Here is a 53397-nt window from a genome sequence, read left to right on the forward strand (position 1 = left end):
ATATGTTTTTAACCATACTGCTAAAGCCATTATTATAACAAAGCTTATATTTTGCATTTGTAAATTTATTTTATTCTTCATTTTTACACCTTCTTTATACAATTTATTTAACTGAAGTTATATATTATGTTTTTATAACTATTAGAGTGTAATGAACCATTTAGACTCTGTTTTCTAAAGGGAATAATTTGAAGTATTCATATACATACAATGGGGATTTTTAAAGCGTAGTAGCATAAATATAACTCTTTTTGAGAAACGGACAGAACAAGTCATAGTTGTAGTGAAATTGACTTATAGACATCCTACCATATTAAACACTATGATGATGTTACAAAATATCGAACAAATGAAAGTGAAAATGGATAGAGACTTTTAAAACTGTTGACATTCAATTTATTAGAATTGAATACCAACAGTTTTAAATATGTAGTTATATTACATATGTATCTTGTAAAATTCCGATTTTTTGTCGGTTAATCATTAGCCGGGAAGGATAGGAGGGCTTATTAATATATTTTTACTATATAAGTAAAGTGTTTTGAAATTAGGAATATTTGACTAGAATCTTAATGATAGAAATTAAATGTCAGATAAGTACTTTCCAACATACAGACCACTTGCAGCTGCTTGAGATAATGAGTGCGTAACGCCTGAACAATCTCCAATTAAAAATAGCCCATGTATACTAGTTTCAAAATGATTATTAATTTTTATCGTAGGAGCATAGAACTTTCCATCAATTCCATATAGTAAAGTATGTTGATCAATAGGTTCTTGTATAAATTGTTCTAAACGTAATAAAAATTCTTTGAGCCCTTCAATATATAATTGAGGAATTTCTTGATTCAAATCTCCATAATCCCCCTGTAGTGTAGGCTGTATACGGCTATGTTCCATGCTGTTTTCCGCTGTAGGTTGTTTCTTTAGTAAGTCCTCTAAGCGCTGTATAACAACCCGATCTCGTCCTTGGTTAATGCCTTTAATAATTGAACTTGCGTATACATTTGCTTCTTTGAGAGTTGGAAAATAGCGAGGAATAAATAAAGTGAAATTTAAATTAGAAGTGCCAGTTCCTTGCTCTCGAAAATTTTGACCGTCAGGCATAACTAAACCTTCTTCGTACTTTCGAATGATGCGTCCTTTTGGATTCATACAGTAAGTAGTTGCTGTGAAATGCTCACCTTGATAAGAAAGTTTTGTTTCAAAAGTATCTTTTAATATAGAACGTAATTGATGTTCTTTCATTTCTACTCTAATTCCTAAATCTACACGTGTTTGCTCCTGAGAAATATTTAGGGAACTGCACATTTCTTTTAACCAATCGGCCCCAGAGCGCCCAGTTGCAAATACTAGTTGCTTAGTTTGAACTGTTCCTTGATTTGTATCTATTGTAAAATGATCTTCCTGTTTCAGAATATGTTGTACATCTATATGAAATTGGATCTTTATTTTCGTCAGTAAAAATTCATAGAGCTGCTGAAAAATGTTACTGGAAAGTGTAGTACCAAGATGTCTTACTTCTGTTGTTAGCATTTGTAAACCACACGCTTCAGCTCTCTTAGTGAGACTTGAATTTTCAGTAGAATATTTTGAAACCGAACTTCCACCAAACTGACATAGAATTTCATCTACTTCAGCCATGAGTTGTATAAAACCCTCTTTACCGACTTTTTTCTCAAGTTCTCCGCCAAATCCGTTTGTATAATTAAATTTCCCTTCAGATTTGCCTAAACCACCAAACCCGAAATATTTATCACATGTAGTACAATTACACACTTTTCCTTCGTCTAAAGGACAATGGCGATCTTCTAGCGCTTTACCTTTATCAAGAATTAAAACTTTTTTGTTACTTTTAGCTAGTGAATAAGCCATAAAAATGCTACTTACTCCAGCGCCGATAATCGTAATATCATACATATTCTTCCACCTGCTAACGAATAGTTTGTTTTTTATTTTTCTAGTGTATAACAATTTTATGAAGTTAAGAAATAGCTTTTATTAATAAAGTGGGAGTTTTTGAACTTGATGCTTTATTAATTTCTACGAGTGGTGGAGTAAATACAAAAATTTTTATTTGAAAGAAGAAACAGTTTAAAAAATAACTATGTCATATGATTAATAACATCTTACATAGAAAAAAACAGACCTTTTAAGTGAAGAGGTCTGTTAATGATTTTAAATCTTATTTAGCAAACACATGATTACCAATTACTGCTACTGTTTGACGTGTCGTAATCCACCTGTCCGTTGATGTTTTTGGATTGTAGAAATAAATCCAGTCTGAATCTACTCCATTTGTGGAGATAGCCTCTTCTACAGCCATTTTTGCTTCTGCACTTGCAGGTTGATTAATTCTTCCATCTGTAACAGGAGTAAATGCATATCCGTATTTAATAGGTTCATAAATAACGCCTGTTATTGTATTTGGAAAACCTTTTGCATTTACACGATTTAGTATAACTTTGGCTACTGCTACTTTTCCTTTATAGGATTCGCCACCTGCTTCAGCGGTAACTAAGCGTGCCATTAAGTCTTTTTCTTTTTGTGAAATACTTGAGTTGATTTTTAAATGTTGTCCTGTATAAAGCTTGTTTCCGACTGTATTGTTAATTTGTTTTATAGATTGGACAGTGACATTGTAACGCTTTGCTATCGTTTCTAATGAATCTCCCGGTTGTACTTGATAAATAATTTGTTCAGAAATGTTCGCAGGCTTGGCGTTTTGAGGAACAGTGATTTCATTTGATTTCACGGATCCCGGAATATGTAACTGTTCGCCAATAAAGGTTTTATCGTTTCCTTTATTATTAGCCTGTTTAATGGATTGTATTGAAACTCCGTATTGTTTACTAATGCCCCAAAGTGTATCGTTCTTTTTTACTGTATGAATGGTAGAAGCTTCAGCTGTACTTTGACTACATACGAATGTAATTGCGGCCGCAGATAAAGGAATTATATGTTTTATTTTTAGTAATTTCATTGTAAATCCTCCTAAGAAAAAATTAAGGTGAAACGATTAAGTAATGTAGTTTGAAATGTGTATATGCGTAATATATTAATGTAAGTATATTAGCACATATAAAATAAATAATCACTATAAGTTTCATATTCGTTTAGTGTAGAGTCAGAATATGAAATATTGCATATGAAAATACATTGAAGTTCATATTTCTGATTACTATAATCTATTTAGTAGAAAGGGAATACGTTATAGAATTAATCATTATAGATTAATATAATGATTAATAATTATTAATAGGAGGATTGATGTAATGAAAATATTTCAAAAAATGTGTGCGTCAACTGTAATCATTACAACACTTTTAGGAACAGGAGGCACTATCAATAGTGTATATGCTGATTCTATAGAACAGCAGAGTAAATTAGGGATAGAACAAGAAACAGATAAGCAAATCATTGTAAAATTTAAAGCGGATTTGGATTTGCCATATGAAGATGGTATTGAAAAACAAATACAATCTCAAACGAATGATAAAGTAATAAAAGATCTTTTGACAGAATATCCAGATGTAACATTTACTCGTTTATTCACATCTGTAAGCCCGGAACAAATACAAAACCTTGAAGTGAAAGCACCTAATCATGTATCTACAAGTCTATTAAACTACTATATTCTTCAAAATCAAAATAGTGGGTATGAAGAAGAAATAGTAGATAAGTTAAAGGCATCTTCTTTAATAGAAGATGCGTATATGAAGAAACAAGAGAAAATAATGCCACCTGAAGTGCAATCATCAAGTGTAGCTCTTAATCCTAATAACAATCCTAGATTTAAAAAACAAGGTTATCTTGAAGCAGCCCCATACGGTATTAATGCGCCTTTCGCCTGGGGAATTCAAGGCGGTAATGGAAATGGTATTACTTTTGTTGATATGGAATACGGATGGCTATTAAATCATGAGGATTTATTACATCAAAATATTGAATTAATGTCTGGAAGAAATATAAATCAGCATGTCGGTCATGGGACGTCTGTACTAGGAATTGTATCTTCTGAGGACAATGAAGTCGGGAATATTGGGATTGCGCCAAAAGCGAAAGCAAAGGTTATCTCTCAAATAAGAGATAATGGACAGTATAATACGGCTGATGCAATATTAAGCGCTGTAAATCAGTTAGAAGCTGGGGATGTTTTATTATTAGAGGCGCAAGCATCCTTTGATGGATATGGTGATAAATATTTACCTGTTGAAGTACAACCAGATATTTTTGATGCAATTCGTGCTGGTACAGATAAGGGAATTGTAATTATAGAGGCTGGAGCAAATGGGTGGAATGATTTAGATCAGTTCAAAGATAGAAAGGGTAAGCAAGTCTTAAATCGTAATAGTAAAGATTTTAAAGATTCGGGTGCAATTATGGTAGGAGCTGGCTCTTCATCTTTCCCTCATGAACGTATGTGGTTTTCGAATTATGGAAGCCGTATTGATGTGTACGGATGGGGAGAAAATGTAGATACAACTACAGCCGAGCAAAGTAGAAGTGCTGTAAATCTTTATACTTCAAGCTTTAGCGGAACATCTAGTGCTTCGCCAATTATTGCTGGGGCAGTGACTTTAGTACAAAGCATTGCTAAAGAAAATTTAGGACAACCATATAGACCAAGTGAACTAAGAGCAATATTAAGCAACCAGAGCACAGGAACAAAATCTAAAGATCCATATGCAGATAAAATTGGTGTTTTACCAGATTTGAAGTCTATACTAGTAAACTTAGGTTATGAACAAAGAAAACCAAACGGTGGGAATGAGTTACAAGTAACAGAAAATGAACCAAACAATGAGCCTAGACAGGCAAATAAAGTTAACTTTCATACACCGGTGAAAGGAACGCTACATAATAGTGATAGAGTAGATGTATTTACTTTCCAAATTCATTCACCGGAAAATATTAATATTTCTCTACTAAATGAACAAAATATCGGAATGACATGGGTACTTCATCATGAATCAGATTTAAATAACTATGTAGCATATGGTGAAAATGAAGGAAATGTAGTTAAAGGAACTTATAATGCAAAGCCAGGGAAATATTATTTATACGTCTATAAATATGAGAATAAAGATGGTTTATATGTATTGAACATAAAATAAGCAAAAGGAACTTCAGATGAAGTTCCTTTAAATTTTTCTAATTTAGTATATGTGAATGATTTTTTAACTTTACTTCTATGCAATATTTCATATTGATGAAATGTTATTTATTTTTTATGAACTAGCTTATATTATATTCAATAAGTTTGATGTAAAAACAGAAAAAGTGAGGGATAATAATGAGCAATAAGAAGTTAATTTTGAAATTATTCATATGTAGTACAATATTTATCACATTTGTATTTGCTTTACATGATAAGAGAGTAGTTGCAGCTAGCTCTGTTAATGAGCTTGAAAATTGGTCAAAATGGATGCAACCTATACCTGATAATATCCCGTTAGCACGAATTTCAATTCCAGGAACACACGATAGTGGGACGTTCAAGTTGCAAAATCCGATTAAGCAAGTGTGGGGAATGACGCAAGAATATGATTTTCGCTATCAAATGGACCATGGAGCTCGCATTTTTGATATAAGAGGACGTTTAACAGATGATAATACGATAGTTCTTCATCATGGGCCATTATATCTTTACGTAACATTGCATGAATTCATAAATGAAGCGAAACAATTTTTAAAAGATAACCCGAGTGAAACAATTATTATGTCTTTAAAAAAAGAGTATGAGGATATGAAAGGGGCAGAAGGTTCATTTAGTAGTACGTTTGAAAAAAATTATTTTGTTGATCCTATCTTTTTAAAAACAGAAGGAAATATAAAACTTGGAGATGCTCGTGGGAAAATTGTACTACTAAAAAGATATAGTGGTAGTAATGAATCTGGAGGATATAATAATTTTTATTGGCCAGATAATGAGACGTTTACCACAACTGTAAACCAAAATGTAAATGTAACAGTACAAGATAAATATAAAGTGAATTATGATGAGAAAGTAAAATCTATTAAAGATACGATGGATGAAACGATGAACAATAGCGAGGATTTAAATCATCTATATATTAATTTTACAAGCTTGTCTTCTGGTGGTACAGCATGGAATAGTCCATATTACTACGCTTCTTATATAAATCCTGAAATTGCAAACGATATAAAACAAAAGAATCCTACAAGAGTAGGCTGGGTAATTCAAGACTACATAAATGAAAAGTGGTCACCATTATTGTATCAAGAAGTTATAAGAGCGAATAAGTCATTAATAAAAGAATAAAGATGATGAGAGTAAGAAGCGATAAAATATATCGCTTCTTTTTCTTTTCCAATAACCAACAATAGAAATTGTACTTTTATAATAGAAAAAAATAAAAACATAAGATATAATCATAAATATAAAATTTGTACCTATAAATTTTATATATGTGAATGAATTTGATTTGTTGTAATGAAATGGAGGTATATACTATGAAGTTTCCACATGATTTTTTATTCGGAGCTGCTTCAGCTTCTTATCAAGTAGAAGGTGCATGGAATGAAGATGGAAAAGGTGTTACGAATTGGGACGAGTTTTCAAAAATTCCTGGCAAAACATACAATGGAACAAATGGTGATGTAGCTGTTGATCATTATCATCGATATAAGGAAGATGTTCGCTTAATGGCTGAGATGGGATTAGAATCGTATCGTTTTTCTATTTCTTGGGCGAGAATATTGCCGACTGGAGATGGAAAGGTAAATGAAAAAGGGATTGAATTTTATAACAACTTAATTGATGAATGTTTAAAATACGGGATTGTGCCGTTTGTCACTTTATATCATTGGGATTTACCATTACCGTTAGAAAAAGATGGTGGATGGACGAATAAAAGAACAGCAGAGGCTTTCGTAAAATATGCAGAAACTTGTTTTAAGGCATTTGGTGACAGAGTTAAGCATTGGATTACTTTTAATGAGACAGTAATGTTTTGTGGATTAGGTTATTTAAAAGGTGCACATCCACCAGGAATCCAAAATGATGTTCCAAAGTATTTTCAAGTGACTCATTATGTATTTTATGCACATGCGAAAACAGTTGCGGTGTACAAGCAGCTGAAACAATATGGTGAGATTGGGATTACACATGTTTTCTTACCCGCTTATAGTGTGGATAATCAAAAAGAAAATATACGAGCAGCAAATCATGCGAATGAATATGAAACGTATTGGTATTATGATCCAATTTTAAAAGGCGAGTATCCGTCTTATGTTGTACAACAATTAAAGGAAAAAGGATGGACTCCTAATTGGACGGTTGAAGAATTAGAAATCATTAAACAAAATGCAGAAGAAAATGATTTTATTGGCTTGAATTATTATCAACCAATACGAGTAGAAAGATACGATATGGATATAAAGAGTGAGGAACATTCTCGAGAAAACTCAACGCTTGCTCCAGGTAACCCTTCTTTTGATGGTTTTTATCGAACAGTTAAAATGGATGATAAAACATATACAAAATGGGGATGGGAAATATCTCCCGAAGGTTTCTTAGAGGGATTGCATATGTTGAAAGCGCGTTACGGTGACATAAAGATGTATGTAACGGAAAATGGACTTGGTGATGAAGATCCAATCATTGACGGAGAAATTGTAGATGTTCCGAGAATTAAATTTATTGAAGCGCATTTAAAAGTAATGAAGCGTGCAATTGAAGAGGGAATTAACTTAAAAGGTTATTATGCATGGTCAGTGATTGATCTTTTAAGTTGGTTAAATGGATATAAAAAGCAATATGGCTTTATTTTTGTCGATCATAATGATAACTTAAAACGTAAGAAGAAACTTTCGTTTCATTGGTATAAACGTGTGATCGAAACGAGAGGGGAAGAGTTATAACAGATAAAAGAGTATTTTAGGAGAAAGTGTATGAGTGCAAAGTATAAACAAATTGCAGATGTGTTAGAGCAAAACATTCGAGATGGGCTTTTTAATGAAACGAAAAAACTACCTACAGAAGAAGCGTTGATGAATCGATTTGAAGTAAGCCGTAATACGATACGTAAAGTAATTAGTCAGCTTGTGAATAGAGGTTATATTTTTCAAGTGCAAGGTAGTGGCATGTTTTTACGCGAAACTTCTGTAACAGATTACATTAATTTAGGAAGTTTACGTGGATTAACGAAAAATCTTGTTTCACAAAATATTGAAACGAAAGTGTTAGAGCTTGAAGTAATAGATGCGGACGAAGAGATAGCAAAGCGGATGCAATGCGAAGCTGGAACTAGGTTGTATTTTTTGAAGCGCTTAAGAATTGTAGATGCTAAACCATTCTCTATTGAAGTAAGTTATTTCAAAAAGGATATTATTCCATATTTGAACGAAGAAATAGCATTAAGCTCTGTATACAGTTATTTCATTGAAGATTTACGATTAAATATTGGTTTTGCTGATAAAGTTATTAGTTGTGAAAAAGTAAATAAAGAAAATACACAGCTTTTAGAATTAAATGAAGGTGATCCGGCGCTTCTTATTGAAAATACAGTGTATCTTGTAAATGGAACAATTTTTGAGTTATCTCAGTCGATGTTTCATTATGAAAAGGCGAAACTTTTAAATCGAATTAATTTTAAATGAAAAATTATCGTGTGAAAAAAGCAACTGGTCCTAAGTGATCAGTTGCTTTTTATTTTTTAAGTGGATGAGCAAAAAAACACGAAAGTGGTTGGTCCGCTTTTTGCAAACATCTATTATGATAAGAGAAGAAAGGTAGTATGTTATCAACGTTTTAAAGAGGAAGGTTTTTATGTAAGTTCTTTAATTAAAATAGATGGGTCTTAGAGAGGTGAAAAGACAATGAGTTTTGCAATTTCACTAGTCGTTATTATTGTAATTGTATCGCTATTTGGGACTGTACTAGTTGCAAGAAACGTGGAGGAGAATTACGGTAAGTCTACAAAAAGAAATGTGAAAAACTTATCTGCAATCTATATTCTTCTTCTTTTTGTTCTACTGGCCGGGGTAACATGGTATGCGGTAATGATTTAATAGTTTGTAAAAGAAGTGAAATGAGAGTATGAAGTTGAAATTTCAGAAGCTATTGAGTAATCAGAAAGAGAACCATTTTGGATATATCCATTTACGGATAAGAAAATGTGACTAATTAATACTATTTTTACGGTGAATACTGTTAGTAAAAAATGAGGATAGTTCGTTTTGAAAGGAGGAAACTAGATGGAATGGAAACCAAATCGTGCAGATAAGACACCTGTATATAAACAAATTGCTGATTATATTGAAAGAGGCATTTCTTCAGGTGAATTTCCTTCTGATAGTAAGTTACCTTCTGAGCGTATATTGGCAAAGGAATTACAGGTGAACCGGAGTACAATAGTAGCTGCGTATGAAGAATTAAAATCACTTGGAGTAGTAGAACGGCAAAAGGGAAGCGGAACACGGGTTAATACAGACATATGGGGTGTCTCACATAAACGAATACCGAACTGGGGTAGGTACGTGGAGGATGGATCGTTCTTACCTAACGTACCACTCGTTCAACAAATTCGAACGGAAACACAAAAAGATGATTTAATTAATTTAGCGAGTGGTGAACTGTCACCAGAATTAATTCCGAGTGATAGATTTCGAACAATTTTGGCGGAGAAAACATTTATGGAAAATCTCGGCTATGACCATCCACTTGGAAATGAGATGTTGAGAAAAACAATTGCAGCACATGTTCAGCAATATAAACAAATTGAAGCAGATTCAAGCTCTATTCTTATTACGTCTGGAGCACAACAGGCGCTTAATCTTATCGTTCAATGTTTATTAAAACCTGGCGATGCGATTGCGATTGAAGATCCTTCATATTGTTTTTCACTTCCAATGTTTAAATCGGCCGGTTTAAACATATTTCATTTACCTGTTGATGAGCATGGAATGAATCCAGATGACTTAATCGATTTGCACAAAAAGCATCGTATTCGTATGGTCTTTTTGAATCCAGATTATCAAAATCCAACAGGTACTGTGCTTTCATTAGCGAGACGTAAAAAGATTTTAGAACTGTCTTCTGAGTTCGGTATACCAATTGTAGAAGATGATCCGTATAGTTTAATTTCTTTTAATGGAGAAGTGAACCCGACATTAAAATCAATGGACCAAAATGGAAATGTTCTTTATATAAGTTCATTATCAAAAATTGTTGCATCAGGATTACGTATTGGATGGATAATTGGTCCTACACGCGTAATTGAGCGTTTAGCAGATGCAAAGCAACAAGTTGATTTTGGCCATAGTGTATTTACGCAGTGGGTAGCAAATCAATTTTTAGAATCAAAGGATTTTCATACACATATTACGATACTTCGTGGACAATTGAAGCAAAGAAGAGATGAATTAATTGCAGAGCTTGAAGGAACATTGGGAGACCGAGTTGAATGTTTCGTGCCAGAGGGTGGAATACATGTATGGTGTAAAGTGAAAGGAAAGTTTGATGAATATCACTTATTAGGTGAATCTATACGGAATGGTGTCGCATTTGTTCCGGGCAGTGTTTTAGGTTCGAAAAATGAATATATACGATTTACGTTTGGTAGAGCGAATATAGAACAAATTCAACTTGGAATTAAACGGTTTGCTGACACGCTAAATGAAATTTCATAATATGGATGTGTGATAGTGAAATGAGGGAAAGAAATGAAGTACGTGATGCTTTTACTTCAAGTAGGCGTGCTATATATATTTAGCTTAGTGGGTACGTGGATTCAGGAAATATTCCATCTATCAATACCGGGAAGTTTAATAGGGATGTTAATGCTGTTCCTGCTCCTTTCCACTCGCATTTTACCGTTAAAATGGTTTGAGTTAGGTGCGGAAAAGTTAATCGTATTTTTACCGTTATTTTTAATCCCTTCGACAACAGGGCTGATGGAATACGGGTCTTTTCTTTTAAGTAAGGGGAGTATTATATTCCTTTTAGTAGTTGCAAGTACTGTAGTAACTTTGATTGTTTCAGGGTATATAAGTCAATTATTAATAACAACAAAAAAATAAAATCGACAAGGTGCACGATTCAAATGGTCTTAATTATTATTACTGTAGCAATTTATTTCTTGGCGACAAAGCTATATAAAAAATTTACGTTTGCATTTACGTTACCGGTGTTAACAGTTACGGCAATTATGATTTGTTTATTTTTCATTTTTGGTATTTCTCATCATGAGTATAGGGAAAATGGAGGAGACATTCTTTCAAGCTTATTGAGCCCTGCAATTGTAGCATTAGCCATACCTCTATTTAAAGAGCGAAAGATACTTATGAAAAATTTTTTATCGATACTTATTGGAGTAGTGATAGGTATAGTGGCTGTAACGAGTATGAATGTAGTGATTGGCGGAATTTTAAATATAGATAAGGAACTTATATTAACTACTTTACCACAGTTAGCAACGATGCCTATTGCCCTATCATTAGCGGATCAAATTGGTGGTATGCCATCTATGACTTCTAGTTTTGTAGTTGTTGCAGGAATAACAGGTGCTATTATCGGACCAAGAGTACTTAAGCTTTTCAGTATAACAAGTACGATTGGAAAAGGAGTTGGAATGGGCTGTGCATCACATATTATTGGTGTGAGCCGTTTAGTGAAGGAAGGCGAGAAAGAAGCGACTATTGGTTCGGTAACGATGATTGTAACTGGAATACTCATTAGTATTCTAATACCGTATGGAACGAAATTTATTTTTTAAATGTAATGGAGATGATAACAATGACAACATGGTTTATAGTTACATTATTTGTTTTTGGAGCTATTAAAGTATTAGTTTCTAGCATGCCCACTTCTGTTGTAGAATCAATTATTAGTAAATTTGAATTGCATCAAAAGCTTGAGGCGGAAAATACTTCTATATCGATAGATGGAAAAAATTTAGAGGGAGAAATGAAACTACAAGTTATTCATGAATTTAATGAGGCTTTGTTTTTAGATAAACATTATTTCCCGCCGCACGGAGAAGGGACACCAATAGTCATTGATACGAAGAAAGGGAATAAAGAGATTAGATTTTCTCTATATAGCTATGAGGAACATGTTGATGTCATTAAGCAATATAAGAAGAAAGTCGTTGCCTATCGTTTACGCTCTAAAAGCCTTCAAACATTGGCACCATTAGCAATAACGGAAGAGTATGCTTAAGAAGGGACCTATAATGGTCTCTTTATTTTTTTATCCAATTATATACGTTCCAAATAAAAGAATGAAAAATCATATAACCAAATAAAGAATATGTATGGTTCCAATTCGCACTATGTACAAATAAACCTAAACTTTCAGCAATCTGTTCAAAAAGGCTAGCGCAAATACCGATTGAAATAATAAATAGAATTCTAGAAACTTTAGATAATTTTTTTGAAATGTGTATAAAGATAACTGTTAAAATCGGCAGTACGAATAATGTAAAAGCTATATTAACCGAAAATGTGGATGAGAAGGGCCTAGCTAGAAAGGAATATATTTGTTTATGAACAAAAAAAGCATCTAAAAAAGTTCCAATAATAGAAGAGAGAAAGATTGTAACTACTAATGCTAGAAACTCATTCTTCTTCTCGGAGGAGGACATTTTTCTTTGCGAGAATTGCGAGTTCAATTTTTTCAAGTGTTTTGCAGTAGTCTTCTGTAATTTGTCCATTTATATTTTCCTCCTTATCAACTAAGTAATTTACAACTTGCCAATCGGTAAACCAATCTTCACTGTCAACTTCTTCATGCTTCATATCTCGCCATGCATAGATGAGTGAAGGACTGTATATACGATAAGCGCCACTTCGCAACTGGCATTTCTTTATTCGGCGCTTATAAAACTCACGGGAAAAAGATTCATTTACACTTGAAAATAAATGGGGCCAGTAATCTTTCCTTGATCCTGTATGCGGATGATGTTGGGCCCAGCTTATTATTTGAGATAAAACATGTGTATCTCGAAATAATAATGAATACAATCTTTTTCCAATTAATATTCGTTCATGTAAGGAAGTGAAATGTTTCATTGTATCACCAAATAGTAATACTTTTTGTTTTTTATCATTTTCGTAGAATGGGAAAAGGATATGATTAAACTGAAAGAAATCAAAGAGTTTAAATCCAATACTATTTAGTACAGTCTTTTTAAATTGTACATTTTGAATCACTCTTTTTTCTAAGTAGTTTTGTTCATTAACAATAGTTGCAATCGCTAATGTTTTTTTGTTGCCTGTTTTCCAAAAATCGTTCCACATCGTTTCCATAAATGTAGAAACATTTAGGTGAGGGAGAAGGTGAAATAACTTTTGTGATCTCTTTACACTTTGTTCGTAAAGTAAAAATTGAGGGTATACATCTTGGAAAATAAGCCAATTCCCTCTTTCTAAAAAAGAAAAAAATATGAATTGATCTTTCTCTGATAAAATTCTCGTATATAAATCGCCCTTTAAATCAGTCATATTCCAACCGCCGTTACGTGATACCATATGCCCAAGCAGTGCCCAATGTATTTCTGGATATTGAATGTAAAATTGGTAGTATGCGCGTGTTCTTGTAACATTATTTTTATTTAGCTGTTCTGTTTGTATTTTTATTTTGTTGATGATGAGTTGCTCTTCTTTCGTTAATTTATACATGGTATCAGAAGAAATAAGTTTGCTTTTTTGTTTCAATTCATTTTTTACATCGAATAGGGAGAGAGGCAGTGCTTTGGAAGGTCCGTTATATGTATGATATGAATTGTTTCGGTCCATTCCGTTACCTCCCTTTTTCATAAATTTAAACATGATTATTGGCTATGAATCATTCTATTTATTTTATTACGAGTATAAGAAATAAATGAGCGGTGTTTTTTTACAAGGAATTTATTTATCATGCAAACAGTATAAAAAATCTTACTGTTGTGAGGTGAAATGAAAAACAGAAACTAAGTTTAATAGTTTCTGTTTTTTTTATTTTGTCAATTAAATGTAACAAACGACGATTATGATTTGAATCAATTGAAAATAATTCAATAAATATTATTTAAATTGAGATGTTTCGTAGGAGGAAAAGGAATGTTAAATAAAATAATTTTAATTACTGGTGGTACAGGTTCGTGGGGGCATGAACTTATAAAACAACTATTAGAAAAATCACCGAAAGAAATTAGAGTTTTTTCAAGAAATGAAACGGTCCAGTTTGAAATGCAGCAACAGTTTATAAATGATGATAGGCTAAAATTTATTATTGGAGATATTCGTGATAAAGATCAACTAGTCTATGCATGCCAAGGTGTACATTATGTATTCCATCTTGCAGCTTTAAAACACGTTCCAGTATGTGAGTATTATCCTTATGAAGCTATAAAAACTAACATACATGGTACGCAAAATGTAATTGAAGCCTCTACACAGACGCAAGTTGAAAAAGTTATATATGTTTCAACGGATAAAGCAGCTGATCCATCAAATACGTATGGGATGACAAAAGCAATTGGTGAAAAATTAATGGTTCATGCGAATATACAAACGAAGAAAACAAAATTCATTTGTGTTCGTGGTGGAAATGTTTTAGGAACGAGTGGAAGTGTAGTACCGCTTTTTAAACAACAAATTAAAAGATCTTCACAAGTAGGGATTACCGATGCGAATATGACTAGATTTTTCTTAACAGTTGAAGATGCTGTTGGATTGTTATTTAAAGCAGTATATCAAGGTAGAGGCGGGGAAATCTTTGTTATGAAAATGCCGGCATGTAAAATAACAGATTTAGCAGAAATATTAATTGAAGATTCAAAAAAAGAAAACATTAAGGTGAAAGAGGTAGGGATAAGACCGGGTGAAAAATTAAGTGAAATGCTTCTATCTGAGGTAGAGAGTAACACAAGTATAAGCTTTGATCAAAATTATTTTGTGGTACTACCGACGATTCCTATCGAAGGACTTCAAGAATATTATTCTAGCTATCCGCTAGTGGATGTGAAGAGTTTTAGTTCTCAACAAGACTTGCTTGCAAAACATGAGGTGAAACAAATGCTATTAAAAGGAGGGTTTTTGCGATGAAAAAAAATGCGAGCCTTTTAATAACTGGTGCAAATGGTTTCACAGGACGCCATGCTTGCCAATATTTTTTAGAGCAGGGCTTTCATGTAATTCCTATGTTTCAAAATCGTGCACATAGAGAAAAAATTAGAAATGGTATTACTTGTAATTTAACTAATAAGAGCGAAGTAATGAAGGTAATGAAACAAATAAAGCCAGACTACGTATTGCATTTAGCAGGAAGGAATTCGGTTATAGAATCTTGGACAGCTGCTCTTGAATATATAGAGATTAATGTAATAGGAACGTTATATTTATTAGAAGCAATTAAGCAAGAAGCCTCACATTGTAGAACATTAGTTATAGGATCTGCTTTGCAAGCAGATAGTATGAACGAAATAAAAATTTCAAATCCATATAGTTTAAGTAAAACGATGCAAGTCATTATTGCAGAGGCTTGGGGAGGATTAATGGATTCAAATATTATCATTGCAAAGCCCTCAAACTTAATTGGTCCAGGGGAATCGAATGGCATTTGTTCGATTCTCGCAAAGAAAATGATAGATATAGAATCAGGTAGAAGTAAAGCCATTATTGAAGTAAACAGTTTGAAAGATAGTAGAGATTTTCTAGATGTACGTGATGCGATTAAAGCGTATCATGTGTTATTACGAGATGGAATAAATGGAAAACAATATAATATCGGATCAGGAGTAAAACGATCTTTATTAAATGTACTAGAACAATATAAAGAATTAACACAGCTAAATTTTTTTATAGAGGAAACAGAGAAAAATGGGAGCGACTCAAATGAGAGTTTAGCAATAGAGGAGATAAAAAGGTTAGGTTGGATCCCAGAAATTGAATTTCATCAATCATTAAAAGATGTACTTGAGTATGCGAAGTGTAGTGACATCTCCATGCAATGAAAAACAAAAAAGGGTGTAAGAAATATATGAATGATTATGAAATAATAGATAATCAAAATACGCTATTTCTTTCAATTGTTGATACGTTGGATTGGAGAGATGAAGAAGCGCATGTATTGCGTCTTTATGAGGCAATACATAAATATCAAGCGTATGTAGAAGAAAAAAGGGTTAATCAAATAAAGTCAGCATTAGAGACGGAAACTAGATATGTGATTCAAATCTTTGCTCAATACGAGTGTAGTGAGTATGGAAATGATTTTTATGAACTCATTAAAGATCTTTTACAAGATATAGAGGTGGAGTTAAAGATTTATATAAAAAATAATAAGTTTATTTACATTTAAAAGGTAAAGAGATAGCTAGATTTTTAATAATAAAGGTGGGTATAAGTTATGAGCAAAACGATTCTTTTTACTGGGGGCGGTACAGCCGGACACGTTATGATTAATATTGTATTAATTCCTAAATTTATAGAGAAAGGCTGGAGAGTCGAGTATATTGGATCAAAAAATGGAATTGAAAAATCATTAGTGCAAAATGTTAAATACAATAGTGTTTCAACGGGCAAGCTTAGGAGATATTGGGATTGGGAAAATTTTAAAGATCCTTTTAAAATTATACGAGGTTGTTTACAAAGTTATAAATTAATTAAGAAAACAAAGCCTGACGTTATCTTTTCAGCAGGAGGATTTGTTTCAGTTCCTGTAGCTATAGGAGCATGGTTAAATCGTGTGCCTATAATTATACGTGAACCAGATAGCACATTAGGACTTGCCAATAAAATAGCATTACCTTTTGCTACAAAGCTATGCACAACATTTCCTCAGACAGGAGAAAATGTAAGTAATGAGAAGAAGGTTTATGTAGGACCAATTGTAAGGGAAGAAATTGAGAAGGGTAACGTATTACGAGGAAGAAGATATTGTGAATTTCAGCAAGATAAACCAGTATTATTAATTATGGGTGGGAGTCAAGGTGCTAAGTGGATAAATGATATGGTAAGGGAATGTTTAGATACAATACTATTAAATTTTAATATTATTCATATATGTGGTAAAGGAAAGGTAGACCCATCTATTGGCATGGAGGGGTATATGCAATTTGAATATATAGGCGACGAGTTGCCGCATATACTAAATATGGCAAGTGTTGTAGTTTCTAGAGCGGGTTCTACTGCTATTTCTGAATTGTTATTTTTGAAGAAACCGATGTTGCTTATCCCGTTAACTAACAGTTCCAGTAGGGGAGATCAAGTTTTAAATGCTGAATATTTTTCACGGCAAGGATATGCGGAAGTTATACTCCAAGACAGAGTAAGTACGAATACATTTATACATGCAGTAAATAAGTTGTATATAAATAAGGAGAAATATATTCAAAACATGAATGGGTATAAGAAAACAAATGATGAGGGGATTCATCAATTAATAGATATAATAAATGGAGTGGTGAATTAATAGAAATATAAATAGTAAAAAGGAAAGAAGGTATCTTCTTTCCTTTTTACTATATTTGTTCAAATTCATTATTATTTATTCTAATTAGTTATGTACTATGGGTGAATGCCGTTTTCTAATAGCTCAGTAAATGCATGAATATGAATAGGTTTACTGTAATAATAACCTTGAATAAACTGACATTTATTTTTTTGAAGGAAATTTACGTGCTCTTTCGTTTCTACACCTTCAGCAATGACAGACATTCCTAATGTATTTGCTAATGTGATGATCGTTTTAATAATTTCCATTCCATCATCACATGTTTCAGACATTGTAATAAATTCTCTCGGGATTTTTAACGTATCAATTGGATACAAAGGTAAGTAGGCTAGCGAAGAATAACCTGTACCAAAATCGTCGATAGAAATGTGAATCCCTAAACTTTTTAGTGTACGCAGTTTTATCAATGTTTCTCGCTCATCCATCATTGCAATTCGCTCTGTTAATTCAAGATCAAGAGAGCTTGCTGGTAAACCTGTATTTGTTAAAGTAGAAGAAATAGATTTTACAAAATCCTCTTGTTCAAATTCTTTAGCAGATAAATTTACACCTATTTTTAAATGTGAATATCCGAGTGCGTGCCAACGTTTCATTTGCTTACAAGCCTGCTCTAATGTCCATTTTCCTATTGAAATAATTTGTAGTGTTTCTTCTGCAATCGGAATAAACTCGTATGGAGAAATAATACCTAATTCAGGATGATTCCACCTAATTAAAGCTTCTGCACCGATAATTTTATTAGATTCACTATCAACTTGAGGTTGATACAAAAGGAACAATTCTTCATTTTGTAGTGCGTTTGGTAAATCTTTTTCTAATCGTAATCGTCTTTCAATTTTTTTAGCGATTACATCGTCATAAATAGATACAGAATTAAGCTCTTTTGCTTTTGCATCATACATTGCAACATTAGCGTTTTTCAGAAGTGTAGCGGTATCGATTCCGGAATGTGGATAAATAGCGATACCGATACTCAGTGATAAAGTTAATTTATGCTCATGTATGATAAATGATTTTTTCATGCATTCAAATAATTGGTTACATAATTGGAATAAGTAATCTTCGTCAGTATAGTTTTCAATTATGATTGTAAATTCATCGCCACCGATTCTTGAAAGATGAGTATGTGATGGAAGACATGATTGGAATCGCTTTGCTACTTCTTCTAATATGTAATCTCCTGACGAATGTCCAAGTGTATCGTTAATTGCTTTAAAGCGATCTAAATCTAAATATAATAATGCAAACTCGCTTTCTGTTATTTTAGCATTTTTTATAACTCTCTTTAATTTCTTATGGAAAAAGGCACGGTTCCCAATTTTCGTTACAGTGTCATGGAATGCTAAATATTTTATTTCTTCTTGCTGTTTTTTTAGTACAGTAATATCTTTCACCATAATATAGCTTCCTGAAATTTGTCCGTCTATTATAATAGGAATGATTGTAACGTATAAAAAATAAGTAAAGCCATCTTTATATTGAGAACTAAGTTGTAAGAATGCCGATTCTTGTTGTTTCACTTTTTCTAATGCCAATGCTAGCTTATGCTTATCTTCATCTAAAATGATCGAAAAACAAGTTTCGCCTAGTAACTCATCCGTTGGTGCCCCAAGTAGTACACTCCCAGCCTTATTTACATTTAAGAATGTTCCATTTAAATCAATGGTGAAAATAGGGTCAGGATGATATTCATATAATGATTTAAACTTTTGTTGTTTTTGAGAAAGAGCCTCTGATTTATGAACTAAATCAGACGTCCGTACAGTAACTTTTTCTTCTAGTTGGGCATTAAATGCCTGCAAACGTTTTGTTAAGGAATTGTTTTGCATACGTACGATAGAATGACGAATGAGTACGAAAATAAAAGTAATACAATTCCCTGTAATGAGAGTTGAAGATGATGTTTGTTCTTTTAATGTAAACCCGATTAGTATTGCAACAGCAAGATAGGGAAATACAACTAAAGCTTTTTTTCCTATTATAGGGTTTACAATGAAATAATTTTTATGGCTATTATGATCTTCTGAAATAGAGCCAGCTATTGCAATAAGTAATATAGGTATTCTATATAAAAGACGTAATAATGTTATTGTTTCTGTTGATAAGTGGTTATTTAAGTAAAAATAAATATAGTTAAAAGTTGCAGAACTTATTAATACAAAAATAAATATATAAATTTTCCGTTTGGAATTAAAAATTGTTGGACGGAAAAAGAGACTAACACCTAGCAGTAGAAATAATAAATCTGCAATTGGATATAAAAATGAAAGGAAAACATCTCCTAGTGAAAGAGCGAATATATTTAAATTTGGTTGATTAAATAAATACCATTCTAATGTAAATATGGAAGTAAGCACTATGCATATATCACAAATAAAGAACGCTTTTTCCCATTTATTGCATTCCTTTAAGATTTTATAGGAGAAAGCGATAAGACAGAAAAATAGAAAAAACATGTAAAATACATCAGAAACCGTAAAACGATGTATTGGAATTTCGAAGAAGCTATCTTGATATGTATATACTATTTTCCCTAATAAAAAACTACCAATTGCTATTGTAATACATATCCAAAACGGATTTGAACTGACTTTTTTAGAATATATAGAGTAAATTAGTGATACAAATGTAATGGCTTCAACGACAAGTGAAGCGAAGCGTACATCTGAATTTGAAAAATGAGTAGGGAACAGATAGAAAAACATAAAATAGATTGAATAGCATATTAATGTTCCGATTAATATACATAATTGTAAATTTTTATTTAATTTCAATGAAATCACCTTCTTTAATTATGCACTATGTTCGTTATATCTATACATAATAATATTATTTAAGAATTGTATCAGATTTCCTTATAAAAATCATGTTTATAAGGAAAGTGTTAAAGAGTGTAAGTATTCTTAAGGTTGAAAAATATTGCGATTGATAGTATAGACTGTATCAAGACTTTAAATAGAAATTGTATATTTAGTCATCCTTTGAATTGTAAAGTTTTTTTAGTGATTTGTAAGTGGAGATGCAAAATTGCATATAAAATAATGAGTATCTTTTTTTTGTGAGCTTTTTATTTTTGATCTGAAAATTAACATTTGTGAAAATTTCGAGAAAGGATATAAAATAAGAACGTGTATTCTTACAGAGTGGATAGTATTGCCGCTAAATAGGGAGGTTTTTTATGATATATCGAATTAAAGATGCAGAAATATACTATGAAATTGTGGGAGAGGGTAAACCGGTCATTATCATACATGGCTGCGCCCCTGACCATAGGTTAATGATGAAATGTATGGAATCAGTATTTCAGAAATATGAAGGTTATAAGCGAATATATATTGATTTACCCGGAATGGGAAAATCGAATGCTCCAAATTGGATAAATAGTTCAGATTGTATAGTAGAAGTGCTTATCACATTTATTGAGGAAATCATTTGTACTGAAAAATTTTTATTGGTAGGAGAATCATATGGAGGCTATTTAGCCAAAGGTATACTTACAAAGATGTTTGAGAGAGTTAGCGGATTATTATTAGTATGTCCTGTTGTTGTAGCGGAGCCAGAAAAAAGGATTCTTCCAGATAAACAGGTAATTGTACAAGATCAGGAATTTTTAAATACGCTCACTTCCGCAGACAGAGAGGAGTTTTGTGAGTTAGCTGTAATAGCAAATGAATATACATATAAGCGATTTAAAGAAGAAATTAAGCCTGGGTTAGATGTTGCTAATTATGAATTTATTGAAAGGTTGCAAAAGAATTACTCTCTTACTATGGATTTTCAGCATGAAAAATATGAAAATCCCGTTCTTTTACTGACTGGAAGACAAGATATATCAGTAGGTTATCAAAATATTATAGAAATTATTGAAGAATATCCAAGGGCAACATTAGCAGTGTTAGATATGGCAGGGCATAATTTACAAATTGAGCAGCCTGAATTATTTGAGAGTTTAGTAGGAGAATGGATTAGACGAACAAATTAGCACAGTTTATAAAGTATTTTAGTATTACCCCTAAGTGTTGAAATGGGATAAATGAACGTGATTTATTAACTTATCTCGCTATTTGCCGGGCAGCCCGATTAGTGAGGGCTGATTAAAGTTTCACTTTATAAAAAATTTTAAGGAGAAATTATGAGCACATATATTTATATGGTTAGACATGGTGAATCACCAAAACTAGAAGGAAATGAAAGAATGCGTGGATTAACTGAGAGGGGACATATGGATGCCCGTGGAGTAACTGACATATTAAAATCGGAGAGGATTGATACTTTTATTTCCAGTCCTTATAATCGGGCTATGCTAACGATAGAGGAGTCAGCTAATTTCCATGAAAAAGAAATAGTAGTATATGAAAATCTTAAAGAGTGTATGTTTTCAAGTGAGGATCAGGTTATATCAGACAAAGAGGTGTATCCACTTGTACAGAAGATGTTCTCTAATCCGGACTTTGCACGAACGGAAGGAGAGTCATATGCAGATTGCCAGAGAAGAGTAGTGAAAGTATTAAAAGAAATCTTAATGGATTTTCGAGGATGCAAAATTGTAATTGGTACACATGGGCTTGTCATGACATTAATGATGAACTATTTTGATAAACAATATGGTTTTGAATTTTTAATGAATACGTCAAAACCGGATATATATAAGATGGAGTTTAAAGAAGAACAATTAATGAATGTAAAGAGATTATGGAAAGCGGAATAAAATTAGTTGCATGGATTTTGTTGTAAAAGTTACTTTTATAGCAAAATCTTTTTTTTGAATAGAAAGCATCTTTATCAACTATTTTTAGAATGTTAAATCAATAAGTAATTATTCAGTATTTGTATAAATTATGGGGGAATTGGTTTAGAGAAACAATTTTAAATGTGTCAAAACTGCAAACGTTGGATTTATATTCAATAGGAGAAAAAGATGTAGAATTTTGTCTTACAGTCCCCGTTTACTTTTCATTTCATTACATATAGGCTTTGTGGTGTAAGGGGGACATCACCTTTACGCAAAATCTATAAGGAGGTCATTGTAATGAAACAGATTAAAAAGTTTGCGGGAGTTGCTTTAGCGGGGACGATTGGATTAAGTGGACTACTGTTTTTAGAACCTAGTGTAAGCGTTGCGGAAGCACAGCAAGTGAAAGTGGAAAATTTCAATACAATTGATGTAACGATGAATCTAAATGAATTGTATGTATTAAGTGGCAGAAGCATTGATATTCTTTCTGGAGATAAAGAAGCAATTCAGTTAAATAAATACACAATTAGTTTTAATAAACCTGGGAAGTATGTGATTAAAGTAAATGGCTGTATTTATGATGATGTATATACTTTTATTGTAAATGAGTAGTATATATTCTTAAATTGCGAGATAAAAACAGAAACACCCTATTTGCGATGAGAGTCGTAAATAGGGTGGATTTATTTGTATTAAGCTGTACTTTAAATATGTTCGCTAATTTTCTTTTTGCCATGTAAAGTATGTAAAAGTGTTTGAAACATCTTAAATGATTGCTGAAAGATTGGACTTTGAATAAAGGTGTACAGAAAAGTTACGATGAAAACAGGACCTCCTAGCATAAATCCAATAACTAGTACAATACATTCTACTATGATTCTAGCACGGCTAATAGAAAGTCCTGTTTTGTCTGAAATAGTAAGCATGAATCCATCACGGGGTCCAGCGCCAATCCCAGCCGCAACGTACATACCTCCCCCGATACCTGTAATGGCAATACCAGAAAATAAAATGAGTAAGTTTATCCATAAATAATTACTAGCGTCTGGAAGCATGTTTGATTGTAAGAAAAAGTCCATAATGGGACCGATAAGTAGTGCATTCAAAAATGTCCCCACATTTATATATTTTCGATCTACTAGTAAAGATATTAGAACGAGACATAACCCACATATGACACTCCACGTACCGATGGTCCATCCAAACTTTTGGTAGAGAGCCATATTTAAAACTTCCCAAGGGTGCAAGCCGAGAAATTTAACTTTGACTGCAAGAGCGTTTCCAAGGCCAAAGAAAATTAATCCTAAGAAAAAAAGAAAATAGCGAAAGAGAGTTAGCCTCATCTTTACAACCTCCCATATTTTATAATTATGTATGTTACCTGTTACAGTTTTAATGTACAAATATTATGTCTTTTTATCATTCGTTTAAAAGTGTTAACAATGTAAATGAAATATACATCTTCACAGTCAAAAAAGTTAAAATATTTCGTTTTAAGGATTATAATGGAGGGAGAAACATAAAAGGGAGTGAATGAACTTGAAACAAGAACTTATTGAAAGATTTACGAGATATGTAAAAATTGATACGCAATCAAATGAAGAAAGTCATACAGTACCAACAACACCAGGACAAATTGAGTTTGGTAAGTTATTAGTGGAAGAGCTAAAAGAAATTGGTTTAACAGAAGTAACGATGGATGATAATGGCTATGTAATGGCAACACTTCCAGCTAATACGGACAAGGATGTTCCTGTAATCGGATTTTTAGCCCATTTAGATACGGCAACAGACTTTACAGGGAAAAACGTCAAACCACAAATTCATGAAAATTTTGATGGTAATGCAATTACGTTAAATGAAGAGCTAAATGTTGTGTTAACACCAGAGCAGTTCCCAGAATTACCATCATATAAAGGACATACGATTATTACAACTGATGGTACAACACTGCTAGGAGCAGATGATAAAGCTGGTCTTACCGAAATTATGGTTGCAATGAACCATTTAATACATAATCCGCAAATTAAGCACGGGAAAATAAGAGTAGCATTTACACCGGATGAAGAAATTGGTCGTGGGCCAGCGCATTTTGATGTAGAAGCGTTTGGTGCATCATTCGCTTATACGATGGATGGAGGTCCATTAGGTGGTTTAGAGTATGAAAGTTTTAATGCTGCAGGTGCTAAGTTAACGTTTAACGGAACGAATACACATCCTGGAACAGCGAAAAATAAAATGCGCAATGCTACTAAACTTGCTATGGAGTTTAATGGGTATTTACCAGTAGAAGAGGCGCCAGAATATACAGAAGGCTATGAAGGATTCTATCATTTACTTTCTTTAAATGGTGATGTTGAGCAAAGTAAAGCGTATTATATTATTCGAGACTTTGATCGTGAAAATTTTGAGGCACGTAAAAATAACGTTAAAAATATTGTGAAGACTATGCAAGAAAAATATGGCGAAGATGCAGTCGTTTTAGAAATGAATGATCAATACTATAACATGCTTGAAAAAATTGAACCGGTAAGAGAAATTGTTGATATTGCATATGAAGCAATGAAAAGTTTAGACATTGAACCAAATATTCATCCGATTCGCGGAGGCACAGATGGATCACAATTATCATATATGGGATTACCGACGCCGAATATTTTCACTGGTGGTGAAAACTATCACGGTAAATTTGAGTATGTTTCGGTAGATACTATGGAAAAAGCCGTTCAAGTTATTGTGGAAATTGCAAGACGTTTTGAGGAGCAAGCTTAAAAAAGAACCAAGTAGTACGAATGTGCTACTTGGTTCTTTTAATATAGTACTCGCCACAAATAAAAAGTCGCATAAGACTCCCAATTAGCCCAGTTTGCCGCGAAATCTTTTATTTCATTTTTTGTCGGTTTATTTTCGGAACCTGTTATAAATTTAATTGCATTATGCAGACCAACATCATCAATTGGAAAAGCCGAAGGAAATCTTAAACAACGCATTAAAACATAGTTGGCAGTCCATGGTCCTATACCATGGATAGCAGTTAATTGTTTCTCAGCAACCTTTACATCTTGTGTTTGCAGTAAATCCTCTTTTGATAATTTTCTCTCTGTAATAAGCTTCGCAATACCGATTAAATATTCACATTTTCTAGTCGTCATTTTTAATTGTTGAAGATTTTCTACATGTAGATTTGCAATTGTTTCAGGTGATGGGAATATCCAATGTTTTCTACCGTCCCATTCTACATAACTTCCAAATTGCTCAACTAATCTCCTTTTTAGCGTATAAGCATATGTTAGGTTAATTTGTTGACCGATAATTCCCCAGGAAAGTGCCTCAAATAAGTCTGGAATGCCTAAAGTACGAAGGCCATAATATTGTTCAATTGGTCCTTGAAGGAGTAAATCATGTTCAGCTAATGTATAAAATGGGGCTAAATCAGTAGTTAAATCAAACCATTCTTTTACATAGTTAACTACAGCTTCACGTATCGATTTTTCAGATGTATATGGTTCTTCTAAACAACGTATTTGAATATTTCCATCTGTATTTACACTAATTTCAACTAAAGGATTTACATCTTGAACAGGGATAACTTTATAAATTTTGTTGTCTTCAATATGGAACATACATTCATTGTTCGAACGTGATAGATAGCGTAAATTTTCTTGAAAACAAAATTCTTTCGGAACTGCTACAGATAATGCGCTATTATATTCTGCTGTCATATGAATTCCACCTGCACCTTTTCTAATGTAAGCAATTTTTTCTTCATTTCTAATCCACCCCTAAATCCGGTTAGTTTCCCATTCCTCCCAATAACGCGGTGACAAGGAATTGTAATAAGAAGAGGGTTAGCAGCAATAGCAGAAGCAACGGCGCGCACAGCTTTAGGTTTTTGAATTCTTTCAGCAATTTCTGTATAAGAATATGTCTTTCCATAAGGAATTTCACGTACCGCATTCCAAACAGATAATTGAAAATTAGTTCCATAAGCATCGATAGGAAATGTGAAAGTTTCTCGCTTGTTTTCTAAATGCTCGATAACTTCTTTCGCATATATTAGCAAGTAATCTGGACTATGGATCAATATATGTTGGGGCAGTTTTTTTCTAGCCCATATATTTAATTCTTCAAAGTTTTCTTCTTGTGATCCAATGAAGCATAGTCCATTTTCAGTTGCAGCAATATGAAATCGCCAATTTTCATGTGTAAGTAGCGTCCAATATATATAATTATTTTTGTAGGAATTCATTATCGTATCCCTCTTTCATTTCGTTCTTTTTTCGATATTCAGTAGGAGTAAATCCGGTTTTCTTTTTAAATAAAGTTGCGAAATACTCTGGGTTTTCTATCCCGACAGCAGTACTAATTTCTTTAATAGATTGATTTGTGTGTAAAAGGTATTCGGTTGCTTTAAGAACCCTCAATTGTTGTATATATTCTATAGGAGTTAGCCCTATTATTCTTTTGAAAGTACGCTGTAAATGAAAAGGGCTACCGTGACACATTTCCGCAAGCATGTCGAGAGTTAAGGATTCGTCATAATGCTTTTCGATATAGTCTTTAATTTGTTCTACCCACTCTTCATTAGGTAAAGTGATCCCGTTTGGCTTACAACGTTTGCACGGGCGAAAGTTTTCACTTAATGCTTGCTCTGCATGATGAAAAATTCGTACATTGTTTCTATTCGGTATTCTTGATTTGCATGATGGTCTGCAAAAGATTCCAGTTGATTTCACAGCATAAAAGAATTTGCTATCATAGGAAGAATCATTATGAATAATTGCTTGCCAAAACTCATTTGTTAATGTAACTCCTTCCTTGTGCATAGAACATCACCTCTGAAATTAGTATAACCTGAATAAAGTGCGTATGTATGTATTCATAAATGTAAGAGCAAGATTACAAAGGTGAAAATATGATTGTTTTCTATTTTGTGATAGCATGAAATTTGGAAATAAACATCAAGAGGAGGACTATAAATGAAGTTAATTTCATGGAATGTAAATGGTTTGCGAGCTGTTATCGCAAAAGATGGATTTTTGGAATATCTTGAGGAATCAAGTGCTGACATATTTTGTCTACAAGAGATTAAATTACAAGAAGGGCAAATTGATTTAAATCTAGAGGGATATTATACATACTGGAATTATGCTGTGAAAAAAGGATATTCAGGAACGGCTATTTTTTCAAAAAAAGAACCGCTTTCAGTTACATATGGTTTAGGCATTGAAGAGCATGATCAAGAAGGACGACTTATTACTTTAGAATTCGAAGATTTTTACATGATAACGTTATATACACCAAATTCAAAACGTGGATTAGAACGATTAGATTACAGAATGAAATGGGAAGATGATTTCAGGTCCTATATCAAACGATTAGATGAGAAAAAACCAGTTATTTTTTGTGGAGATTTAAATGTTGCTCATAAAGAAATCGATTTGAAAAATCCAAAAAGTAATCGTAAAAACCCTGGATTCTCTGATGAGGAACGAGAGAAATTTTCATGTATTTTAGAAGAAGGGTTTGTTGATACATATCGTTACCTTTATCCTGATCAAGAAGGTGCATACTCGTGGTGGTCGTATCGTATGGGCGCGAGAGCGAAAAATATCGGATGGCGTTTAGATTATTTTGTTGTTTCGGAAAGAATGAAAGACCAAATAACAGAAGCGAAAATTAATAGTGAAGTAATGGGATCTGACCATTGTCCAGTTGAATTACATATAAATTTCTAAAAAAAGAAGTATCCATCTAACATTAGGCGGATACTTCTTTTTTAATTCAGTTTGTTAAAATTTTTCAAATCTTTCTTGAAATAATTGCATATTAAATATATACTTAGTAACGATAATCATTATCAATGAAAAATATTATCAATGGATGAGGTATAAAAGAATTATAGCTTAGGGGAAGTGAACGAGAATGAGTTCTGGATAGAATTATTAATCTAATGAAATATATATGTAAGACAAGTTTCATATAGTTAAGTTTTATTGAGAATATAGTTTGGAAAATTCGAGAGGAGATATATAAAGATGAATAAAAAGTTATTTACATTAGGGATGGTTACAGTTTTAAGTGTAGGTTTAGCGGCATGTAATAGTGCGGATAAAACTTCAGGCGAGCAAAAACAACAGACAAAAGCTACGGAAACGAAAAAAGATGAAAAACGAAAAATTACATATTTAGGTAAAGAATATACAGTGCCAGCAAAAGTAGATAAAATTGCGACAGCTAGTTTAGAGTCAATGGAAGATGCGGCAGTACTTGGAATTAAACCAGTTGGTGCCATTACTGTTGGTGGTAAATTACCGAAGTATCTTGAGAAAGATTTAGAAGGTGCGAAATCTGTTGGTGAGAAAATGGAACCAAATTTCGAAACATTACTTCAATTAAAACCAGACGTTATTACATCAAGTACGAAATTCCCAGCAGAAACAGCTGAAAAGTTTACGAAAGTAGCTCCTACATTCCCGGTATCACACGTTTCAACAAATTGGGAAGATAACTTAAAGTTAATGGGAGAATTAACTGGTAAAAAAGATAAAGCAGAAAAAATTATTAAAGACTACAATTCGGACGCTGAAAAAGCAAAAGCAAAACTAGGAGATAAGTTAAAAGATAAAAAAGTACTTGTCATTAGACTAAGAGCAAATGACTTATTCCTATACCCAGAAGGAGTATACTTTAACCCTGTAATTTATAAAGATCTTGGACTAACTGCTCCAGAACAACTTAAAACGGTAAAAGCACAAGAAAAAATTTCTTTAGAAAAATTAGCTGAAGTTAATCCTGATTATATCTTCTTACAATACGAGGCAAGTGAAAATAATAAACCGAAAGTGTTAGAAGACATTGAAAATAATCCAATTTGGCAAAGTATGAACGCTGCGAAAGAAAAGAAAGTATTTGTAAATGTTGTAGACCCAATGGCACAAGGTGGTACAGCTTGGAGTAAAACAGCATTCTTAAAAGAAGCCGTGAAAAATTTATCTAAATAATACAATAAGTAAGGTGCGTTGAATGATATGCAGAAAACAAATGCAGTACCAGTAACTATATTATGTATAGCACCCATACTCATCTTATTTACAATTATACTTTCGATTTTGTATGGGGCAAAAAGTATTGACGCTGAAACAGTGTGGAACGCATTATTTCATTTTGATTCAAGCGATGTAAACCATAATATTATTATTACTTCACGTTTACCAAGGGTAGTTGCAGCTCTTTTAGTCGGAGCATTTCTAGCCATATCAGGAGCACTTATGCAGGGGATGACAAGAAACTATCTTGCATCCCCTTCTATTATGGGTGTGACGGATGGCGCTGCCTTTGTTATTACACTTAGCATGATTTTTCTTCCGGGAATGTCATCAATTGGTATGGTTTTATGTTCAATGATTGGTTCTGCACTAGGCGCCGGTATCGTGTTTGGTTTTGGTTCGCTCCTTCAAAATGGCTTATCACCAGTTAGGTTAGCGATTATAGGAACAGTTATTGGAACATTTTTAAGTAGTGTATCGGCTGCAATGGCTTCGTATTTCCAAATTTCTCAAAATGTTAGTTTTTGGTTTAATGCAAAGTTAGATCAAGTAGATCCTAATATCATTAAAATCACGATACCGTTTGGGATAATTGGAATAATTTTAGCACTGTTAATATCAAAATCTATTACCATTCTTTCATTAGGCGAAGAGGTTTCTATTAATTTAGGGCAACGTACAAAACTAGTTAAAGCGATGGCAATTTTATCGGTAATTTTCTTAACAGGAACAGCAGTTGCTTTAGTGGGGAAAGTTGGTTTTGTAGGTTTAATTATTCCGCACATTACCCGCTTTATAATTGGGGTAGATTATAAGTGGATTTTGCCATGTGCAGGTGTTATTGGTGGCGTTTTCTTAGCGTTATGTGACGTTTTGAGTAGATTTGTAAACTATCCATTTGAAACACCTATTGGAGTCGTTACCTCCTTAATTGGAATTCCTTTCTTCCTCTATTTAATCCGTACTAGAGGAGGAGAGAGACATGCTTAAAAGTTCAAGTCAACGTTTCGGAATGACGATGGGGATTATTATATTTTTAATACTATGTGCTATTTATATTAGTTTAACAAATGGTACGTTCGACATTACTATTACAGATGTATTTAAAACACTGTTTAGAATTGATCCAGTATCAGAACATGATTTAGTTATTTTTGAGTTTCGTCTTCCGCGTATCGTAATTGCTGGATTAGTAGGATTAGGTCTTGGTGTTGCGGGTGCTGTTATTCAAGGGATTACGAGAAATGGATTGGCGGACCCAGGTATTTTAGGAGTAAATGCCGGAGCAGGAACAGCGATCGTCATTTTTATGTTTTTCTTTCAAGGGCAATTAAAAAGCACAGACTGGGTTTCTATTATGATGATGCCAATGTTTGGTTTAGTAGGCGGATTAGGTGCAGCTATCATCATTTATCTGTTTTCTTGGAAAAACGGTAAATTAGATTCGCAGCGACTTTTATTAACAGGAATTGCAATTGGATCAGGATTTGGAGCCTTTTCTATGTATTTATCACTCAAAATGAAGTCAACTGATTTTGAAATGGCCGCAGTGTGGGTGTCTGGAAGCATATATAGTGCGAACTGGAAGTATATTGTGGCTATGTTACCATGGCTTATTATCTTAATTCCGCTTATACAAAAGAAAGCTTATTTATTAGATTTATTTCAATTGGAAGAAACTAGTATTACAAGTTTAGGTGTTTCAGTAGAAAGAGAGAAATCGATTTTACTATTAAGTAGTATCGGGCTTGTGAGCGCATGTGTTGCTGTTTCAGGGAGTATCGGTTTTATTGGCTTAATGGCACCGCATATTGCGAAAAGGCTTGTCGGTATTCAACATAAGTATATAATTCCTACGTGCGGCGTAATCGGAATGTTTCTTGTAATTGCTTCAGACTTTATTGCGAAAACAGTTTTCACACCTGTAGAGCTACCAGTTGGAATCGTTATTTCTATTGTCGGTGTACCATATTTCTTATATTTACTTTATAAGGCGAAAGCGTAAGAGGAGGAATAAAAGTGAGTATTTTAAGTGCAAAAAATTTAGAAACAAGTTATGAAAAGCTTACAGTGTTTCGCGATTTAAATGTGGAAATACAAGAAGGAAAAGTAACGACAATTATAGGTCCAAACGGTTGCGGTAAATCGACATTGTTAAAAACAATGGGAAGAATTTTAAAACAAAAAAGCGGAAAAGTATATTTACAAGGGCAAGATTTACATACAATTCCAACGAAAGAAATTGCGAAGCAGTTAGCTTTACTCCCGCAAACTCCAATTGCACCAGGTGAACTTAAAGTGGAAGAATTAATTTCTTATGGACGCTATCCACATCGAAATAACGTAAATAAGTTAACGACAAAAGATAAAGAAATGATTGATTGGGCATTAGATATAACGAAAACTTCTGAATTTCGAACGAGACAAATTGCAAATTTATCAGGTGGCCAAAGACAAAAGGTATGGCTAGCGATGGCATTAGCACAAGAAACAGAAGTGTTGCTATTAGATGAGCCAACTACATACCTTGATATGTCTCATCAATTAGATGTATTACAAATTGTGGAGAAGTTAAATAAAGAACATAATTGTACGGTTGTTATGGTATTACATGATATTAACCATGCATCAAGGTTTTCAGATGAAATTATTGCAATGAAGGAAGGAGAAATTGTTACAACTGGTAGCCCAGAAGAAATCATTACAAATGAAGTGTTAAAAGAAGTATTTCATATTGATGCACGTGTCATGATTGATCCGTATAACGGGGCTCCTGTTTGTTTCGGTTATGATAGCGTTGTATCTCAAGAAGAAAAAATCGAAATATATGTAACAAGTTAAAAAGGGGGGGATAGGGTGAATACTACAGTTGAAAAACAGCAGATTATAACATCTAATACAGAGCAGTGGAAAATGTATTCAAAATTAGAAGGTAAGGAATATCAAATTCATATTTCAAAGCCGAGGCAACCAGCACCGGATTCAGGATATCCTGTCATTTACGTATTAGATGGCAATGCCTTTTTTCAAACATTTCATGAAGCAGTTAAAATACAATCAGTAAGAGCGGAAAAAACCGGTGTTTCACCAGCTATTATAGTAGGAGTGGGTTATCCAATTGAAGGCGCATTTTCAGGGGAAGAAAGGTGCTATGATTTTACGCCTAGCGTAATTTCAAAAGATGCCCCTTTAAAACCAGACGGTAAACCGTGGCCTAAAACAGGAGGAGCACATAATTTCTTTACTTTTATTGAAGAAGAACTGAAACCACAAATTGAAAAGAATTTTGAGATTGATAAAGGTAAGCAAACTTTATTTGGGCATTCTTTAGGTGGCCTATTCGCTTTGCATATACTATTTACAAACTTGAATGCTTTTCAAAATTATTTTATTAGTAGTCCATCTATATGGTGGAATAATAAATCCGTTCTTGAAAAAGAAGAGAACCTTATAATTGAATTAAACAATGCTAAGTTTGAAACAGGAGTGTTCCTTACAGTTGGATCACTTGAACGAGAGCATATGGTTGTAGGTGCAAATGAATTATCAGAGCGCCTTCTCCAAGTAAACCACGATAAACTTAAATTTAAGTTTTATGAAGCTGAAGGGGAGAATCATGCATCTGTTGTGCCGACGTCTTTAAGTAAAGGATTGAGGTTTATTAGTTACGTATAGGAAAAAAGGTTATGGATAAAACATTCCATAACCTTTTTTAATATGTAGAATTGTCCTTTTCGAAAGTTTTGTTTCAACTTTTCGTCTAAAGAGACAAAAAGTTGTCACAAATCGGTCACAATTAGCATAAACATAAAATAGACGAAATGAACTTATTTCCAAAAAGGCTTGGTTTATTTCAATCATGATTCGTAGAGTTGAAAAAGCATGGATTAAAAGTTCACTATATTCCCAAGGAGGTAGATCGTATGAAAACTATTCTTGCTATCGCTGGACTTATTTGGGTTTTATCGCATGGCATTCCAATTTATGAAGGAGAACAAATTCGCAGTGCTCTAAATAAAAATTTTAATGAATATCATATCATTGATCGGCAAGATAATGTTGTGACAGTTCGAGTAAATGACTGTTTTCATACGGTAACCGTTGAAGGAACTTCAGTAGTGAATGATACAAAAGTATGTGATCAGCAATAATTATATATGGAAAGAAAAATTCTCGGATTAAATATCTGAAAATTTAAATTTAAACATTATAGACGAAGAATAAGCGGGGGCGGGTAATCCCCGCTTATTCTTGTTTCACTTTATTGAATTTTGATGAGAGATATAATGATTTTTTGACAAAAAGGAAAGGGTATACTGAAAATTGAGATTAAGAAGCTAATGAGTTGTTAAGAATAATCATAAAGTGTAAATATACTCTTATGGGGTATCATGCGTAGATATTTAATGCTATAATTGGTATACTCATAAAAAACAATTGTTTTATTGGATGAAGAGAAACTTTAAGAAGGTGATAATATGGATCATAAAGAGCATGAAGCAGTAACACATAGATCAGAAAAAGAAAAAGAACAGATTATAAATAGATTAAAGAGAATTGAAGGACAGGTCCGCGGTATTCAAAACATGATTGAAAATGATCGTTATTGCGTAGATATTTTAGTGCAAATTTCAGCGATTAATGCAGCGATGAAAAAAGTAGGAATGGGCGTTCTCAAAAATCATACGAGTCATTGTGTTTCAGGAGCTATTAAAAATGGAAATGGTGACGAAGCAATTGAAGAATTAATGACAGTATTTGAACGTTTTTCAAAAGCGTAAAAACAAGCTAGTATTTAACTGGCTTGTTTTTTTGTTTACCCTCATATTGGATTTGGGTGTATTGTAGTGAAAAAGTGTGTGTAAAATAAACTTTTAGAAAATAATTGAAAAATCATGATACAAAACCATTGATTACCTTAGGGGGGTATGGTAAAATATAATTGTGATTAACAAACAATTAATAAACAAGAGGAGGATTTTAAATGGAACAGTTAACATTACAAGTTGAAGGTATGTCTTGTGGACATTGTGTAAATGCTATCGAAAGCAGTGTGAAAGAGCTAAACGGTGTTGAACAAGTGAAGGTTCAATTAGCAGAAGGAACTGTTGAAGTTACTATCGACTCGTCTGCTGTAACATTAAAAGATATCGTTGCTGTAATCGAAGATCAAGGATACGATGTTCAATAATTATTTTTAGATATGGAAATAAATCGTACTTTAAATGAAGTACGATTTATTTTGCTAATAATTATACCTCATAAGGGTATATAGAGGTGAGAGACATGAATGAAAAAAAAGAGGCCAATCTTCAAATATCAGGAATGACATGTGCGGCATGTGCAAATAGAATTGAAAAAGGTCTAAAAAAAGTAGAAGGTGTTCATGAGGCAAATGTAAATTTTGCGCTTGAAAAAACAAAAATAATGTACGATCCAACTAAAACAAATCCGCAACAATTTAAAGAAAAAGTTGAATCATTAGGATATGGAATTGTAAGTGATAAAGCTGAATTTACTGTTTCAGGAATGACATGTGCAGCATGTGCAAATAGAGTTGAAAAGCGTTTAAATAAGTTAGATGGTGTGAACAAGGCGACAGTAAATTTTGCTTTAGAATCAGCCACAGTAGACTTTAATCCTGATGAAGTTAATGTAAATGAAATGAAGAGCGCGATTACGAAGCTAGGATATAAATTAGAAGTGAAACCAGATGATCAAGATGCATCAACTGATCATCGATTACAAGAAATTGAAAGACAAAAGAAGAAGTTTATTATTTCGTTTATTTTATCTTTCCCATTATTGTGGGCAATGGTTAGTCATTTCTCATTTACGTCATTTATTTATTTACCGGATATGTTAATGAACCCTTGGGTGCAACTAGCACTTGCAACTCCTGTTCAATTTATCATTGGTGGACAGTTTTATGTTGGGGCTTATAAAGCGTTACGCAATAAAAGTGCTAATATGGATGTTCTCGTGGCGCTTGGAACGTCGGCCGCGTACTTCTATAGTGTATATTTAAGTATTCAATCTATTGGTTCTTCGGAACATATGACAGATTTATATTTTGAAACGAGTGCGGTACTTATTACATTAATTATTTTAGGTAAACTATTTGAAGCGAAAGCAAAAGGGCGCTCATCAGAAGCAATTAAAAAATTGATGGGTTTACAAGCGAAGACAGCTACAGTTGTGCGAGATGGAACAGAAATAAAAATTTTGATTGAAGAAGTAGTAGCTGGTGATATCGTCTATGTAAAGCCTGGTGAAAAAATACCAGTAGATGGTGAGATTGTAGAAGGAAAATCAGCGATTGATGAATCGATGTTAACGGGTGAAAGTATTCCTGTTGATAAGTCAATTGGGGATGTAGTAATAGGTTCGACAATAAATAAAAATGGTTTTTTAAAAGTGAAAGCAACTAAAGTAGGCAGAGATACTGCATTAGCTCAAATCATTAAAGTAGTAGAAGAGGCACAAGGTTCAAAAGCTCCTATTCAAAGGGTAGCGGATCAAATTTCAGGTATTTTTGTACCGGTTGTAGTTGTGATTGCGATTATCACATTTGCAGTATGGATGATATTTGTTACACCTGGTGATTTTGGCGGAGCACTTGAGAAAATGATAGCAGTACTTGTTATCGCTTGTCCATGTGCATTAGGTCTTGCAACGCCTACATCTATTATGGCAGGATCAGGAAGATCGGCTGAGTATGGTATTTTATTTAAAGGTGGAGAGCATTTAGAAGCAACGCACCGATTAGATACAGTTATTCTAGATAAAACAGGTACTGTGACAAACGGAAAGCCTGTGTTAACAGATATAATTGTAGCAGATGGATTCCATGAAGAAGAAATACTACGTTTAGTAGGTGCGGCAGAAAAAAATTCTGAACACCCACTTGCAGAAGCGATTGTGGAAGGAATTAAAGAAAAGAAAATTGATATTCCAAGTTCAGAGACGTTTGAAGCGATTCCTGGATTCGGTATCGAATCAGTCGTAGAAGGAAAACAATTATTAATTGGCACACGTCGATTAATGAAGAAATTCAATATTGATATTGAAGAAGTTTCAAAATCAATGGAAGAGCTAGAACAAGAAGGAAAAACAGCAATGCTTATTGCAATCGATAAAGAATATGCTGGTATAGTTGCCGTTGCAGATACTGTGAAAGATACTTCAAAAGCAGCTATCGCAAGACTGAAAAAAATGGGTCTAGACGTTGTGATGATTACAGGAGATAATACACAAACTGCTCAGGCGATTGCAAAGCAAGTTGGTATTGATCACGTAATTGCAGAAGTATTGCCAGAAGGAAAAGCAGAAGAAGTGAAAAAACTGCAAGCAAATGGTAAGAAAGTAGCGATGGTTGGAGATGGGATAAATGATGCTCCTGCTCTTGCTACAGCGAACATTGGTATGGCAATTGGAACGGGAACGGATGTAGCGATGGAAGCAGCGGATATAACGTTAATCCGCGGTGATTTAAATAGTATTGCTGATGCGATCTTTATGAGTAAAATGACGATAAGAAATATTAAACAAAATTTATTCTGGGCATTAGCTTATAACGCGTTAGGAATTCCAATTGCGGCATTAGGCTTCTTAGCCCCTTGGGTTGCTGGAGCAGCGATGGCATTTAGTTCTGTATCCGTTGTATTAAATGCATTACGATTACAAAGAGTTAAATTAAAATCTTAAAAAGTTACATTAAGTAATTGAATAGAATTAAAGAACAATACTTTGAATAAGTATTGTTTTTTTGTTCGTATAGAAATTAAAACGATATAATAAAGAAGAATTATTGAATCGTATGTAGTAGAAAAGTTAAGAGGTAGTTTGGTAAGGAGACTTATATATGTTAAAAGATATTATAATTAGAACATTTCAGAAAGAAGATTTAAATCAAGTATTACAATTGTTCTATGAAACAGTTCATACGGTTAATGCAAAAGATTATAATGAGTTACAGCTACAGGCATGGGCACCAGATCGACTAGATAGAGAAAGCTGGTTAAAGTCTTTAGAAAAGAATATTAGTTATGTAGCGGATCATAATGGTGTGATAGTCGGATTTGGAGATTATAATGAGGATCATTACGTAGATCGTTTATTTACACATAAATATTATCAAGGGAAAAGGATAGCCTCATCCATATTACAGAAGTTAGAAAAAGAAGCAGTGAACCTAGGGCATAGGGAAATCTATACAGAAGCGAGTATTACAGCAAAACCTTTCTTTGAAAGTAAAGGTTTTATTTGCATAAAGGAACAAAAGAAACAGCATAATGGTCAGATTTTTATTAATTATGTTATGAAAAAAATATCCTTCTCATAAATGAGAAGGATATTTTTCATTATTTTACAGCTTCTTTTAGTTCTTTACCAGCTTTGAAAGCAGGTACTTTAGAAGCTGCGATTTGCATTTCTTCACCAGTTTGTGGGTTACGGCCTGTACGAGCAGCTCTTTCACGAACTTCGAATGTACCGAATCCGATAAGTTGTACTTTTTCACCAGCAGCTAAAGTGTTAGTGATTGATTCTACTACAGTTTGTACAACTACAGTAGCTTCTTTTTGAGAAATCTCAGCATTTTGTGCTACGTTTTTAATTAATTCTGTTTTGTTCATGTTTTTCACCTCATATGTAAATAATGCTATTTAAGTTGTTATTATAACGTATAAAACATTCGAGAACAAGTGTACGTACATATATTCGCAAAAAAAATGAAATTTGTAATATTTTTTAGGACATTTTATAGACATTCCATTTAAGCGGACAGAGATTTGTTCTTCATTTCAGTCTTCTCTTGATGAGAAGGTAGTTTCTTATTATAAGATATGAAGTAAGGTAGTGCTACAAATAACATACCTCCTACTAAATTTCCGAAGAAAACAAAAATGAAGTTTGGAAAATATTCGATCCAAGTTAAATGACCGGCAAAAATTGCAGCTGGGATGACAAACATATTGGCTACAACGTGTTGAAATCCAATTGCAACAAAAGTCATAACTGGGAACCAAATACCGATAATCTTTCCGATAAATTCTTTACTTCCCATACTGAGCCAAACAGCTAAACAAACGAGCCAATTACATCCGATTGCAGAAATAAATGCTTGCAATGGTGTATCTTGTAGTTTCGCTTGAGCGATAGAAATAGTTTTCGCTAAAAAAGCTCCTTCAGTTAAGCCGACGATATGACCGAAAAAATAGGCTACGAATACAGCTCCTATGAAATTGCTAAATGTAACAATAACTAAATTTCGTATGAAATAAAATAAAGTAATTTTCTTTTGGAGCCAGGCCATAGAAACTGTCATCATGTTACCAGTTACTAGTTCACCGCCTGCAAGAATAACGAGAATAAGACCAACAGGGAATACAGCAGCGCCTAGAAAACTAGAAAATGATCCCCAATATTTTGGCATTGTCCCAATAACATGAATATCGAGTAAATACCCTAATGCGATAAAAGCACCACCAAAAAAACCAAGAATTAGCATAGGGAGCAATGATAAATGAGCTTTTTTCCTTCCTGAATTCGCAGCAAGTTCCGTAATTTCTTCTGGTGTAAATACAGACATGAATAATCCCTCCGTAATAAAATGATGGAATGAATAGAAAAAATTCAAAAATCTATGTATTATAAAAATATGTTATGACTTCTGTATAAAATTGTCAAAGTGAATAGAGAGGGAATTAAAAATTGATAACATTGTTCATGTTGTCACATGAATGTAACAATAAGGATTTAAAGTGTTTGTAGAGGTGAAAACATGAATACGAATCATGTAAAAAAAGAACGAAAAAAATCAATCATAAAGATATTTATTATTAGTTTTATAAGTATATTAATGATACCAGTAAGTTTGTATTATTATGCGACAGAAATAGAACGAAAACTAGTAACAGTTACGTGGAATGAAATAGAAGCTTCTACAATTCCTAAAGAGTTTAATAATAAAAAAATATTGCAGTTTTCAGATGTACATTTAGGGCCAGAGTTTACATTGAAGCAACTTGAACATTTGGTGGAGAAGATGAATGAAATACATCCAGATATCGTAGTTTTTACTGGAGATTTAATAGATAAATTTGGGTCTTATAGTGCGGAAAGAGAAGAAGCAAAGGCTATTTTGCAGAAAATTTACGCGCCCTTAGGGAAATATGCTGTGTTTGGGAATCATGATAGGGGCGGGGGCGGTAGTTTATTTTACAAAAAATATATGGAGGAAGCTGGTTTTTCTGTATTAGTAAATGAAGTGCAGAAAATTAAAGTGGAAAACGGCAAATATATTACAATATCAGGTTTAGATGATTTTCTATTAGGGAAGCCACAAATAGATTCAACTTTAAAAAACTTGAAACAAAATGATTTCAACATGTTATTAGTACATGAGCCGGATGTTGTAACCAAAATAAATCGTTACCCAATGGATTTTCAACTGTCAGGACATAGTCACGGAGGACAAGTCCAAATTCCTTTTGTAGGTCCATTAATTACTACCAAACTAGCTGAGAATTATGTTGAAGGTATGTATGAAGTAGAGGGGAAGAGTAAGCTGTTATATTTATATGTAAATCGTGGCATTGGGACTACTAGGATGCCTGTTAGATTTTGGAGTGTACCTGAACTTTCAGTTTTTGTGTTGAAGCAAAATAGTAACTAGAATATTTAACAATATGATTCCAAGGAACGTGCGATGTAGGTCGATGGAAAACAGTTTCTTAAAACTTTAGATGTGACAAAGTAATTTTCATAAATAAAAAACAACAATAGGTTATAGGACCTATTGTTGTTTTTTATTATTTTTGCAAGGGAAGAGTATCAAAATATGTTCTATAATTATTAGAGAATTCAAAGTTGTTTTTTGCATCCCAATTAATAGACCAAGACATTAGGCCGCGGAATGCAGGATAGCCACTCTGGTTAGAAAGTTTATACTTTCCTCCGAACGGAACTCCTTTAATGATATAATTTAAAGCTTTTTTCATTTCAGTTGGCGAAATGTATCCACCACTTGGAGCTGCCGCTGGTGCTGCTGGAAGCCCAATCATAACTTGATCTGAGCGAAGAGCTGGGAAAATGTTATTTGGATTACCACCTACAGGAAAACCATGTAAGAGCATATCTGCCATAGCGACTTCGTAGTCTGCAGTACCTTGATTGTAGTTATTACCGTCCATTCCAACCCCGCTGCCAGCGTTGTAGTGTTGAACGTGAATGTATGTTAGTTTATCTTTCACTCCGTAAATAATTGGTAAATATGCACCCCAGATACTTCCGTATGCGCTATAACCGCCTTGAACATAAGCTGTTTCAGGAGCCATGCTTAATAGAAAATCTGGACCATAATGATCTGAGATTGTTCGAATAGCTGATATAAGATTTACGATTTGGGGAGTAGTTGGATTTTTGAAATTAATGTCATTTCCGTTTAAGTAAATACCTGATTCAAGGTCAATATCTATTCCATCAAAACCGTATTTATCGATTAGAGATTGTATGGAATTAATAAAACGTTGCTTAGCGGCATTGTCAGGAAGTAAAACGACTCCATTTTGTCCTCCTATTGAAAGAACTACTTTCTTTCCTTTACTTTTTAAATAAGAAATATCTGATTTGAAGTCTGCATCTGTACCATACACAGGAGAAAATTCAACAGTGGAACGATCACCACCAGTTTCACCAAAAGATACATTGATTACATCCCATTTTGGTGAAACGTCTTTTAATTTAATAATGCCAGTACCGTTATCAAAGTTATGCCAGTATCCAACGAGTAATTTTGAACCTAAATTGTTTGCTGCTTGTGTTTGGAAAGGGGATAGCGGTAGTAGTAAGAACAGTACGAAAATACAACAAAAAAATTTGAACTTGTTTAACATATCAACACTCCTATACAAAAAGTTGTCTAGATGTATAATCTTGTTTATTTAATAATATCTGAAAATTCTTTCTTTTGTAAGAGGACTATAATTTTCTCAACAATTGTGTGTGGGAAAGTATTAAATCTAATGAAATAATTTTTGAAGGAGATTGAATTGCAATTGTTAAATTCAGAATATTTTGATATATTTTAACGTATAGAACAAAATCTTTCGCACAGTACTCTTACATAAATTTCAAAATTTAGTTTGGAAGGGGATGTACAAGAGTTGGATAAAAATCTAAAGAAAGATCTCAAAATACGCCACATTACAATGATCTCAATTGGCGGCGTAATAGGGGCTGGTTTGTTTGTTGGAAGTGGTGCCGTTGTACATTCGGCAGGACCTGGTTCTATCGTTTCATATGCATTAGCAGGACTTCTAGTCATTTTCGTCATGAGAATGCTAGGAGAAATGGCAACTGTAAATCCGACAAGTGGTTCATTTGCAACGTATGCAAGAGAAGCAATTGGTCCATGGGCGGGTTATACAATAGGCTGGTTATACTGGTTTTTCTGGGTAATTGTTATTGCAATAGAAGCCACAGCAGGTGCTGGTATTATCCAATATTGGATTCCACAAATACCGCTATGGTTATTAAGTTTAATATTAACAATTTTATTAACGCTGACGAACGTTTTTTCGGTGAAATCATTTGGAGAGTTTGAATATTGGTTTTCTTTTATTAAAGTAATAAGTATTGTTTTGTTCCTTTGTCTAGGTCTTGCTGTTATTTTAGGATTTGTTCCAGGAACAGAAGCACCCGGCACTTCGAATTTAATTGGACAAGGTGGGTTTATGCCAAACGGTATAAGTTCGGTCTTGCTTGGAATTACTGTTGTTATATTTTCATTTATGGGATCAGAGATTGTAGCAGTAGCGGCTGGTGAATCTGCAGAACCTGTAAAAGCAGTAAAAACAGCAACAAACAGTGTGATTTGGCGTATTCTTGTATTTTTTATTGGGTCTATAGCGGTAGTTGTTACGCTACTGCCATGGAATTCAGCTAACATATTAAAAAGTCCATTTGTAGCTGTACTTGAACATATAGGAATACCAGCGGCAGCACAAATTATGAATTTTATCGTTTTAACAGCTGTACTTTCTTGCTTAAATTCAGGCTTATATACAAATTCAAGAATGCTTTTTTCAATGGCAGAAAGAGGAGATGCGCCAAAGTCATTTTTAAAATTGAACAGTAGTGGTGTTCCTGTTCGAGCGGTTTTATTTGGAACGGTCTTCGCTTATATTGGAGTTGTTTTTAGTTACATTTCTCCAGATAAAGTCTTTTTGTTTTTAGTGAATGCATCTGGCGGGATTGCGTTACTAGTTTATCTCGTTATTGCAGTTTCGCATTTAAAGATGCGTAAAAAAATGGGGAAAGTAGAACAAAAAAATTTGAAAGTGAAAATGTGGCTTTTTCCGTATGTAACGTATGTTACAATTGCTGCTATTATAGCAGTTTTAGTTGCGATGTTCGCAATTGATACTTTACGTTCACAAGCACTTTTAACAATGTTTGTTACAGTTCTTATCATACTTTCTTATTTTATTTTTAATAGAAATAAAAATAGCACAGTTTTGAATCCTAAAAGTAAGAATGAGGAATCTGTTCGATTCTAATTTTCTTATTTTCGAAGAGAGTTACACCCAGTCATTGCTATAAAAGAATCATATATAATCATAGAAACAAGTAATTACTATTGTCATAGTGGATATAAACTTTTTTCTTGACTTTTTATACGAAGGCGAGCAAAATGGTAAAAAAGGAAGGGGGGATGATGATGGAAGAGTACGTATTAGAGCTGTATAACCTGTTATATACGACAGAATGGCAAGATATTGTTTCGTTTCTAGGAATAGTATTTTGCATGAAAATTGTAATTGTATATATGGAAGAGCAAGGTATGTTCTATTCCTTCTCATCTCCGTTCGATGTGCAGCGCGAGCCGTTGCTAAACTATGCCAATGTGAATTACGAACAATTTCCTTTTGTAGTTTTCTTTATGATTCGATTTATTACAGCAATTGTAAAGAAGAAGGAAAGTGATGATGAAGAGTGCCACGCAACTTGTAAGGTAGCTAACGTTTTTTAAGCTAAATACAAGGAGGAGATTTATATGTGGTTTCGATTTCTTATGATTGGTTTCTTTTCATTAACAGCAATTTCATTAATGGGATATCAAGTGTCTGAAATTTTTCAAGCATATAGCGATACATTTTTTAACAAAAATTAATCGCGTTGCTATTTGAATAATAAAGCGATAAAATCCTTCTTAAGAAGTTTTATTAAGAAGGATTTTTTTCTTTGTTTTGTCTTGCTGTGTCAAACTATTGTCACATTTACACTGTGAATAATATGTTAAAATAGTGAGGTTACGTATACATACTTGAAGGAAGAGGGAGTGACCATTTTGGTGGATCAATCAACAAATCAGAAAAGCTATGCTCCTATTGTGATAACGCTTTCTGTAATTGTAAATGCGATTATTTTATTTTTGTTCTTTGGACCTGTTGGCTATGAAGGAGAAGTACATTTTGATGTAACGATTTTACCAATGTTAAACGCGATTTTTAATAGCTTTACGTTCGTATTTTTATTAGCAGCGTTATTCTCTATTATTAAAAAGAATGTGAAAATGCATCGTGGTTTCATCCTTGCAGCATTTACGACAACTTTACTATTTTGTGTGTCGTATTTATCGTATCATTACTTAGCACCGGCAACACATTTTGGAGGAGAAGGATTCATTAAATATGTGTATTTCATCATTTTAATTACACATATTATCCTAGCAGCAATTATCGTACCACTTGCATTGTTTGCACTTGTATTTGGTTTTACAAATCAATTAACACGTCACCGTAAAATTGTACGTTGGACAATGCCAATTTGGTTATATGTAAGTTTATCTGGTGTTATTGTGTACTTAATGATCTCACCTTATTATCAATAAAAGTCTCAGCCATTAGGCTGGGGCTTTTTTGTTAAGCAAATCTTTTTGTGAAATGAAAAAAATATGGTATACAAAAGTATAGTTGCTTTTCAAATAGAAGGGATGGTAAAGAAATATGCAAAATTTTGTATTTCGTAATCCAACGAAACTTATTTTCGGTAAAGATCAATTAGAACAGTTAAAAACTGAAATTCCACAGTTTGGTAAGAAGGTTCTTCTCGTATATGGAGGAGGCAGTATTAAAAGAAACGGTATTTATGATAATGTGATTTCTATTTTAAAGGATATTAATGCAGAAGTATTTGAATTGACGGGTGTTGAACCGAATCCTCGTGTATCAACTGTAAAGAAAGGGATTCAAATTTGTAAAGATAATGGAGTCGAATTTATTTTAGCAGTTGGTGGAGGAAGTGTAATCGACTGTACGAAAGCGATTGCTGCTGGTAGTAAATATGATGGAGATGTATGGGATATTGTAACGAAAAAAGCATTTGCTAGTGAGGCATTACCATTTGGTACTGTACTTACTCTTGCTGCGACAGGTTCTGAAATGAATGCAGGCTCGGTAATTACAAATTGGGAAACGAATGAAAAGTATGGATGGGGAAGCCCAGTTACATTCCCGCAGTTTTCAATTTTAGATCCAGTTCATACTGCATCTGTGCCGAGAGATCAAACGATTTATGGTATGGTAGATATTATGTCACATGTATTAGAACAATATTTCCATCATGGAACGAATACAGAACTACAAGATCGTTATTGTGAATCTGTTTTAAAAACAGTAATTGAGACAGCTCCCAAGCTTTTAAGTGATTTAGAAAATTATGAGCATAGGGAAACAATTTTATATTGCGGAACGATGGCGTTAAATGGTATTTTAGCGATGGGAGTAAGAGGTGACTGGGCAACTCATAATATTGAACATGCAGTTTCTGCTGTTCATGATATACCGCATGGAGGCGGCTTAGCAATTCTATTCCCTAACTGGATGAAGCATGTCGTAGATGAAAATGTAAGTCGTTTTAAACAGTTCGCTATTCGTGTATTTGAAATAGAAACAGATGGAAAAACAGATAAAGAAGTGGCGTTAGAAGGAATTGAGGCACTGCGTCAATTTTGGACTTCAATTGAAGCGCCAGCAACATTAGCTGATTACGGTATTGGAGAAAATGAAATTGATATAATGGCTAATAAAGCGATGGCGTATGGTGAATTTGGTAACTTTAAAAAATTAAATAAAGATGATGTTCTAAGTATATATAAAGCTTCTTTATAAGTGAATTTAGAAAAGAAACCTATTTGATTGTTTGATCGAATAGGTTTCTTTTTTTGCTTTTTATAAACGTTTATGAATGTTTGTGATTATTTTTGATTGTTTATGGTTGATTTTTGTGACCGTTTTCATTATACTGTAATCAAAGAAGAGGTGAATAAAATGTTAACTCCTGAACGTCATCAAATGATATTGCAACTTGTAAAAGAACAGAAAGTTGTAAAATTACAGCAATTAGTTGAAAGAACAGAAAGCTCTGAGTCGACAATTCGCCGTGATTTAGCACAATTGGAAAAGCAAAGGTTATTAAAAAGAGTTCATGGTGGTGCCGCTGTTTTAACAGGAAAAGGGCAAGAACCAACGATGGTTGAAAAATCATCCAAAAACATTCAAATAAAACAACAAATTGCTAATTATGCGGCTAGCGTTGTTGAACAAGGTGATTGTATTTATTTAGATGCAGGGAGTACAACATTTGAAATGATTCCATTTTTAATCAATAAAGATGTTACTGTCGTTACGAATGGACTTATGCATATTGAAGCTTTAGTTGAAAATAATATTCGTGCGTATTTACTAGGCGGAATGATGAAGAGTAGGACGAAAGCTTTAATCGGTGCTATGGCACAGGAAAGTATGCAGAAGTATCGCTTTGATAAATGTTTTTTAGGTGCAAATGGTGTACATGAACAGCTTGGCTTTACAACGCCAGATCCAGAAGAAGCGCTCCTAAAACAAATGGCACTAACATTAGCAAACGAAGGATATTTCTTAATTGATGAAAGTAAGTTTTCAGAAGTTGCGTTTGCGAAAATTGCAAATGTTGAAGATGCAAATATTATTACAAACCATTTAGAAATTGATTTAGAAAAATATAAAAAACAAACCAATGTAATTGAGGCTGATAAACAATGATCTATACAGTTACTTTAAACCCATCTATTGATTATGTAGTGCAAGTTCCTTCTTTTGATTTAGGAACAATAAATCGAGCGGAGAAAGATATGAAGTTTCCTGGAGGAAAAGGAATTAATGTTTCTCGTGTTCTTCAGCGTTTAGGTGTTAAAAATATAGCACTTGGATTTACTGGTGGATTTACTGGTCAATTTATTAAAGAGGTATTACATGACGAAGGTGTAACAACAAACTTCGTCCAAGTAGATGAAGATACTCGCATTAATGTGAAAATAAAAGGGAAAGAAGAAACAGAATTAAATGGCCAAGGTCCTATTGTAACAAAAGAGCAGTTCGAACAGTTAATGAAAAAAATTGAGAGTATGCAACCTGGAGATTGTGTTGTACTCGCTGGGAGTGTACCGATCTCTATTCCAAGTACCTTTTACGAATCAATCGCTGCGTTTGGAGCTGAAAAAGGTATTCGTGTAGTAGTAGATGCAAGTGGAAGTGCACTGCAACATGTAATTAAAAATAAGCCATTTTTAATTAAGCCAAACCACCATGAACTTGGTGAGTTGTTTGGAGTGGAGCTTTCAACAGTAGAAGACATTTTACCTTATGGAAGAAAATTAATTGAACAAGGTGTAAAACACGTTATCGTATCAATGGCTGGAGAGGGAGCTTTATTATTTACGGCAGAAGGTATATATGAAGCGACTGTTCCAAAAGGTGTTGTAATTAATTCAGTTGGGGCCGGAGATTCTCTTGTTGCAGGGTTTGTAGGCAAATATGAACAGACAAAAGATATTGAAAAGGCATTTCAATACGGCGTTGCAACAGGGAGTGCAACAGCATTTTCAGCTGATTTATGTAAGAAGGAAAAAGTAGAAGAATTATTGTCGCAAGTAATTGTAGCTAAGCGATAGGGGGAAGCAACATATGAAAATTACAGAACTATTAAAAAGGGATACAGTCATTATGGATTTGACAGCTTCAAATAAAGAAGCTGTCATAGATGAATTAGTTGAGAAATTAAACGGGGCAAATCGTTTAAATAGTAAAACGGAATTTAAAGAAGCTATTTTAAAGCGGGAGTCCCAAAGTACGACTGGAATAGGGGAAGGTATTGCAATACCTCATGCGAAGACAAAGGCTGTTAAACAACCATCGATTTGTTTTGGTAGAAGTGTAAGCGGTATCAATTATGAGTCGCTTGATGGACAACCGGCATACTTATTCTTTATGATTGCTGCAAGTGAAGGAGCGAATAATACTCATTTAGAAACGTTGTCTCGTTTATCGACATTATTAATGGATGAAGGATTTCGCAAGCAACTATTAGAAGCGAAGGATGAAAGTGAGCTTCTTCAACTATTTGATGAAAAAGAGAATGAAAAAGAAGAAGAGATTGAAGTTGCACAACCAGAAGGAAATGAACCGTACGTACTTGCTGTTACAGCTTGCCCAACTGGAATCGCTCACACATATATGGCGGCGGATAGCTTAAAAGCAAAAGCGGCAGAGTTAGGGATAGCGATTAAAGTTGAAACAAACGGATCAACAGGTATTAAAAACGGTTTAACGAAAGAGGATATTGAACGTGCAACAGCTATTATTGTTGCGGCAGATAAACAAGTAGAAATGAATCGTTTTGCTGGTAAACATGTCATTCAAGTGCCAGTTGCTGATGGGATTCGAAAAACGGAAAAATTGCTAAATCGAGCTGTCAAACAAGATGCACCAATCTTTAAAGGTGTAAAAGAGGACGGGAAATCAGAAAGTATTGAGAGAGAAAAAGGATTAGGAATTTATAAGCATTTAATGAGCGGTGTAAGTAATATGCTTCCATTCGTTGTTGGTGGCGGGATTTTAATAGCGCTAGCATTTTCGTTTGGTGGTATAAAGGCGGAAGGTCCTTTAGCTGAATTGTTCATGTCAATTGGTGGAGGAAAAACAGGTGCGTTTTTATTCCTTGTACCAATTTTAGCTGGATTTATTGCAAGCTCTATTGCTGATCGTCCTGGTTTTATGCCTGGTGTTGTAGGTGGGTTTTTAGCGGCGAATGCGAATGCTGGATTTTTAGGTGGATTAATTGCTGGTTTCTTAGCTGGATATGTTGTTTTAGGGTTGAAAAGATTATTTTCAGGACTACCAGTACAATTAGAAGGAATTAAACCTGTATTGTTATATCCAGTCTTTGGATTATTGATTACAGGAGTTGTAATGCAAAAAGTAGTAATTCCGCCTGTAGTAGCATTAAATGAAATGTTGACAGGGTGGTTAAATGGTTTAAATGGTACGAATGCTATATTACTAGGTCTTATTTTAGGTGGTATGATGGCGATTGATATGGGTGGTCCAATTAATAAAGCGGCATTTACGTTTGGTATTGCTGCAATAGAAGCACAAAATTTTGGAGTGCACTCAGCAGTTATGGCTGGTGGTATGGTACCGCCACTTGCGATTGCATTCGCAACTACATTCTTTAAATCAAAGTTTACAGAAGCGGAACGTAAATCTGGTTTAACAAATTATATTATGGGAGCATCGTTCATTACAGAAGGTGCGATTCCGTTTGCAGCTGCAGATCCGGTTCGAGTAATCGTAAGTTGTGTTGTTGGTTCAAGTATTGCAGGTGCGTTATCTATGTTATTCCAAATTACATTACCGGCACCGCATGGTGGATTATTTGTAATAGCGTTAGTAAATAAACCGTTACTATATATTTTCTCTATATTAATTGGAACGATTGTCTCGGCTATTATGCTAGGTGTTTGGAAAAAGAAAGTTCAATAACAAATAAAAAGAGAGTAGCTTTTAGTAGCTGCTCTCTTTTTATTACAAAAAATAAGTTAACAATGGAATATTGATGTTTTTTGGTAAAAGATGTAACGAATTGTGAATTTTTTGTAACAAAAAAGTAACACTGTAATTTTTTCTGGAAAAAAGTTCTTGTGCTCGTATATGAAAAATATATGAAAACCACTGGAGATTGTATGAGAAATATATTTTATTAATATGGAAATTTATGTTACAACTCGTTAATTGTATATTACGAATGCTTTGTAATTGTGTGATTTCTAAAAATTCTAAAAATCTGTTGCTATAATGAAAATACGAAAACAAAGCAAATGGAGGCTATTCATGAAAAAATTATTAAGTATAGCAACAGCAGCAGTTTTTGGTCTTGGGATTTTTGCGGGTTCTGCTAAAGCGGAAACAATTGTAACAACAGACGTATTAAATGTTAGAGAAAACCCAAATGTAGAGTCAAAGCTTGTAGGTAAAGTGTTAAGTGGGAATACACTAGATGTTATAAATACAGAGAATGGATGGACAAAAATTAAGTTAAACGGTAAGGAAGCGTTTGTAAGTGCTGATTTTACAAAGAGCACATATTATGTAACGGCGGGCGTATTAAATGTTCGTGCTGGAGCGAATACTGATTCTGAAATTTTAGGTAAACTTAATAAAAATGATGTGATTGAAACGACGAATCAAGTTCAAAATGAATGGTTACAATTCGACTACAATGGAAAAGTCGGATATGTTCACGTGCCATTTTTAACAGGAACGGCACCTGTAATTGAAAAGAAAGAGGTTGTAGTTCAAGAAGAAGCGCCGGTTAAAAATAATACAGCAGTTAAGAATAAAGAGTATGTTAAGAGTAACGATTCTATTAAGAATGTAGAATCAAGTAAACCTGTGGTAAAAGAAAAGCCGGCTGCAAAACCAGTTGCGAAATCTACTGAAACAAGTGCGCCTACTGGTGATCGTGAAATTACAGTAGAAGCGACGGCATATACAGCAGATCCGAGTGAGAATGGTTCGTATGGTGGTCGTGTATTAACTGCAATGGGGCATGATTTAACAGCAAATCCAAATATGAAAGTAATTGCTGTTGATCCGAAAGTAATTCCGCTTGGATCAAAAGTATGGGTAGAAGGATATGGAGAAGCGATTGCTGGAGACACTGGTGGTGCGATTAAAGGAAATCGTATTGATGTATTAGTCGGTTCAGATGGTAGTGCTAATAGCTGGGGGCGCAAATCTGTAAAAGTGAAAGTTATACAATAGGTTATCGATATTAATATAAAAAGCGGTTGCTTGAAATTATGTAAGCAGCCGCTTTTTATGGATTATTGAAAGGGATAAATAGTTTTACCTGTAATAATTTTATATGCACTGCAAAATTGTGTTTGTATATATTCTGTATTTTTATTTTCTGGATGTGATGTTGTTTCATGGAGAGTAGAATGAAAAGCCCGTAGTAAACAATTTAGGGCGAAGTATAATTCCTCTTGTGAACAATTTTGTTCTTTTGTAGAAGTAGCTAAAATGAGGTCTTTTGTCAAAGATGAAAAATTGATGGTGGATTGTTTCATAGTTAACTCATCCTCTCGAAACTATTTTTATCATGTATATGCAGAATTGGACAAACTATGTTCTTTTTTATATGTAATTTCATGTACCGAAATGAAAGAACTTGCAATCATGCCGTTAAAATTGGTAAGATTGGGTATAATCAATAGATGGAGTATATTACATAAAGAGAGTTGAATGCTATGGGAGAAGTGCAACGTGAAAAAGTTGCTGTCATCATTGGACCAACAGCTGTTGGAAAGACGAAGTTAAGTATCGATCTTGCCAAAGCGTTGAACGGTGAAATTATTAGTGGTGATTCCATGCAAATCTATCGAACGATGGATATTGGAACTGCAAAGGTAACACAAGCAGAGATGGACGGAATTCCACATTATATGGTCGATATAAAAAATCCGGAAGATTCATTTTCTGTCGCGGAATTTCAAGAACGTGTTCGCAAACATATTCGAGAAATTACAGAACGTGGTAAATTACCAATTATAGTTGGTGGGACCGGTCTTTATATACAATCTGTTTTATTCGATTATCAGTTTACAGATGATGCTGGTGATGTGATATACCGAGAGCAAATGGAAAAGTTAGCTTTAGAACGCGGTGTGGAATATGTACATAAAAAATTGCAAGAAGTAGATCCGGAAAGTGCGGAGCGTATTCATGCAAATAATGTACGACGTGTCATTCGGGCGTTAGAAATTTTCCACACGACGGGTGAAAAAATGAGTGACCAAATTGAAAAACAAGAAAAAGAGTTACTCTATGATGTTTCATTAATTGGCTTGACAATGGATCGAGAAATGCTATACGATCGCATTAACTTACGAGTGGATTTGATGATGGAACAAGGCCTATTAGAGGAAGTGGAAGGTCTGTATAATAGAGGGATACGAGATTGTCAATCTATTCAAGCGATTGGATATAAAGAAATCTATGATTATTTTGAGAATCGAGCCCCTTTAGAAGATGCGGTATCACAATTAAAGACGAATTCGCGTCGTTATGCAAAGCGTCAATTAACGTGGTTCCGTAATAAAATGGATGTCACGTGGTTTGATGTTACAGACGGTGAAAAAACGTCAGAAATTTTACGATACATAGAAGGAAAGTTACAAGTAAAGTCGAATAATAGTAAGTAGAGAAAAAGAGGAGGATTCGACATGAAGCAATCAATCAATATTCAAGATCAGTTTTTAAATCAACTCCGTAAAGAAAATACGTTTGTTACGCTGTACTTATTAAATGGTTTCCAGCTTCGTGGACTAATTAAAGGATTTGATAATTTTACAGTCCTGCTGGAAACAGAAGGTAAGCAACAGCTTATTTATAAACATGCAATTTCTACATTTGTACCACAAAAAAATGTTTCAATTGAATTAGAATAGTAATGAATTATTGTACATAACAAAAAAAGAGCGAGTTTCCTCGCTCTTTTTTTATTTGTCATAAACAATCTATGATGAAATTTAAGCGATTCTAAATACAGTAAGGCGGATGTTAGTATTTCCTGTCGCAGGGATCGTAATCTCATTAAGAGTAGATTGAACAGAAATTCTTGCACCAGCTGCTAATGTTTCGATTGTAGTAAATGAAAGTGAGTCGCCTATTAAATTTGAAGAGAAATTATCAGTTGCGACTGCTCCATTAATTGAAATTCCTACTCCGAGTGGAGCGCATCCTGGCGCAGTTGTAGAAATGGATACGCTAATTACATAAATACCACCGTTAATAACAGTAACTGTATCTGTGCCGTTGAAGATAATATTGTTTACGTTAATTGCAGTACTAAAAATAAAGTTATTAAATTGCAGTACTGTTTGCTGAATATTGTTTGTTACAACAATTGTTGCTATAGGGAAGCTAGGTCCAGTTGGCCCAGTAGGTCCGGTAGGTCCACCAGAAGGTCCAGTAGGTCCAGTAACTCCTATACCAGTAGCGCCGGTAGCACCCGTTGGTCCTTGAATGCCTTGAGGTCCAGTAGCACCTGTGTTACCTTGAACACCCTGAGGTCCAGTAGCGCCGGTAGCACCTGTGTTACCTTGAACGCCTTGAGGTCCAGTAGCACCTGTGTTACCTTGAACACCTTGAGGTCCAGTAGCCCCAGTAGCACCTGTGTTACCTTGAACACCCTGAGGTCCAGTAGCACCGGTAGTACCTGTGTTACCTTGAACACCTTGAGGTCCAGTAGCGCCGGTAGCACCAGCAGGTCCTTGAGCACCTTGAGGTCCAGTAGCACCTGTGTTACCTTGAGGTCCCTGAGGTCCAGTAGGTCCAGGAGGCCCGCCAGAAGGTCCGGTAGGTCCGGTAACTCCTATACCAGTAGCGCCAGTGGCACCGGTAGCACCTGTGTTACCTTGAACACCTTGAGGTCCAGTAGCACCAGTAGCGCCAGTGGCACCGGTAGCACCTGTGTTACCTTGAACACCTTGAGGTCCAGTAGCACCAGTAGCGCCGGTAGCACCAGTAGCACCTGTGTTACCTTGAGCACCTTGAGGTCCAGTAGCGCCGGTAGCACCAGTAGCACCTGTGTTACCTTGAGCACCTTGAGGTCCAGTAGCGCCGGTAGCCCCAGTAGCACCTGTGTTACCTTGAACGCCTTGAGGTCCAGTAGCGCCAGTGGCACCAGTAGCACCTGTGTTACCTTGAGCACCTTGAGGTCCAGTAGCGCCGGTAGCACCAGTAGCACCTGTGTTACCTTGA

At 33.9% G+C, this 53397-nt stretch carries 54 protein-coding genes (1 of these 54 running past the window's edge); 39 read left to right on the forward strand and 15 right to left on the reverse strand.

Going from position 1 to position 53397, the window contains the following annotated elements; all coding sequences use genetic code 11:
- The 3 genes from AC1Q8L_RS13725 to AC1Q8L_RS13735 form a co-directional block, all read right to left on the reverse strand.
- Positions 1-81, reverse strand: the beginning of a protein-coding gene (locus tag AC1Q8L_RS13725) for an LTA synthase family protein (protein WP_000791039.1). Its footprint begins 1839 nt before the window's first position; the window shows 81 of its 1920 coding nt (coding positions 1-81); the start codon lies at positions 79-81; the stop codon falls past the left edge of the window.
- 501 nt (positions 82-582) lie between these two features.
- Positions 583-1920: an NAD(P)/FAD-dependent oxidoreductase gene (locus AC1Q8L_RS13730; protein ID WP_000272120.1), complete on the reverse strand. Its 1338-nt coding sequence runs from the start codon at positions 1918-1920 to the stop codon at positions 583-585.
- A gap of 265 nt (positions 1921-2185) precedes the next feature.
- Positions 2186-2983, reverse strand: a complete 798-nt coding sequence (locus AC1Q8L_RS13735; RefSeq protein WP_000771004.1) for a cell wall hydrolase — start codon at positions 2981-2983, stop codon at positions 2186-2188.
- A gap of 292 nt (positions 2984-3275) precedes the next feature.
- Here AC1Q8L_RS13735 and AC1Q8L_RS13740 point away from each other — a divergent pair, with 292 nt between their 5' ends.
- The 9 genes from AC1Q8L_RS13740 (at position 3276) to AC1Q8L_RS13780 (ending at position 12187) form a co-directional block, all read left to right on the forward strand.
- A complete protein-coding gene (locus AC1Q8L_RS13740; protein WP_000689199.1) occupies positions 3276-5117 on the forward strand; it encodes a S8 family peptidase in 1842 nt (613 codons plus the stop codon).
- A gap of 179 nt (positions 5118-5296) precedes the next feature.
- Positions 5297-6286: a phosphatidylinositol diacylglycerol-lyase gene (gene plcA, locus AC1Q8L_RS13745; RefSeq protein WP_000066296.1), complete on the forward strand. Its 990-nt coding sequence runs from the start codon at positions 5297-5299 to the stop codon at positions 6284-6286.
- 191 nt (positions 6287-6477) lie between these two features.
- On the forward strand, positions 6478-7887 hold the full coding sequence (locus AC1Q8L_RS13750) for a glycoside hydrolase family 1 protein (protein ID WP_000671632.1): 1410 nt from the start codon (positions 6478-6480) through the stop codon (positions 7885-7887).
- Positions 7888-7917: 30 nt separating this feature from the next.
- Positions 7918-8625: a GntR family transcriptional regulator gene (locus tag AC1Q8L_RS13755; protein ID WP_001274914.1), complete on the forward strand. Its 708-nt coding sequence runs from the start codon at positions 7918-7920 to the stop codon at positions 8623-8625.
- Between the two features lie 219 nt (positions 8626-8844).
- A complete protein-coding gene (locus AC1Q8L_RS13760) occupies positions 8845-9036 on the forward strand; it encodes a hypothetical protein (protein WP_000006458.1) in 192 nt (63 codons plus the stop codon).
- Positions 9037-9222: 186 nt separating this feature from the next.
- Positions 9223-10656: a MocR-like pyridoxine biosynthesis transcription factor PdxR gene (gene pdxR, locus AC1Q8L_RS13765; RefSeq protein ID WP_000454956.1), complete on the forward strand. Its 1434-nt coding sequence runs from the start codon at positions 9223-9225 to the stop codon at positions 10654-10656.
- Between the two features lie 33 nt (positions 10657-10689).
- Positions 10690-11046, forward strand: a complete 357-nt coding sequence (locus tag AC1Q8L_RS13770; protein ID WP_000878380.1) for a CidA/LrgA family holin-like protein — start codon at positions 10690-10692, stop codon at positions 11044-11046.
- A 23-nt stretch (positions 11047-11069) separates the two neighbouring features.
- Positions 11070-11741, forward strand: a complete 672-nt coding sequence (locus AC1Q8L_RS13775) for an LrgB family protein (RefSeq protein ID WP_000242941.1) — start codon at positions 11070-11072, stop codon at positions 11739-11741.
- A gap of 20 nt (positions 11742-11761) precedes the next feature.
- Entirely contained in the window at positions 11762-12187 is a 426-nt protein-coding gene (locus AC1Q8L_RS13780; RefSeq protein ID WP_000214635.1) for a YfmQ family protein, read from the forward strand.
- Positions 12188-12209: 22 nt separating this feature from the next.
- Here the strand turns inward: AC1Q8L_RS13780 and AC1Q8L_RS13785 are convergent, their stop codons facing one another.
- Positions 12210-12611 carry a CBO0543 family protein gene (locus AC1Q8L_RS13785; protein ID WP_142317966.1) on the reverse strand — a complete coding sequence of 134 codons (402 nt, stop codon included), beginning with the start codon at positions 12609-12611 and terminating at the stop codon, positions 12210-12212.
- Positions 12586-13764 carry a DUF2515 domain-containing protein gene (locus AC1Q8L_RS13790; protein ID WP_000375776.1) on the reverse strand — a complete coding sequence of 393 codons (1179 nt, stop codon included), beginning with the start codon at positions 13762-13764 and terminating at the stop codon, positions 12586-12588. The genes AC1Q8L_RS13785 and AC1Q8L_RS13790 overlap by 26 nt, the downstream gene beginning before the upstream one ends.
- Before the next feature lie 303 nt (positions 13765-14067).
- Between AC1Q8L_RS13790 and AC1Q8L_RS13795 the strand changes: the two genes are divergently transcribed.
- From AC1Q8L_RS13795 to murG, 4 genes are read left to right on the forward strand one after another with little or no spacing between them, the layout of a single operon-like run.
- On the forward strand, positions 14068-15054 hold the full coding sequence (locus tag AC1Q8L_RS13795; protein WP_025118431.1) for a UDP-N-acetylglucosamine 4,6-dehydratase family protein: 987 nt from the start codon (positions 14068-14070) through the stop codon (positions 15052-15054).
- Positions 15051-15962, forward strand: coding sequence for an SDR family oxidoreductase (locus AC1Q8L_RS13800; RefSeq protein WP_098311691.1), 912 nt, complete (start codon positions 15051-15053; stop codon positions 15960-15962). The genes AC1Q8L_RS13795 and AC1Q8L_RS13800 overlap by 4 nt, the downstream gene beginning before the upstream one ends.
- Positions 15959-16309, forward strand: a complete 351-nt coding sequence (locus tag AC1Q8L_RS13805; RefSeq protein ID WP_002094117.1) for a DUF6572 domain-containing protein — start codon at positions 15959-15961, stop codon at positions 16307-16309. The genes AC1Q8L_RS13800 and AC1Q8L_RS13805 overlap by 4 nt, the downstream gene beginning before the upstream one ends.
- 48 nt (positions 16310-16357) lie before the next feature.
- Positions 16358-17422, forward strand: a complete 1065-nt coding sequence (murG, locus tag AC1Q8L_RS13810) for an undecaprenyldiphospho-muramoylpentapeptide beta-N-acetylglucosaminyltransferase (RefSeq protein WP_000047555.1) — start codon at positions 16358-16360, stop codon at positions 17420-17422.
- Between the two features lie 95 nt (positions 17423-17517).
- On the opposite strand, the gene AC1Q8L_RS13815 is transcribed toward murG, so the two are convergent.
- Positions 17518-20238, reverse strand: a complete 2721-nt coding sequence (locus AC1Q8L_RS13815) for a bifunctional diguanylate cyclase/phosphodiesterase (RefSeq protein WP_142317962.1) — start codon at positions 20236-20238, stop codon at positions 17518-17520.
- A gap of 404 nt (positions 20239-20642) precedes the next feature.
- On the opposite strand from AC1Q8L_RS13815, the gene AC1Q8L_RS13820 reads away from it, so the two are divergent.
- The 3 genes from AC1Q8L_RS13820 (at position 20643) to AC1Q8L_RS13830 (ending at position 22811) form a co-directional block, all read left to right on the forward strand.
- Positions 20643-21446 carry an alpha/beta fold hydrolase gene (locus tag AC1Q8L_RS13820; protein WP_000640326.1) on the forward strand — a complete coding sequence of 268 codons (804 nt, stop codon included), beginning with the start codon at positions 20643-20645 and terminating at the stop codon, positions 21444-21446.
- A gap of 150 nt (positions 21447-21596) precedes the next feature.
- Positions 21597-22172 carry a histidine phosphatase family protein gene (locus AC1Q8L_RS13825; protein ID WP_000109174.1) on the forward strand — a complete coding sequence of 192 codons (576 nt, stop codon included), beginning with the start codon at positions 21597-21599 and terminating at the stop codon, positions 22170-22172.
- A 321-nt stretch (positions 22173-22493) separates the two neighbouring features.
- Positions 22494-22811, forward strand: coding sequence for a hypothetical protein (locus tag AC1Q8L_RS13830; protein WP_000809495.1), 318 nt, complete (start codon positions 22494-22496; stop codon positions 22809-22811).
- Positions 22812-22903: 92 nt separating this feature from the next.
- Here the strand turns inward: AC1Q8L_RS13830 and AC1Q8L_RS13835 are convergent, their stop codons facing one another.
- Positions 22904-23542, reverse strand: coding sequence for a YczE/YyaS/YitT family protein (locus AC1Q8L_RS13835; RefSeq protein ID WP_001241256.1), 639 nt, complete (start codon positions 23540-23542; stop codon positions 22904-22906).
- A gap of 196 nt (positions 23543-23738) precedes the next feature.
- Here AC1Q8L_RS13835 and pepT point away from each other — a divergent pair, with 196 nt between their 5' ends.
- Positions 23739-24971, forward strand: coding sequence for a peptidase T (gene pepT, locus AC1Q8L_RS13840; RefSeq protein WP_000807014.1), 1233 nt, complete (start codon positions 23739-23741; stop codon positions 24969-24971).
- A gap of 38 nt (positions 24972-25009) precedes the next feature.
- Here pepT and AC1Q8L_RS13845 read toward each other — a convergent pair whose 3' ends face one another.
- Genes AC1Q8L_RS13845 through AC1Q8L_RS13855 form a run of 3 tightly spaced genes read right to left on the reverse strand, consistent with a single transcriptional unit; the run spans position 25010 to position 27025 of the window.
- A complete protein-coding gene (locus AC1Q8L_RS13845) occupies positions 25010-25921 on the reverse strand; it encodes a DNA-3-methyladenine glycosylase 2 (RefSeq protein WP_000123518.1) in 912 nt (303 codons plus the stop codon).
- Positions 25918-26448: a methylated-DNA--[protein]-cysteine S-methyltransferase gene (locus tag AC1Q8L_RS13850; protein WP_001089831.1), complete on the reverse strand. Its 531-nt coding sequence runs from the start codon at positions 26446-26448 to the stop codon at positions 25918-25920. The genes AC1Q8L_RS13845 and AC1Q8L_RS13850 overlap by 4 nt, the downstream gene beginning before the upstream one ends.
- A complete protein-coding gene (locus AC1Q8L_RS13855; protein ID WP_000548600.1) occupies positions 26429-27025 on the reverse strand; it encodes a bifunctional transcriptional activator/DNA repair enzyme AdaA in 597 nt (198 codons plus the stop codon). Before AC1Q8L_RS13855 ends, AC1Q8L_RS13850 begins: the two co-directional genes overlap by 20 nt.
- A gap of 153 nt (positions 27026-27178) precedes the next feature.
- On the opposite strand from AC1Q8L_RS13855, the gene AC1Q8L_RS13860 reads away from it, so the two are divergent.
- The 11 genes from AC1Q8L_RS13860 to AC1Q8L_RS13910 all read left to right on the forward strand — a co-directional run bounded on the left by AC1Q8L_RS13860 (position 27179) and on the right by AC1Q8L_RS13910 (position 37592).
- Positions 27179-27937: an exodeoxyribonuclease III gene (locus tag AC1Q8L_RS13860; protein ID WP_000767597.1), complete on the forward strand. Its 759-nt coding sequence runs from the start codon at positions 27179-27181 to the stop codon at positions 27935-27937.
- 300 nt (positions 27938-28237) lie between these two features.
- Entirely contained in the window at positions 28238-29203 is a 966-nt protein-coding gene (locus tag AC1Q8L_RS13865; RefSeq protein WP_001035498.1) for an iron-hydroxamate ABC transporter substrate-binding protein, read from the forward strand.
- A gap of 27 nt (positions 29204-29230) precedes the next feature.
- Entirely contained in the window at positions 29231-30238 is a 1008-nt protein-coding gene (locus tag AC1Q8L_RS13870) for a FecCD family ABC transporter permease (RefSeq protein ID WP_001173040.1), read from the forward strand.
- A complete protein-coding gene (locus tag AC1Q8L_RS13875) occupies positions 30231-31253 on the forward strand; it encodes a FecCD family ABC transporter permease (protein WP_000920452.1) in 1023 nt (340 codons plus the stop codon). The genes AC1Q8L_RS13870 and AC1Q8L_RS13875 overlap by 8 nt, the downstream gene beginning before the upstream one ends.
- Positions 31254-31267: 14 nt before the next feature.
- Positions 31268-32089 (forward strand): ABC transporter ATP-binding protein, encoded by an 822-nt coding sequence (locus AC1Q8L_RS13880; RefSeq protein ID WP_000025766.1) that lies wholly within the window; start codon positions 31268-31270, stop codon positions 32087-32089.
- A gap of 15 nt (positions 32090-32104) precedes the next feature.
- Positions 32105-32923, forward strand: coding sequence for an alpha/beta hydrolase (locus tag AC1Q8L_RS13885; protein ID WP_001098701.1), 819 nt, complete (start codon positions 32105-32107; stop codon positions 32921-32923).
- 248 nt (positions 32924-33171) lie between these two features.
- On the forward strand, positions 33172-33399 hold the full coding sequence (locus AC1Q8L_RS13890; protein WP_000849103.1) for a hypothetical protein: 228 nt from the start codon (positions 33172-33174) through the stop codon (positions 33397-33399).
- Positions 33400-33726: 327 nt separating this feature from the next.
- The gene (locus AC1Q8L_RS13895) at positions 33727-34029 is read left to right on the forward strand and encodes a metal-sensing transcriptional repressor (protein ID WP_000349637.1); all 303 of its coding nucleotides are present in this window, start codon (positions 33727-33729) and stop codon (positions 34027-34029) included.
- Positions 34030-34232: 203 nt separating this feature from the next.
- Complete coding sequence (gene copZ / locus AC1Q8L_RS13900; RefSeq protein ID WP_000436973.1) at positions 34233-34439, forward strand: copper chaperone CopZ; 207 nt, start codon at positions 34233-34235, stop codon at positions 34437-34439.
- Positions 34440-34534: 95 nt separating this feature from the next.
- Positions 34535-36955 carry a heavy metal translocating P-type ATPase gene (locus AC1Q8L_RS13905; RefSeq protein ID WP_098311689.1) on the forward strand — a complete coding sequence of 807 codons (2421 nt, stop codon included), beginning with the start codon at positions 34535-34537 and terminating at the stop codon, positions 36953-36955.
- A 157-nt stretch (positions 36956-37112) separates the two neighbouring features.
- Entirely contained in the window at positions 37113-37592 is a 480-nt protein-coding gene (locus AC1Q8L_RS13910) for a GNAT family N-acetyltransferase (RefSeq protein ID WP_000910164.1), read from the forward strand.
- Between the two features lie 19 nt (positions 37593-37611).
- Here AC1Q8L_RS13910 and AC1Q8L_RS13915 read toward each other — a convergent pair whose 3' ends face one another.
- Both AC1Q8L_RS13915 and AC1Q8L_RS13920 read right to left on the reverse strand, forming a co-directional pair.
- Positions 37612-37884: an HU family DNA-binding protein gene (locus tag AC1Q8L_RS13915; protein WP_001043904.1), complete on the reverse strand. Its 273-nt coding sequence runs from the start codon at positions 37882-37884 to the stop codon at positions 37612-37614.
- A 140-nt stretch (positions 37885-38024) separates the two neighbouring features.
- A complete protein-coding gene (locus AC1Q8L_RS13920; protein ID WP_000110543.1) occupies positions 38025-38840 on the reverse strand; it encodes a formate/nitrite transporter family protein in 816 nt (271 codons plus the stop codon).
- A 192-nt stretch (positions 38841-39032) separates the two neighbouring features.
- Between AC1Q8L_RS13920 and AC1Q8L_RS13925 the strand changes: the two genes are divergently transcribed.
- Entirely contained in the window at positions 39033-39926 is an 894-nt protein-coding gene (locus AC1Q8L_RS13925; RefSeq protein ID WP_492339444.1) for a metallophosphoesterase, read from the forward strand.
- Between the two features lie 136 nt (positions 39927-40062).
- Here the strand turns inward: AC1Q8L_RS13925 and AC1Q8L_RS13930 are convergent, their stop codons facing one another.
- A complete protein-coding gene (locus AC1Q8L_RS13930) occupies positions 40063-41145 on the reverse strand; it encodes a chitinase (RefSeq protein ID WP_002094116.1) in 1083 nt (360 codons plus the stop codon).
- A 270-nt stretch (positions 41146-41415) separates the two neighbouring features.
- Between AC1Q8L_RS13930 and gabP the strand changes: the two genes are divergently transcribed.
- The 8 genes from gabP to entD all read left to right on the forward strand — a co-directional run bounded on the left by gabP (position 41416) and on the right by entD (position 50394).
- Entirely contained in the window at positions 41416-42810 is a 1395-nt protein-coding gene (gabP, locus tag AC1Q8L_RS13935) for a GABA permease (RefSeq protein ID WP_000360115.1), read from the forward strand.
- Between the two features lie 134 nt (positions 42811-42944).
- Positions 42945-43283 carry a hypothetical protein gene (locus AC1Q8L_RS13940; RefSeq protein WP_003271231.1) on the forward strand — a complete coding sequence of 113 codons (339 nt, stop codon included), beginning with the start codon at positions 42945-42947 and terminating at the stop codon, positions 43281-43283.
- A gap of 318 nt (positions 43284-43601) precedes the next feature.
- Positions 43602-44144, forward strand: coding sequence for a DUF420 domain-containing protein (locus AC1Q8L_RS13945; protein WP_000228315.1), 543 nt, complete (start codon positions 43602-43604; stop codon positions 44142-44144).
- 115 nt (positions 44145-44259) lie between these two features.
- A complete protein-coding gene (locus tag AC1Q8L_RS13950) occupies positions 44260-45423 on the forward strand; it encodes an iron-containing alcohol dehydrogenase (protein ID WP_001179068.1) in 1164 nt (387 codons plus the stop codon).
- A gap of 159 nt (positions 45424-45582) precedes the next feature.
- On the forward strand, positions 45583-46335 hold the full coding sequence (locus AC1Q8L_RS13955) for a DeoR/GlpR family DNA-binding transcription regulator (RefSeq protein ID WP_000957288.1): 753 nt from the start codon (positions 45583-45585) through the stop codon (positions 46333-46335).
- The gene (pfkB, locus tag AC1Q8L_RS13960) at positions 46332-47243 is read left to right on the forward strand and encodes a 1-phosphofructokinase (RefSeq protein ID WP_000640853.1); all 912 of its coding nucleotides are present in this window, start codon (positions 46332-46334) and stop codon (positions 47241-47243) included. The genes AC1Q8L_RS13955 and pfkB overlap by 4 nt, the downstream gene beginning before the upstream one ends.
- Positions 47244-47256: 13 nt before the next feature.
- Positions 47257-49113, forward strand: coding sequence for a PTS fructose transporter subunit IIABC (locus AC1Q8L_RS13965; protein WP_016512432.1), 1857 nt, complete (start codon positions 47257-47259; stop codon positions 49111-49113).
- Between the two features lie 348 nt (positions 49114-49461).
- Complete coding sequence (entD, locus tag AC1Q8L_RS13970; protein ID WP_000735453.1) at positions 49462-50394, forward strand: cell wall-binding protein EntD; 933 nt, start codon at positions 49462-49464, stop codon at positions 50392-50394.
- A gap of 62 nt (positions 50395-50456) precedes the next feature.
- Here entD and AC1Q8L_RS13975 read toward each other — a convergent pair whose 3' ends face one another.
- Positions 50457-50702, reverse strand: a complete 246-nt coding sequence (locus AC1Q8L_RS13975) for a hypothetical protein (protein ID WP_000814431.1) — start codon at positions 50700-50702, stop codon at positions 50457-50459.
- A 180-nt stretch (positions 50703-50882) separates the two neighbouring features.
- On the opposite strand from AC1Q8L_RS13975, the gene miaA reads away from it, so the two are divergent.
- Together miaA and hfq are read left to right on the forward strand one after the other, a co-directional pair.
- Positions 50883-51836 (forward strand): tRNA (adenosine(37)-N6)-dimethylallyltransferase MiaA, encoded by a 954-nt coding sequence (gene miaA, locus AC1Q8L_RS13980; protein ID WP_000504953.1) that lies wholly within the window; start codon positions 50883-50885, stop codon positions 51834-51836.
- Positions 51837-51857: 21 nt separating this feature from the next.
- Positions 51858-52082, forward strand: coding sequence for an RNA chaperone Hfq (gene hfq, locus AC1Q8L_RS13985; protein ID WP_000813896.1), 225 nt, complete (start codon positions 51858-51860; stop codon positions 52080-52082).
- Positions 52083-52163: 81 nt separating this feature from the next.
- Here hfq and AC1Q8L_RS13990 read toward each other — a convergent pair.
- The coding region (locus tag AC1Q8L_RS13990; RefSeq protein ID WP_492339445.1) for a Gly-Xaa-Xaa repeat protein at positions 52164-53397 on the reverse strand (1234 nt) is incomplete at its 5' end.

The organism is Bacillus sp. GW823-FHT06A11, from assembly GCF_058795355.1.

What these genes read in the sequence shown, in the direction of transcription:
- AC1Q8L_RS13895 (WP_000349637.1), top strand. Translation starts at nt 33,727, where the DNA reads ATGGATCATAAAGAGCATGAAGCAGTAACACATAGATCAGAAAAAGAA.
- copZ (WP_000436973.1), top strand. Translation starts at nt 34,233, where the DNA reads ATGGAACAGTTAACATTACAAGTTGAAGGTATGTCTTGTGGACATTGT.
- AC1Q8L_RS13780 (WP_000214635.1), top strand. Translation starts at nt 11,762, where the DNA reads ATGACAACATGGTTTATAGTTACATTATTTGTTTTTGGAGCTATTAAA.
- AC1Q8L_RS13805 (WP_002094117.1), top strand. Translation starts at nt 15,959, where the DNA reads ATGAAAAACAAAAAAGGGTGTAAGAAATATATGAATGATTATGAAATA.
- AC1Q8L_RS13860 (WP_000767597.1), top strand. Translation starts at nt 27,179, where the DNA reads ATGAAGTTAATTTCATGGAATGTAAATGGTTTGCGAGCTGTTATCGCA.
- pfkB (WP_000640853.1), top strand. Translation starts at nt 46,332, where the DNA reads ATGATCTATACAGTTACTTTAAACCCATCTATTGATTATGTAGTGCAA.
- AC1Q8L_RS13890 (WP_000849103.1), top strand. Translation starts at nt 33,172, where the DNA reads ATGAAAACTATTCTTGCTATCGCTGGACTTATTTGGGTTTTATCGCAT.
- AC1Q8L_RS13850 (WP_001089831.1), bottom strand. Translation starts at nt 26,448, where the DNA reads ATGAATTCCTACAAAAATAATTATATATATTGGACGCTACTTACACAT.
- entD (WP_000735453.1), top strand. Translation starts at nt 49,462, where the DNA reads ATGAAAAAATTATTAAGTATAGCAACAGCAGCAGTTTTTGGTCTTGGG.
- AC1Q8L_RS13905 (WP_098311689.1), top strand. Translation starts at nt 34,535, where the DNA reads ATGAATGAAAAAAAAGAGGCCAATCTTCAAATATCAGGAATGACATGT.
- AC1Q8L_RS13750 (WP_000671632.1), top strand. Translation starts at nt 6,478, where the DNA reads ATGAAGTTTCCACATGATTTTTTATTCGGAGCTGCTTCAGCTTCTTAT.
- AC1Q8L_RS13770 (WP_000878380.1), top strand. Translation starts at nt 10,690, where the DNA reads ATGAAGTACGTGATGCTTTTACTTCAAGTAGGCGTGCTATATATATTT.
- AC1Q8L_RS13875 (WP_000920452.1), top strand. Translation starts at nt 30,231, where the DNA reads ATGCTTAAAAGTTCAAGTCAACGTTTCGGAATGACGATGGGGATTATT.
- AC1Q8L_RS13830 (WP_000809495.1), top strand. Translation starts at nt 22,494, where the DNA reads ATGAAACAGATTAAAAAGTTTGCGGGAGTTGCTTTAGCGGGGACGATT.
- AC1Q8L_RS13940 (WP_003271231.1), top strand. Translation starts at nt 42,945, where the DNA reads ATGGTAAAAAAGGAAGGGGGGATGATGATGGAAGAGTACGTATTAGAG.
- AC1Q8L_RS13845 (WP_000123518.1), bottom strand. Translation starts at nt 25,921, where the DNA reads ATGACAGCAGAATATAATAGCGCATTATCTGTAGCAGTTCCGAAAGAA.
- AC1Q8L_RS13910 (WP_000910164.1), top strand. Translation starts at nt 37,113, where the DNA reads ATGTTAAAAGATATTATAATTAGAACATTTCAGAAAGAAGATTTAAAT.
- AC1Q8L_RS13955 (WP_000957288.1), top strand. Translation starts at nt 45,583, where the DNA reads ATGTTAACTCCTGAACGTCATCAAATGATATTGCAACTTGTAAAAGAA.
- murG (WP_000047555.1), top strand. Translation starts at nt 16,358, where the DNA reads ATGAGCAAAACGATTCTTTTTACTGGGGGCGGTACAGCCGGACACGTT.
- AC1Q8L_RS13925 (WP_492339444.1), top strand. Translation starts at nt 39,033, where the DNA reads ATGAATACGAATCATGTAAAAAAAGAACGAAAAAAATCAATCATAAAG.
- AC1Q8L_RS13760 (WP_000006458.1), top strand. Translation starts at nt 8,845, where the DNA reads ATGAGTTTTGCAATTTCACTAGTCGTTATTATTGTAATTGTATCGCTA.
- AC1Q8L_RS13820 (WP_000640326.1), top strand. Translation starts at nt 20,643, where the DNA reads ATGATATATCGAATTAAAGATGCAGAAATATACTATGAAATTGTGGGA.
- AC1Q8L_RS13865 (WP_001035498.1), top strand. Translation starts at nt 28,238, where the DNA reads ATGAATAAAAAGTTATTTACATTAGGGATGGTTACAGTTTTAAGTGTA.
- AC1Q8L_RS13855 (WP_000548600.1), bottom strand. Translation starts at nt 27,025, where the DNA reads ATGCACAAGGAAGGAGTTACATTAACAAATGAGTTTTGGCAAGCAATT.
- AC1Q8L_RS13795 (WP_025118431.1), top strand. Translation starts at nt 14,068, where the DNA reads ATGTTAAATAAAATAATTTTAATTACTGGTGGTACAGGTTCGTGGGGG.
- pdxR (WP_000454956.1), top strand. Translation starts at nt 9,223, where the DNA reads ATGGAATGGAAACCAAATCGTGCAGATAAGACACCTGTATATAAACAA.
- AC1Q8L_RS13740 (WP_000689199.1), top strand. Translation starts at nt 3,276, where the DNA reads ATGAAAATATTTCAAAAAATGTGTGCGTCAACTGTAATCATTACAACA.
- AC1Q8L_RS13755 (WP_001274914.1), top strand. Translation starts at nt 7,918, where the DNA reads ATGAGTGCAAAGTATAAACAAATTGCAGATGTGTTAGAGCAAAACATT.
- AC1Q8L_RS13775 (WP_000242941.1), top strand. Translation starts at nt 11,070, where the DNA reads ATGGTCTTAATTATTATTACTGTAGCAATTTATTTCTTGGCGACAAAG.
- AC1Q8L_RS13930 (WP_002094116.1), bottom strand. Translation starts at nt 41,145, where the DNA reads ATGTTAAACAAGTTCAAATTTTTTTGTTGTATTTTCGTACTGTTCTTA.
- AC1Q8L_RS13870 (WP_001173040.1), top strand. Translation starts at nt 29,231, where the DNA reads ATGCAGAAAACAAATGCAGTACCAGTAACTATATTATGTATAGCACCC.
- AC1Q8L_RS13730 (WP_000272120.1), bottom strand. Translation starts at nt 1,920, where the DNA reads ATGTATGATATTACGATTATCGGCGCTGGAGTAAGTAGCATTTTTATG.
- AC1Q8L_RS13785 (WP_142317966.1), bottom strand. Translation starts at nt 12,611, where the DNA reads ATGTCCTCCTCCGAGAAGAAGAATGAGTTTCTAGCATTAGTAGTTACA.
- AC1Q8L_RS13825 (WP_000109174.1), top strand. Translation starts at nt 21,597, where the DNA reads ATGAGCACATATATTTATATGGTTAGACATGGTGAATCACCAAAACTA.
- AC1Q8L_RS13975 (WP_000814431.1), bottom strand. Translation starts at nt 50,702, where the DNA reads ATGAAACAATCCACCATCAATTTTTCATCTTTGACAAAAGACCTCATT.
- AC1Q8L_RS13915 (WP_001043904.1), bottom strand. Translation starts at nt 37,884, where the DNA reads ATGAACAAAACAGAATTAATTAAAAACGTAGCACAAAATGCTGAGATT.
- AC1Q8L_RS13800 (WP_098311691.1), top strand. Translation starts at nt 15,051, where the DNA reads ATGAAAAAAAATGCGAGCCTTTTAATAACTGGTGCAAATGGTTTCACA.
- plcA (WP_000066296.1), top strand. Translation starts at nt 5,297, where the DNA reads ATGAGCAATAAGAAGTTAATTTTGAAATTATTCATATGTAGTACAATA.
- AC1Q8L_RS13790 (WP_000375776.1), bottom strand. Translation starts at nt 13,764, where the DNA reads ATGGACCGAAACAATTCATATCATACATATAACGGACCTTCCAAAGCA.
- miaA (WP_000504953.1), top strand. Translation starts at nt 50,883, where the DNA reads ATGGGAGAAGTGCAACGTGAAAAAGTTGCTGTCATCATTGGACCAACA.
- AC1Q8L_RS13965 (WP_016512432.1), top strand. Translation starts at nt 47,257, where the DNA reads ATGAAAATTACAGAACTATTAAAAAGGGATACAGTCATTATGGATTTG.
- hfq (WP_000813896.1), top strand. Translation starts at nt 51,858, where the DNA reads ATGAAGCAATCAATCAATATTCAAGATCAGTTTTTAAATCAACTCCGT.
- AC1Q8L_RS13835 (WP_001241256.1), bottom strand. Translation starts at nt 23,542, where the DNA reads ATGAGGCTAACTCTCTTTCGCTATTTTCTTTTTTTCTTAGGATTAATT.
- AC1Q8L_RS13920 (WP_000110543.1), bottom strand. Translation starts at nt 38,840, where the DNA reads ATGTCTGTATTTACACCAGAAGAAATTACGGAACTTGCTGCGAATTCA.
- AC1Q8L_RS13950 (WP_001179068.1), top strand. Translation starts at nt 44,260, where the DNA reads ATGCAAAATTTTGTATTTCGTAATCCAACGAAACTTATTTTCGGTAAA.
- AC1Q8L_RS13735 (WP_000771004.1), bottom strand. Translation starts at nt 2,983, where the DNA reads ATGAAATTACTAAAAATAAAACATATAATTCCTTTATCTGCGGCCGCA.